Here is a 57,340-nt window from a genome sequence, read left to right as displayed (position 1 = left end):
CGGGGAATGGGGCGACCTCTCCCCTAGGCGTGGCCGCGGCCGGACGGGCGCGCCGGCAGGGCGCCGCCCTGCGCCATGGGCCGGCCCGGGGGAGGCGGTGGATCGATCCGCCGCGCAGCACCAGGGCATGGATCCGTCCGAGGGCACCCAGCGGTGGCTCAGCCGGCGGGCGCCCCGTCTCCCTGGGGGACGTGCGCGGGGAACGGGATGACCCGGCGAGGGGATGCGTCCCGGTGCTGGACCCGTCGTCGGAATGGCGGCCGGCCGCCGCTTCAGGCAAGCCTCGCGGGGGCAGCTGGTGGCGTGCACTCCAGCCTCCGCGGGCCGGGATGTCACTGCCTCTGGACCCGCTTGGTCACGGCGTAGGAGACGGCCGCCGAGACGGCTACGACCGCCGCCACGATGACGATGAGGGCCACCAGCGGGTTCCAGCCGGCCACTCCCATGGCTGCGAGCAGCACCCCGCCGGCCACCCACACCAGGGAGCTCAACCGGTGCGTCTCCGCCCACACCCGCCTGTCGGAGAGCGTCCTCGACGTGCGGATCCCGATCCACGGGTTCGGCGGAACGAAGGGCATGGTAAGGCCCACCAGCACCATCATCGTGCCGACGGCCAGGGCGGTGGATCGGTCGGGTGCCCATCCCCACTCCTGCACGATCCAGATGGGAGCCCACGAGGCCAGCGCCAGCAGGGCCAGGAGCACCAAGCTCCAGAACAGGGTCTGGCGTCCTCGACGGGGCTGGCCTACCGCCGGGGATCGACGCCCGGCGTTCCCCGAAGTTCCGCCCTTGCCCCCGGTGCCCTGCCCGTAGCCGGGTTCCGGACCCGACAGGCCGTAGGCCAGACCGACCGCCAGCATGAAGGGCGGCAAGATCAACGCGACTGGCAGGAGCCAATCGGCCAGCCTCGCTTGGCGTCCAAGGCCGATGAGCACCGTCTCCAGCGCGAGGAAGCCGAGGAGTACGACCACGAAGGCCTTCATACCCCGCAACATGCCGCGTATCGACGTGGCCACGCGCTGCGCATTGGTTTCCGTGATCTCCCCAGGCCAGTTGATGGTTCCGCGGGGTACCAGGAGGATGAGCAGCGTCATCCCGACCCAGATGGCCAGCTGGACGCCCACCAGGAGGAACAGCGAGCGACGCGGGCCGTAGGCGTCGGGTTCGCCGCCGAGGCCGAAGTGGGTGGGGATCTGGTCGGGTAGGTGGGACCACGCCACCAGAACAACGGCCCAGGTGGCCGCCATCGCCAGAAAGGCTAACCCCTCCAGCAACCACTCCCACGGGCCCGGGGGCTTCCTGAAGGCCTCCTTGAGGAGTTGGGCTTGGGACTTTGGGTCCACGGGACCGATCCCCTCCCATGGGGGTTCCCTCACCCAGCGTCCGGCTTCGTGCGACGGGTTCCGTGAAAGCCAGCGAACCCCATGGACAACGTAACATGGGCAATCCAACAGCGAAATCGTAGATCACGCCGCGTCGTCCCCCCCATTCCCGGTCGGACGCGCCGTTCTCCCACCGCGGTGCCGACCCCCGGGGCCCTGCCCCCTTGTCTCGTTTGAACCGATGGGTGCCCCGTCTCGTCCTTGGAACGGTCCGATGATTCGGCAGGTGCGGCGGAGGGAGGTGCGTCCATGGCCGGTGAGCCAGGGACTGGAGGCGTCGTGGTCGAGGCGAGAGGGCTGGCGAAACGGTTCGGCCGGGTCACCGCGCTGGAGAAGGTGGACCTCACCATCGGGCCGGGGATCTTCGGCCTGCTGGGACCCAACGGGGCCGGGAAGACCACCCTGCTGCGCATCCTGGCCACGGTGCTCGATCCCAGCGAGGGCACCCTCGCCATCGCCGGTCACCGCCTGCCCCGTGGAAAGGAGGCCGTACGCCGGCTCCTGGGGTACGTCCCCCAGGAGTTCGCCGTCTATCGCCGGTTGACGGGACGGGAGTTCCTGGACTACGTGGCCCTCTTGCGCGGCCTCGAGGATCCTGCGGTGCGGCGGCGGCGCGTCCAGGAGGTACTGGAACGGGTCAACCTGCTGGACGCGGCCCACCGCCTCTGCGGCACCTATTCCGGCGGCATGCGCCGGCGCCTGGCCGTCGCCCAGGCGTTGCTGGCCGACCCTCCCTTCCTCGTGGTGGACGAACCGACGGCCGGCCTCGATCCGGAGGAACACCTGCGGTTCCTGGACCTGCTGGCGGAGCTCGGCCGGACCCGGACCATCGTGTTCTCCACCCACGTGGTGGCCGACGTGGCCGCCACCTGCAGCCGGCTGGCGGTGCTGAGGGAGGGCCGGCTCCTGTTTGCCGGCTCCGCCGCGGAGCTGGTGTCCCGGGTGCGGGGCCGCGTATGGGAAGTCCGGGCGTCGGAGACGGAGCTGCAGCGGCTTCCGGGCGAGATGGCGGTGGTCAAGGTCCGGCCCGCGGGCGCAGGCGTGGCCGCCCGGGTGGTGGCCGGACAGAATCCCGGCGGCCTTGGCGTTCCCGCCGAACCGACGCTGGAGGACGCCTACGTGGGGCTGGTGTCCGGTGTCTTGGCGGAGGGTGAGGGATGAGGGGATCCGCAGCGGCGCCGACGATCCATCCGGGCGGCCGACGCTGGCGCCGCTTCCTGGCTCTGGCGGGGAAGGAGCTCTGCCTCTGGTTGCGCAGCGGCGGCTTCTGGCTGGCGCTGGCCGCCATGCATCTCTGGGGGTTGCCCTTGAGAGCGCCCGTCCCGCCGATCCTGACCAGCCAGGACGTGTCCTGGCAACTGCTGAGGGACGGCCTGTCCTTTGGCGGCCTCATCGTCCTCTTCGCCTCCGCGGCGGCCATGGGGCGTGACCGGGGATCCCAGGATAGGGAGTGGGTGGACAGTCTGCCCGTCTCCAACGCGGAGTGGGTGACGGCCCGTTGGCTGGGTGGCCTTCTCGCCTGGGGTCTGGCCGGCCTGGAGCTCTTCGTGGTGGCGACGCTCTTCCAGGCGGCGCAGGGAGACGCCCCGGTGCAGGCCGCGATATTGGCCACCTTTTACGGGGGCCACTTCCTGCCGGGCGTCAGCCTGCTCCACACCCTCGGTACCCTGCTGGGCGCCTTGCCCCTGTCCTCCCTGCTGACCTATGGACTCGTGCCCGTTCTGTGGGCGTTGACGGCCATGCCCACATCGCCGGTGACGTCGTACCTGCCGGCCGCGGCGGCGGCCCTGCCGGCGGGCGTACCCCCGCGAGGGATCTTCCTGCAGCCGTCGGCGGTCAGCGGGCTCTATCCCTACGAGCCGCTGAACTTCTGGCGCCGCTTCGTCCAGTTGGATCTCGCCGTGCTGGGGCTCGTGCTGGCCGCCCTGACCTACCACCCGCGCCGGGAGGCGGGGACTGCCGGCTTGCCGCGCCGCCGGTGGATGCTGGCCGGAGCCGCGGGTCTGCTTCTCCTGGCTGCGGGCCTCGCGGGCCGCGCGTATCTGGACTGGCAACAGGTGATCGGGCCAGGCTTCCGGAACGTGCCGCAGCCCGCCCAGGCTCAGGCAGCCGGGGGTCAACAGGGAGCGCCCGCCGCGGACCGTGCCCCCGTGGTGGCGGAGCACCTCACGCTCCAGGTCCAGCTGGAGGAGGACCGCTCCCGCTACCGGGCGCAGGCCGACGTGCTCGTCCGCAATGTTGGCGCGGCACCGCTCCGGTCCATCCCGGTCCACCTCGGACCGACCTGCGTCGTGGAAGGAGCGGCGCCCAGGGCCACGTCCCCGGATCCGGTTCGCCCCCTGGCCGGCAGCCGAACGGAGCTCATCCCGCCGGCTCCCCTGGCCCCGGGCGAGACCTTCGGCGGCCGGGTCCGCTACACCTGTCACTACCGGCCGGACCGCCCATGGCGGCTCACCCCAGGCGGCCCGCCGGTCCTGGAGCACCTCTACTACCCGGATCTCGCCGCTCCGCCCGACGGCACCCGGTGGGACGTGACGGTCACCATGCCTGCCGGCTTCACGGTGATCGGCAACGTGCCGTCCGTCGCGGAGGCGGTGGCTCCCGGCGGGCGCCGGAAGGTGCAGCTGGCAGGTCGGGCAGGGGAATTGCGGATCTTCGGGGCGACCTATGTCCGCAGGAAGCACGGCTCCTTCCAAGGTTACGCCCACCCGTACCACGTCCGCGCGCTGGACCCGCTGCTGGAGGCGGTCGCCCAGCGCGTCGACCACCATCGCCGTTGGCTCGGTCCCCCGCGGTGGCACCCCGATCTCACACCCCGGCCGGTGGTGGTGGAGGTGCCCGAGCCCTTCGTGGTGCCCGGTGTGCTGGTCGTCCGGGAGCACGAGCTGTTGTCGTTCGCGTCGGCGGATCGGGGGACGGACGATCCTGGCCGCCAGCGGCTGGCCGACGCCCTAGCCTTGGCCCTTAGGTGGGGAGGCGACGGCCAGCTGGGTGCCGCCCCGCTGGCGGAATCGGTCCGGGTGGTCTCGGGTCCAGGCGGCCGTACGCGGGTGGTCTTCACGTCGGTGGAGCTGGGGACGGTCCAGTTCCTCAACGTCCGGTATCACATGGTCCAGGCTCGAGACCCCCGTGCCATCCGGGCCAAGGCGTTGGCCTTGGTGCAGGAGGCGGCGGAGGGGACGCCGCGGTCCGGGCCGTTCCCCGATGTGCGAGACCGCGTGCGGCAGGGTCTGGACGTGGTGGATCCGGTGGCTGCGACCGTGTTCCTCACCCTGGACGAGGTCGCCGCCCGCGTGGGCGAAGACGCGGCGCGCCGGATCGTGGGGGCGGTCCATCGCCACTTCGTCGAGGCCGGTCTGGCCGCCCTGCGGACGGTGCGGGAGCCCGCCGGGCCCGAGGCCGATCCGGGACCTGCGCTGGCGAATGCGTTGCAGAGCCGGATCGAGCGCTTCCTGCAGGCCGTGGAGGCGTTGCCGGGGGCCGAGGCCATCACCGCCAAGGCACGGGAACGCTTGAGCCGGAGCGTCGCACCCGGTCGGCTCCATGGGGAGGAGGAGCGGCGGTGATCGGTTCGCGAAGTCCTTCGCGGCCCTACCGCCGCCGCTGGTTCTACGAACTGCGGGTGGCCGTGGACCGGGATGTGCCGGTGCTCGTCGTCCTGAGCTGGGCCACCTGGACGGCGGTCCTCGCCTGGCGGGAGCGCAACGGGCCGTTGACGGCCCCTTTCGTCCTGGGTGGGATGGAACTCGTTCTCCCGCTGCTGGGCGCCGCCATCACGGCGACGGTGACCGGCCGCGACTGGGAGGAGGGCACCATCCCGTGGCGGCTCTCGCTGCCCGGGGGCGCCACGCGGCTGCTGCTCGTGCGCACGATCACGGCCGGTGTCGTCTGGCTGGTGGCGGTGGGGGCCTGGGCGGCAACGGCCGCCGCGACTTGGCACCCGGCCCACCCGGCGGCGGTCGCGCCGGCGGGGATTCGCTGGCAAGCGTCGGACGTGCTGGTGCTGCTGGTGCCACCGGCCCTGTGGCTGGCCGCGCTGAGCCTGGCGGGGACGTTGCTGGGACGGGCGAGCCTATGGGGGATCATGGCGGCCAGCGCCTTCTGGCTTGCCGACCTGGCCTCCAGCGGCACGCTGGTCGACCCGCTGAGCGTCCTGTACCTGCGTGCGGGACCGCTGGCGCTGGACTACGCGGCCAACCGCCGATGGCTGGTCGGGGGTGCCGTGGCGGTGGCGGTCCTTACCTCGCTGGGCTTCCGCAGAGAGGAGCGCTGGCTGCGGTGACGCGAGAAGCGCAGCCCACGGACGGGGAGCTCTGGCGGCAACTGCAGGAAGGGAGCCAAAGCTCGCTGGAGGCGCTGGTCCGCCGCTATCACGGGCCGCTCTGGGCCTACGCCTGGCGGTGCACCCGGGACTACCACGCCGCCCAGGACCTGGTGCAGGAGACCTTCGTGACGCTCCTGGAGAAGGGGCATACGGTGCAGCAGCCCGGTGCGCTGAAGCAGTGGCTCTTCCGCGTGCTGACCCGGCGCATCCTCGATTGGCAAAAGGCCGCCTGCCGGCGGGAGGTGGCGGGGGGCGACACCGGCATCCCGTCGGCCGAGTCCGAGGCGCCGCGGGGACGGGTCATCTCCCTCGCCGAGGTCCTGGAGGGCAAGGAACAGCGCCAGCGGGTCTGGGTGGCACTCCAAGAGCTGCCGCCCGCCCAGCGCGCCGTGATCGTCCTGCGCTTCTACCATGACCTGTCGCTGCCGGAGATCGCGGACATCCTGGGTACGCCGGTGGGCACCGTCAAGTCGCGGCTGCACTACGGCCTGCGGGCCCTGCACGCCCGGCTGCAGGGAGCCGCCCCGGCCGGCCGGCCCGATCGACCCCACCGGAGGCCGTCGGAGACGGGCGGGCGAGGCCGAGCGGCGGGAGATGGCCGGCGCTCCCGGACCGGTTGGCGCGAGGGGGTCGGGCCGCGATGAGCGACCGGCTGCGGGATCGGACCGTCGATGGCGAGCAGATCCGGCGCCTGCGGGACGCCATCGTCGCAGAGCTGGGCGACGTCCCCGGGGGGTTGTCCCCGGAGCAGCTGGAGACCGTGCTGGCCTGGCTGGCGCAGGACGCGGTCCCCCATCCCACGCCGGCCATGACGGAGCGGCTGCTGGACAGCCTTCGCCCCGTCCTGGCCCACGGGGACCGCCCGCGCTTCCGCCGGCGCCTGGTGGCCACCGGTGGCTCGGGCATGCCCGGCGCGATGGGCCTCTTGGCCGTCCTGCGCCCGCAGGTCACGTTGCTGGGGCGGTCCTTCTGGCTCGGCTCGGCCGCCCTCGCGGCCACCTTGCTGCTGGTGGCCGCGGCGCGCCAGTCCGTGCCGTTCTTCCTCTGGGTGGCACCCCTGCTGGCCGTGGGCGGGGTGGCGGTGGCGTTCCGGGGGTCGGGCACCGGCCTGGGGGAGGCGGAACGGGCCTGTCCCGTGGATCCGCTGGCCTTGGCGTTGGGCCGGTTCGTCCTGGTGACCCTCTACGACGCGATCCTCCTGGCGCTGGCGACCCTGGCGTTGCACCTGGGGGGACCGGCCGCTGCCGGTGGCGTCCACATCGCGGCCCTGCTGTTGGCCTGGCTGGCCCCGTTCCTGTTCCTGGGCACGGTGGCCTTCGTCCTGTCCCTGCGCTGGGGCGGGGTGACCGGCCCGGCGGCGGCCATGACCCTCTGGGCCGCGATGGTCTGGCGGCAGCTGGCGCCGCCGGGCGCGGGGAGCGGGCTGGTGTGGGCCCTGGCGGCGCCGCCGGGAACGGGCGCCTGGTGGCAGGGCAAGGTCCTGCTGCTGGCCGTCACGGCGGTCGTCTGGGCGTTCCTTTGGGTGCGGACGGGGGCGCGTCCTGCCACCACCCCCGCGCCAAGGGACTGACGGTGTCCACTCCCGCCCAACCGGGCTGAAGGATCGCCATCGCCGACGGAAAGGCATCGGGGCTGGTGGCCCCCGACCCGGGAGCTGGGTGGCGTGTACCTGGAAGCGATCCGGCTGGAGAAGCGCTACGGATGGCGGCCGGTGCTGCGGAACGTCAGCCTGGGCGCAGGCCCCGGCATCCTGGCCGTGGTGGGGCCCAACGGCGCGGGCAAGACCACCCTGCTGCGCGTCCTCGCGGGCGTCCTTCCGCCCTCCCGCGGCTGCGTGCGCTGGCAGGGGCGGGAGATCGCGGACGACCCTGCTGCCTACCGGTGGCAGATGGGGTACAAGCCCCAGGACCTGAGCGTGTATCCCGGCCAGACGGTGGCGGCGGCCCTGCGCTACCTCGCCCGGCTCAAGGGGATCCCGGACGCCCTGGTGGACGAGCGGGTCACCGAAGTGGCCGAGGAGTGGGGTCTGGCCTCCGTCGCCTCCCGTCCGCTGGCGACCCTCTCCCGCGGCTGGCGCCAGCGCTTCTTCCTGGCCCAGGCGCTGCTCGCCGACCCCGACATCCTGATCCTGGACGAACCGGCGGTGGCCCTCGACGAATGCGGCCGCCAGCAGCTGTTTCGCCGCCTCCGCCTGCTGGCGCGGGAGCGGGTCGTGATCGTGGGCGGGCACGGGTTGCGGGAGCTGACGGAGGTCGCCGACCGCGTGCTGGTCTTGAAGCGGGGCACCGTGCGGTTCCTGGGGACGCCGAGTCAACTGGCGGCCTGGGCGGCGGGCTGGGTCTGGGAGCTCTGCCTGCCCCCCGGCGATCCCGCCCTCGAGCGGTTGCGCCGCCGGTTCGTCGTGACCGGCCGGCGGGACGAACCGGCCCGGGCCGGCCAGGGTCGCCTGCAGGTGTTGCGGCTCCTGGCCCGGCGACGTCCCCATCCCGCGGCGGCACCGGTGGAGCCGGGGCCGGTGGAGGGGTACCTCCGCTGCATTGCGGACGAACCGGATCGGCCCGGGGTGCCGAGGAGGCTCCAGGTGATTGACCCGCCCGGGCGCCCGTGGTAGCATCACTTTCAACAGTCATGACAACCGAGCGCGTCTGCTCTCTTATCCAGAGTGGCGGAGGGACTGGCCCAATGAAGCCCGGCAACCGCCGGCCGTGCCTTGGCGGCCGGTAAGGTGCCAATTCCTGCAGGATCCGCACGGGTCCTGAGAGATGAGAGGGCGCCGGAGATCCTTTCGGCCCTTCCCTCTCGGGAGGGGTATTTGTTATCCGGAACCCCTTCAGGGAGCGGGCGCGGGAGGGAGGGGGACGCGGTGATTCCCTGTCGCGGCCGATTGGAGGTGGGTCCGCTGCCGCTGGAACAGGGCGGCAGCCTGCCCCGGGTCGAGCTGGCCTTCGAGACCTGGGGCCGGTGGGATCCCCAGCGGAAGAACGCCATCCTCGTCTGTCACGCCCTCACCGGGGACGCCCACGTCGCCGCCCACGACCCGCAGGATCGACCGGGGTGGTGGGAGGCGGCCGTGGGACCCGGACGCCCCATCGACACCCGTCGCTGGTTCGTCCTCTGCAGCAACGTCCTCGGCAGCTGCTACGGCTCGACGGGCCCGAGCAGCCCGGTGGACCCGAAGGTGCCGGAGGCGCGCTGGGGCGGTCGCTTCCCGACCGTCACGGTGCGGGACATGGTCCACGCCCAGCGCCGGCTGCTGGATGCCCTGGGCATCGATCGCCTGGCCCTGGTGGTCGGCGGTTCGCTGGGGGGCATGCAGGCCCTGGAGTGGGCGGTTTCGTACCCGGACCGGGTCGACGCCGTGGCCGTGCTGGCGGCACCGCCCGCCTCGTCGCCCCACGCCATCGCCTGGAACGAGGCGCAGCGCCAGGCGATCTTCGCCGATCCCGCGTGGCAGGGCGGCGACTACCCGCCCGAGCGGCCGCCCCGGCGCGGGCTGGCCCTGGCCCGGATGATCGCCATGGCCACCTATCGGGGCCGGGACGAGTGGGCGGCCCGCTTCGGCCGCGACGCGGTGCCGCCGGACGACGACCCGGTGGCGGCGCGGATCGGCCTCTACGCCACCGCGCCCCGCAACGAGGCGGAGCGCTTCCGCTTCCAGATCGAGAGCTACCTGCACTACCAGGGGGAGAAGCTGGTGCGCCGGTTCGACGCCGCCAGCTACGTGACGTTGACCCGGGCCATGGACCTGCACGACGTGGGCCGCGACCGCGGGGGGCTGGACCAGGCCGTGGCCCGCGTGCGGGGACGCGTCTACGTGCTCAGCATCGCCTCGGACCTGCTGTACCCGGTGGAGGAGCAGCGCCGGCTGGTGCGCGCGCTGCGGCGGGCCGGCAAGGACGTCACCTGGCACGTGTGGCGGGCGCCCTGGGGCCACGACAGCTTCCTGGTGGACGCCGCGGGCGTCGCCCAGCGGGTCATGGACTGGTTGGACGAACCCGGCCAGGACGCCGCCGGTCTCGAAGAGGGGGCGGCCGTGGCCGTGGGGGAGGGGCGCCCGTGAAGGGACCGACGGTGGCCCTGCTGGGGCTGGGGACGGTCGGGAGCGCCGTGGCGCGGCGGCTGCTCAGCCCACCCCCGTGGCTGGTGGCGCGCCTCGGCGGCGTGCCGCGGCTGAAGTGGGTGCTGGTCCGCCACCCGGAGAAGCCGCGAGCGATCCGGGTCGACCGCTCCCTGCTGACCACCGATCCCGAGCGGGTGCTGCGCGATCCCGAGGTGGACGTGGTCATCGAGCTGATCGGCGGGGTCGAGCCGGCCCGCCGGTACGTGAGCCGCGCCCTGGAGGCCGGCCGCCCGGTGATCACGGCCAACAAGGCGCTGCTGGCCGAATCCCTGGCGGAGCTGGCCGCCCTGGCCCGGCGCCGAGGGGTGGAGCTGGCCTTCGAGGGCGCCGTGGCCGGGGGCGTGCCCATCATCCGCCCGCTGCTGCGGTGCCTGGCGGCCAACCGCGTACGGCGCCTGCGGGCGGTGCTCAACGGGACCTGCAACTACGTGCTGACCCGGGTGGCGCAGGGGGCCACCCTGGAGGCGGCGGTGCGGGCGGCCCAGGAGGCGGGCTATGCCGAGGCGGACCCGAGCGACGACCTGTCCGGCCGCGACGCGGCCCGCAAGCTGGCGATCCTGGCGATGCTGGTGACGGGCGAAGCCGTGGACTGGAACCGCGTCCGCCGCACCGGCCTGGACGATCCGGCCTTCCGGCGGGCCCTGGAGGCGACGGCGTCCGGCGCCCAGAGTCGGTCCCGTTGGCGGTTGGTCGCCACCGCCGACTGGCGGGGAGCGGTGCCGAGCCTCACCGTCCAACCGGAGCTGCTGCCCCCCGACGACCCGCTGCTGCAGGCCGCCGGGGTCGAGAACATGATCCTGATCGAAGCGGATCCCGTGGGCACGGTCCGATTCGCCGGCCCGGGGGCCGGCGGCGACGCCACCGCCAGCGCCGTGCTGGCCGACCTCATCGCCGTCTGGCGGGGCGACCGCCTACCCTTGCCCGACCTGAATCGGGGCGCGCTGGACCGCGTGGGGATCGCGGCCGCGCCCGAGGGGCCGCCGGTAGCGGCTGCGGCGGGCGAGGGGCACGGCGCGGTGGCAGGATCCCGCGGCGGCAGCGGTTAAACTGAAGGTGACGGACGGGTGCGGGACGGGTGGCGCCGGTCGGGCGGCGGGGCGGCCGGCGCGGTGCCGTCCGCGATCCGCCGGGTTGCGCCAGGGGGGAGCGCCATGGGCCCCAGGCATCTCGCCCAGTGCTATCGGTGCCGTCGCACCTTCGAGGCCGAGCACCGGGGGGCCCGGTACTGCCCGGAGTGCGAGCGGGAGCAGCGGCGCCGCTTTCGGGTGCTGCCGGGCGGCCGCGATCCTCGATACGGCCGGCTGGTGATCGAGCCGCGACCTGCGAGCCGGGGCACGGCCGGGAGGCGGTCGACGCGGGGTCCCGTCTGGCTGCGGGCCGGTGGGCGGCGCGGCGCATGGCCGTGGGGCGGGCGGTGGGGCCGCGACTGGCGCTGGCGGCGCTGGCACCAGCCGCTGCGGCTGCTGGCCGTGGTCGCCGCCGCCAGCGCCGCCCGCGTCGTCTGGGATCAGATGGCCGCCGGCCCGGCGCCCGTGGAGTGGCTGGTCTACCTGGTGGGCGCGGCATGGATCTGGAACCGCCGTGACGAGGCCGCCTGACGATAGCCCCGGCCGCCGGGGGCTGCAGCCGCGTCGGGGCGAGCGCCGCGCATCCGGGGGCAGGCGGGCGGGTCGTGCATCGGCGGGTCGGTGGGTGGGCTCGGCGGGTCCGTGCTCCCGGGCCCGTCCCGCCGATGGGTGGCGGTCGGTTCGCCGCCGCCGCGGGGGCGGGGCGCTGTGGGGGGAGGAGGGGCGCCATGGCGGACCCGGACGCCGCCGGCGGCGGGTCCCGGTTCCTCGGTGACCTCCTGGTGTGGGCGAAGGCGGCTTGGCAGCACCCAACCGGCTTGGCAGTGCCCGACCGGCTTTCCAGCGCCCAACCGGCCTTGGCAGCGCCTAACCAGCGGCGGGCGCGATGGTGGTTGAGGCGGCCCCGGGGGCGGCCGTGCATCGCCTTGCCCGAGGCTGGTGCGGCCAAGGGGCGGGCTAGGCCTTGCCGGGGGAGGGGCCTTGACGGGGGCGGGCGCCGCCGCGGGTCGGTCGAGGCCTTATCCTAGGCCTTGTCGGGGGATGGGCGCCGCCCATGGCCGATCGGGGCGTGGCCCGGGATCGGGGCCTTGCCTGGGATCGGTATGCTGCAGTGGAGGGGCGGGCTGGACCTTGCCCGGGAGCAGCCTGGCACGGCCGAGGGGCCGGTTAGCGCCCGGCGGATCCCCCGCCGCCCTCGGCGCCGGGGCGCGCCGGGCGTCGGCGCTGGACCGGGTGGGGGCGGCCGTCGCCGGAGCCCCGGGGGCCGCCGCCGGAGCCGGGTTCCACCTCGACCGTCAATCCCACCTGGCGCAGCTTCTCCGCCAGCTCGCGCCGCGTTCCGCGCAGGCGGATGCGCTGGGGCGCCAGGGCGCGCAACAGGCCGACGGCCAGGTCCTCCCGCTCCAGCTGGACGCGGGGATCCAGGTGGCCCTGCAGGAACTCGCGGTACAGGGGCGGGCCGTCGGGCTCGCGGATCACCAGCCGCGCACCGACGCCCTCGACCCACAGCTCCCGCGGCCCTTCGCCCGGGCGCAGGGCGCCCAGGTATTGACGCAACGCCCGCTCCAGCCACAGCTGTTGCAGGCCCGTCCGCGCCAGTTCGGCCACCAACGCGCGCAGGAACCGCTCCCCCCGGAAGCGCAGCCAGCCCAGGATGCTGAGCCGGCGGTGTTGCACCAGTTCGGGCAACAGCAGGGCCGCCGTGCCGCGGGCCAGGGGCGGCTGCTCCAGCAGGGGCAGGCTCTGCCGCCACACCGTCAGGCGATCGTCCGGGTCGACGGTGCCGTAGCGCGCGTCCAGGTGCTCCAGGAGCATCTCCGGGAGCAACACCGTGTGGAGGAACCGGGACGCCGCCTGGGCCGCCGGATGGGGCACGAAGTCCGTCAGGAACACCCAGCGCTGGCGGGAACGGAACACCGTGTAGACCAGACGCTCCTGATCCAGCACGCGTTGGAACTCCGTGGGATGGGTCTCGACCGAGATGGCCAGCTGTCCCTGCCCGCCCATGGGGCCAACCTCCCGCGACGGGACCCGGACCCCTGGCGGCGTCATGGGGTCCGAGGCCGCGGCCCGAACCCCGCCGGCGTGGGGGATCCGGGGTCGGCGCCCGGACCCGTGGCAGGCGGGACGGGATCCGGGCCGGTTATCCCTTAGTCTATGCGGGCCGGCCCGTCGCTTCCTGCCAGCCCCTGGCGAAGCCGGACGAATCGCTAGCCGCCGGGTCCCGTGGCTGCCACCCGGGCGTCCGGCCCGGGAGCCCGCCCCGGGAGCCCGCCCGCGCCGGAGGACCGGCGTTGCCCGAGCCCCCGCCATCGGTCCCTCTCCTCGCGCCGCTGCCTCGGGGTACCTCGAGCGCCCCCACGGGATCTCGAGCACGCCATCGCCCCGCGGCGGGCGGGGGCGCCCGCCGCGCCGGCGGGTCCGGCGCGCCGGCGCTCGCCACGTCGATGGTGCCGTTGCGCAGCAGGAACCCGCGGCCCGTCCGCCCAACCATCCCGCGGATGGGCCGCCCCATGGGGCGCCCGGTGCCGGGTTCGCCGAAGTGTGTCGAAGGATGCGCCGGAGCGCGGCGAAGGGTGGGCCGGATCACGACGGCTCGCCGGGCAGCGGATGGGCGCGATTCGCCGAAGGAGGTGTCGTGGGAGGTGCCGGGTCGAAGCCACCGGCGCCGGCGGATCCCGATCGGGGGGAGGGCCGGGATCCGCCCGCGCCGGTCGTCGGGTGCGGGCAGGGGCGGGCGCCGCGCGACCTGGACGGGTTCCGGTCGCAGCCGCGGCGCAGGACGGGAGGGGGACCCCGGGAAGGGACCGTGGCGGCTGGGGGTGTGGGCCCTGGTGGTCGCGCTGGCGCTGGCGCCCTTGGTCGCGGCGTTGCCGGGGGGTACCCCGGTGGCGCAGGGGGCTGGGGCGCCGGGCCGCGGTCAAGCTGGGGCCGCGGCGGCGGCCGCGGCGACGGTCCAGGGGACCGAAGCGGGCGGCTCGACCGGCCGTGCGGAGACGGCGGCGGCGCCATCGTCCGCCGTCCCCGCGCCCCCGCCCCAGGACGCGCGGGCGGCGATCCTGGTCGACGGGGCGACGGGACAGGTTCTCTACGCGCGGAACGCCGACGTGGCGATGCCCATGGCCAGCACGACGAAGATCATGACCGCGCTGCTGGCCATCGAGCGGGGCGACCTCGAGCAGGAGATCGTCACGGGGGAGCGCGCCTTCGGGGTCGAGGGCTCGAGCCTGTACCTGGCCCTGGGGGAGCGCCGCACGCTGGAGGAGCTGCTCTACGGGCTGATGCTGCGTTCGGCCAACGACGCCGCCGTCGCCATCGCCGAGGGCCTGGCGGGGTCGGTGGAGACGTTCGTCGGGTGGATGAACCAGCGGGCGTGGGATCTGGGGCTTCGGCACACCCGCTTCGCCGACCCCCACGGCCTGTCCAGCCGTGATCACTACACGTCGGCCCGGGATCTGGCCACCCTGGCCCGCGTGGCCATGGCCAACCCCACCTTCCGGCGGATCGTCGGCACCCGCGAGTACCGCATGCCCTGGCCGGAGAAGCGGGCCGAGCGCGTGCTGCAGAACCACAATCGCTTCCTCTGGCGCTACGAGGGCGCCACCGGGGTCAAGAACGGCTACACCCGCGCAGCCCGCGGCGCCCTGGTGGCCTCGGCGCGGCGGGACGGCGTCGAGCTGATCGGCGTGCTCCTGGGCGCCCACCCGACCGGCATGTACCGCGACATGGCCCGCCTGATGGACTGGGGCTTCGCCCACTTCGAGCCGCTCCAGCTGGTCCGGGGTGGGGAGACGGTGGGCAGCGTCCCGGTGGACGGCGGCCGGCGGGACCGGGTGCCCGTGGTGGCTGCCTACGGATCGCGGTGGCTGGTGCCGCGGGACGAACCGGCTCCGGCGGTGGAGCGTGCGGTGCAGCTCGCGGAGCCCCTGCGAGCGCCGCTGGCGGCGGGGACGCGGGTGGGCACGCTAGTGGTGCGGGTGGACGATCAGGTGGTGGACCGCATCCCACTGCTCAGCGGCGCCTCCGTCGCCGCCGCTCCCGCCTGGGCGGCGGCGCGGCACGCGCTGGCGGGGTGGGCGGAACCGGCGCTCCTGGCCGTGGCGGCGGTGCTGGGGCTCTTGGTCGGCGTGCGCTGGCGCCGGCACGTGATGGCGCGACGTCGCTGGCGCCGGCGGGTGGCCGCCTTCGACCCGATGATGTGGTATGCCTTCCGTCCCCGCGACCCAGGGGCGGACTAGAAGGGCTCTGGGAGGCCGGGCGCGCACGGCGCGCGACGCGAACCGGCGCTGCGCCGCGGCGAAGGACGGGCTGCGGACGGGCCGGGCGGTGGTCTCCCCGCGCGACGGCGAGCCGGGCGGGGCGAGGGTGGGGCCGGGTGAGTCGAGGCGGGGAGAGGGTGGCACCGCGGCGCGCGTCGCGGGGAGAGGGCGCCGCCACCGCGCGCGACGGCAGCGAACGGGCGCGAGGGGACGACGAGTAGGGGCGGCCGGCCCGAGGGGAGTGGGGGGCGGCGACGCCCAGGCCGGCCGCCCCGCCCAACGGCACCAGATATCGCGGGCATCGCCGCGCCGAGGGCTCCCAAACTAGGGATGGCCCGTCTTTCGCGGCCGAAACCGATGCCGAGGTGGTGCCCGCATGGCCAGACGACGTGGCGCCGGCCGCCTGGTGGTCCCCGGGGCCGAGCCCGGTCTGGACCGCTTGAAGTTGGAGGTCGCCCAGGAGCTCGGGCTGGTGCCGGCGGGGGCGATCTCGCCCCGCGCCTACGACGAGGCCCTGGACCGGCAGAAGTGGGAGGTGGCCGAGGAGCTCGGCCTGGCCGACCGCATCCGCCGGGTGGGCTGGGGCGAGATGACGACCCGGGATTGTGGCGCCATCGGCGGCCGCCTGGGCGGCCGCTTGGGCGGCCAGATGGTCCGCCGGATGATCGCCCTGGCCGAGCAGCAGCTGGCGGGCGACCTCCCCACGGCCGGTCCCCGCTGGTAGGTCGGCACCCCAGTCGGTAGGCGGTACAATGGGAGAAAGACGGGGTCGGGGCGGCGACCCGGGTGGGTGGCCGCCCTTTTGTGCGCGACGACTGGGGCGATCTTGGGCTTGCGATGGTCGTTGGGGGGTCGGTGCACCGTGGCGGACGCGCAGGCCACCGCCCAGTCGAGGGCGGCGCTGAAGACGGCCCTGCTGGCGGAGGCTCGGCGCCTCGGCTTCGTGGCGGCGGGCGTCGCCGCCGCCGCGCCCCTGCTCGACCTCGAGGCCCTGTTGCGCTGGCGGCAGGAACGGGGCATGGCCACTCCCTGGGAAGACCCCGACCCCGCGCGCCGCGCCGATCCAGCCACGTTGCTCCCCGGGGCGCGCTCGGTGGTGGCGGTCGCCATGGCGTACGACCCGCCCGGCCGCCGGACGGCGTCACGTCCCGCGTCCGCCCAGGATCGTGCGGCCGGTGGCGGGGATCGTGCGGCCGGTGGCGGGACGGGACGCCGCCGCGACGGGCGGGCCGCGGGGGGATCACGGGATGGCGGGGACGGCGGTCCGCCCTTGCGCGGGTACGTGGCGGCGGCCGGCCGGACCCGCTCGTACCAGCACGTCATGCGTCAGCGGCTGGAGGCGCTGGGGCGCTGGCTCGAGGCCCGGGTCCCGGGGTGCCGCTGGGCGGTGCAGGTCGACACCGGACCCCTGGTCGACCGAGCCTGGGCGGAGCGGGCCGGCCTGGGCTGGGTGGGGAAGAACGCCTGCCTGATCGTGCCCGGCCGGGGTTCCTGGGTGTTCCTCGGCGAGTTGGTGACGGACGTCGCCTTGCCCCCCGATCAGCCCGTGGCCGACGCCTGTGGGGACTGCGACCTGTGCCTGCGGGCGTGCCCGACCCAGGCCTTCATCGGGCCGCGCCAGCTGGATCCGCGGCGGTGCGTCTCGTTCCTCAGCCAGAAACCGGGCATGCTGGCACCGGACGAACGGGCCGCCCTGGGCCAGAGCCTCTACGGTTGCGACGCCTGCCAGGTGGTCTGCCCCTACAATCGGTCTGCAGGCCCCGGTCACCCGGCGCTGCGGCCCGACGACACGGCACCGGCGGGAGGCGCGGGGAACGGGACGACCTCGGTCCCGGCCGCGCCGGTGCCGTCCGGCGCGCCGACCCAGGCGCGGACGGGAGGCGCCGGTGGTGGGCGGGCGCCGACAGCGGAGGCGGCCGCAGGCCCCGAGCTCGACGCCTCCCGTCGTGCCGGGGACCCGGCCCCGGACGATGGGCCGCCCGATGCGACGGGCCGGCCCGACCTGGTGGCGCTGCTGCGGATGGGGCGGGCGGAGTTCCGCCGGCGCTACCGCTCGCTGACCGGGGCGTGGCGCGGTCGCAAGACGTGGCAGCGGAATGCGCTGGTCGCCCTCGGGAATCGGGGACCGGCGGCCCGTTCGGCCGTGCCGGCCCTGGTCAGGGTGCTGCGGGACGATCCCCGGCCGGACCTGCGGGCCCTGGCGGCGTGGGCCCTGGGCCGGATCGGCGGCGAGTGCGCGCAGCGGGCACTGGCCGAGGCGCGAGCGCGCGAGGACGACCCCGCGGTGCGGGCGGCCATCGCCGATGCCCTGCGCCCGGCCCCGGGCGCAGGACGTGGTGGCGGCCGTGCCGAAGCCTATGGAGCGCAGGCCTTTTGACCGGAACCGGGCCGAGGGCATGCCCGGGTGGCCCCTGGGCCCCGGCGCGGGCGACGGGACGACCCGAGGGGCGACGCCCGCGGCGGCCGCCTCCACCGGCGGTTTTGGGGGCAGACCCCTCGGTCACCCTGCGCGCGGCCGGGCAGCCGCCGGGTCGGTCCCGCCGGCGGCGGGGCGGCCGCTGACGGCCTCCGCCCGGTGATGCCGGCCGGGGCTCGAAGGGAGCCCGGCCGGTCGAAAGAGGGGCGTCATGGCCGGGGGCGTCGTCGCCGGGGACCGCGGGGGCTGCGGGACCCGCGACGTCCGGGGCCCGGCGTCCGGCGCGGTGCCCGACGGGGCCGGCATGGATGCGGCGGATACCCGGGGGCATTGCCGGAACAGGTTATTTCCGACAGGGCACGGCCCGGGCGAGAGGGCCCGTGGGAAGGTGGTGATGACGGCCGTGCGGGTGTTCGTCAACAACCATCCGGTGGACGTCTATCCCGGCGCCAGCGTGCGCCATGCACTGCTCCGCTATTCTGAGACCGTCTACCAGGACGCGGTGGCCGGCAAGCTGGTGGTCACCGATCGGCATGGGAACCGGCTGGGCCTCGGGGGCGCCCTGGAAGAGGGGCTGCGGCTGACGGTGGAGGGTCCCGGCGGGTACCGCCCGGGGCCGGCCCGACCCGCCGCCACCCAGGAGGTGGCCGGGGGGCAGGTCGACGGGCGGCCGCCGGCGGCGTCCACCAACGGCCTGGTGCTCACGGAGGCCCGGCCCGGCGGCCGGGCCCCGGCCGGGGGCCCGGCCGCCGGGCCGGCGGGCGCCGCGGAGGCGGCGGCTGCCGCCAACGGGGTGCATCCCGCCGGCCGCGGCGACGGCCGGCGCCGTCGCCGCGGCCGGCGGCGGGGCCGGCGCGGCCGCCCGCGAGCCCACCCGGAGGTCGGCAAGGGCGGCCGCGCCACCGAGGCCGGCGGCTCGGCGAACGGCACGGGCTAGAAAGCCCGTCGCAGGAGGATGCCGCGAGGCGCGGGCCGATCCCCAGGCGCCGCTGTCGAGTCCCGAGGCGCCAAGGGCGGCAGGGACGGCGTGGCCACATCGTAGGGCCAGGCGTAGGGCGGGCGGGCCGGGGTCCAGCCGACCCCGGCCCGCCCGCCCTTCCCGCCCACCCAAGGTTCCGCCCGCCCTTCCCGCCCACGGTTCCGCCCGAACCCTGACCCTGACGCTGGCTCCCGCCGCCCTGGCCCTTGCCCCTGATCCTGTCCCAACCCCGACCCGCGTCTCGTCCGGCGTCCTGCCCTTGCCCCCGGTCCTGCCCCCACCCTGACCTTCTTCTCCTCCGTCGCCCTGTCCTGGCCCCCCTGCGCCCGCACCTGGTTGGTCCTGGCCGCGCCTTGTCCCTGGCGTGGCGCGTCCCTGTCCCTGCCCCTGCACGCTCCCCGCTGGTCGGGCCCAGTCCCCGCCCGAGATGGGCCCGCGGCGCGGGGGAAGGGGGTGGGCGGCGATGGCGCCGGTTCGGCCGAACCTGGATCCGTTCCCCGTCCGCGATCCCGCCCCGGATCCCTCGCTGCCCCCGTCCCGGTCCCTGCCCCGGCCCTGGGCTGCCCTGGCCCTGACTTGGCCAGCCCCAGACCCGTCCCAGCCCCCCCTGCTAGGCCAAGGCCCCGGCGGCCGGTTCGACCACCAGCCGCTCGCTGCGCTCCAACGCCTCCGCCAGAAGCGGCTCCCAGTCACGCACGGCCTCCGCGGCCTCCGCCTGCTCGGGACGGGGCCGCGTGGCCGGATGGGCCGGGACGAACAGCGTGCAGCAGTCCTCGTAGGGCAGGATCGAGATCTCGTACGTGCCGATGGCCCGCGCGCGGTCGACGATCTCCGCCTTGTCCATGCCGATCAGCGGGCGCAGGACCGGCAACGTGGTCACCGCCGCGATGGTGCGGATGCTCTCCAGGGTCTGGCTGGCCACCTGACCCAGGCTCTCGCCCGTCACCAGCGCCAGAGCCCGCTCGCGGGCGGCGATGCGCTCGGCGATGCGGAACATCATGCGGCGCATCAGGGTGATGGTCAACTCGGGCGGGCACTCCAGCTGGATGGCCCGCTGCACCTCGGTGAAGTGGACGACCCAGAGCGGCAGCGGGCCGCCCCACCGCGCCAGCACCCGGGTCACGTCGACCACCTTCTCCCGCGCCCGCTCGCTGGTGAACGGGGGACTGTGGAAGTGGACGGGGATGACGGACAGGCCGCGCTTCATGGCCATCCAGACCGCCACCGGGCTGTCGATCCCGCCGGACAGGAGGGCGCACGCCCGACCCGTCACGCCCACCGGCAGACCCCCCGGGCCGGGCACCGAGCGGGCGTAGACGTAGGCCCCATCGTGGCGGACCTCGACGTGGACCGTGATCTGGGGCCGCTGGACGTCCACCCGGAGCTCGGGGTGGGCAGTCAACAGGCGGCTCCCCAGTTCGCGGTTGATCTCGATGGACGTCAGGGGGAACCGCTTGTTGGACCGGCGCGCCTCGACCTTGAAGGTCACGGGGGCGTGGGCCGCTGCGGGGCCTCCCCCGGTGGCGGGGGCCGGGGCACCGCCCGCCGTCATGGTCGTGGAGGGCGCGGCGGCGCCGCCTTCCCGACCGCCCGCGGCACGCCCCGGCGCGCCGGCGGGGCCGAGCGGGGTGCCGGCCCGCGTCGCGTCCGCCAAGGCGTCCTCCAGCACCCGTCGGGCGGCATCGCCGATGGCCTCCAGGTCCAGGGGCGCCCGTTCCGCCGGCGAGACGGCGACGACGCCGAACACCCGCTGCAGCGCCTCGAGCAGGGGCTCGGGACCGAGGTCGGCCGGCGGTTCGACCCAGACCCGTCCCGGCGTGCGGTAGACCGATACCCCGGGCCACGGCGCCAGGGCGCGCCGGATCTGGCGCACCAGGGCCTGCTCGAACCGGGGCCGGTTGCGACCCTTGAGACCGATCTCGCCGTACCGGACCAAAAGCACGCGCTGGTTCAAGGTCCGCCTCCTCACGGATTCGTCGTCTGCCCCACGGTCGCCCCGCCTCCCTGGACGGCGGACCGGACTGGCACCGCGCCCGCCTCGACGGCGCACCGGACGGCCAGGGCCGTCCGCGCCGCCCCCTCGCCGACGGGCCGGACCCGGCAGGCGCAGCCCCGCGTGCAGCCGGCCCCGGGCCTGGCCCCGCGGCCCCGCCCGCCCCGATCCCCGGCGGCGCCTTCCCCGGTCGCCTCCCGGCCGCCGAAGGACGGGGCCGATCCCCCAGCACGCCGCGGGCCCCGGGGGCGTCGGGGACCGTCAGCGCCGGCCGCGGACGGCGGCCACGGCCCGGACCTCCGCCGCCGCCTCCTTCAGGGCGGCGACGAACCGTTCCACGTCCTCCTCCGTGGTCTCGCGGCTGAGGCTGATGCGCAGGGCGGAGTCCAGCCGCTCGGGGGGGAGTCCCAGCGCCTGCAGGACGTGACTGGGGGCCGTGCGCCGGGACGTGCACGCCGAGCCCGTCGAGACGTACACCCCCCGCTGTGCCAGGGCGTGGACCAGCACCTCGCCCCGTGCCCCCACCACGGAGAGGTTGACGATGTGGGGCGCGCCCTCGTCCGGATCGGGACCGTTGACGTACACGTCGGGGATCTCGGCCTGCACCCGCTGGACCAGCCGCAGCTTGAGCGCGTGCATCCGGCGGCTCAGCTCCGGCTGTTCGGCGAGGATCAGCCGCGCCGCCACGCCGAATCCCGCGATGCCGGGGACGTTGTGGGTCCCGGGGCGCAGGCCGCCCTCCTGCTCGCCGCCCACCAGCAGGGGCTGGATGCGGACGCCGCGCCGCACGTAGAGGGCACCCGTGCCCTTGGGACCATGGATCTTGTGGGCGCTGACGGTGACGAGGTCCACACCCCATGCCCTGGGCTTCACGGGCAGCTTGCCGAAGGCCTGGACCGCGTCGACGTGGACCAGCACGTCGGGCCGTCGGGCCCGCACCGCCCGGACGATGTCGGCGACGGGCTGGATCGACCCGATCTCGTTGTTGACCAGCATGATGCTGACCAGGACGGTGTCGTCGGCGACCGCCGCGGCGACCCGTTCCGGGTCCACGCGGCCCTGCCGGTCCACGGGCACGATGGTGACGCGATGGCCTTCCGCCTCCAGCCGGCGCGCCGTGCTCAGGATCGACGAGTGCTCGATGGCCGTGGTCACCAGGTGCCGCCCGCGGCGGGCGTAGGCGGCCAGGACGCCCCGCAGCGCCCAGTTGTTGGCCTCGGTGCCGCCGGAGGTGAAGTAGAGGTCGTCGGCGGGCACCTCCAGGGCCGCTGCCAGCACGGAGCGGGCCTCCTTGACCAGCCGCTCCGCCTCGAGGCCGGCGGTGTGGATCGACGCGGGGTTGCCGAACCGCTCCTGGAGGGCGGTGACGACGGCGTCGACCACCTCGGGCCGCGCCCGGGTGGTGGCGGCGTTGTCCAGGTACACGGGCCGACGGGCGTCCCCTTCGGTTGCGGTGGCCATGGGAACCCTCCTTGCCGCCAGGGCGGCACGACCTGGGCGCCCCCTGCCAGCAGTTGTATTATATCGACCCGCCTCCCGTGGGCCACGCCGCGCTCCTCGGGACGAACCGGCCGACCCGCCGGGGTCGGCCGGCCTCGACACCCGGCCGGGGTCCCCGGGCGGGGCGGGCCGGCCCCGTCGCGGCCTTCGGGGCCGCCGTTGACGGCGCGCAGGCCCCGCGCTATGCTCGGGACCAAATCCACACTAACACGATCAAATTGGACACATTTCGCGGATGGGACGGCATCTCGCACTTGTGGAACGCAGGATCGAATATTATTTTGACAATTGTCTCAAAAAGTTCGGCATTTCTCCCGTTGACTCCCTTCACGGGAGGGTATTCATTCATAGATGGGGGCGATCGAGGGGCCGGCATCGCCGACCTCCCGGCGTCCCCAGGGATCCGCCGGACGACGCGGACGGCCGGACGGGGGCGGTCATCCGAATGGCGGCAGCCACCGCTCAGCTGCGGGGTGTGACGTTCACCTATCGGGGCCAGAGCCGGCCGGCGCTGGTCGACGTCGACCTCGGGTTGCGTCCCGGTGAGTTCACCGTCGTCCTCGGTGCCAGCGGCGCCGGCAAGTCCACCCTCTGCTACTGCCTCAACGGCCTGGTGCCCCACTTCTTCCGTGGCGAGATGCGCGGGGAGGTGCGGATCGACGGCGTCTCCACCCGTCGCCGGCGGGTCTGCGAGTGGGCGGAAGACGTCGGCTTCGTCTTCCAGGACTTCGAAGGACAGCTGTTCGCAACGAGTGTGGCCCTGGAAGTCGCCTTCGGACCCGAGAGCTTCTGCGTGCCGGCCGCGGAGCTCCGCCGGCGGGTGGCGGAAGCCCTGGAGGCGGTCGGGCTGGCCGGCTACGAGGACCGGGAGCCGGCGAGCCTGTCCGGCGGGCAGAAGCAGCGACTCGCCGTCGCGGCCGCCCTCGCCCTGCAGCCGCGGCTGCTGGTGATGGACGAACCCATCACGGACCTGGACCCGGTGGGCAAGCAGGAGGTGCTGGCCGTGGCGCGGCGCCTGCGGGCGGGCGACGTGACGGTGCTGGTGGCCGAACACGAGGTGGAGCAGGCGCTCACCGCCGATCGCGTCGTCGTGCTGCAGGAGGGGCGCGTGGTGGCCGACGGACCGCCCGACCAGGTGCTCACCCGGGCCGCGTGGCTCGAGGGGATGGGGGTGCAACCGCCGGGCGCCGCCGTCCTGCTGGAACGGCTCGGGCTGCGCCCCGAGCTGGACGAACGGGCCGCGGTGGAGGCGCTCACCGCGGCAGGCTGGTGCGTGGAGCCGGAGGCCCTGGAGCGTCTCCGGCAGCGGGACGCGGAGCGCGCCAGCCGCTACGGTCCCGTCATCCTCGAGGTGCGCGATCTCGAGCATCGCTACCCGGGCGGCCGCACGGCCCTGCGCGGCGTGAACCTCACCGTGCGGGCGGGGGAGTTCGTGGCCGTCGTCGGCCCCAATGGCAGCGGCAAGACCACCCTGGTCAAGCACCTGGCCGGTCTGTTGCGACCGACGGCCGGCGAGGTGCGGGTGGCCGGTTCGTCCGTCGCGCAGCGCAGCCTGCGGGAGCTCTCGCGCACGGTCGGCTACGTGTTCCAGAACCCCGATCACCAGCTCTTCGCGGAGACGGTCTTCGACGAGGTGGCCTTCGGGCTGCGCAACCAGGGACTGTCCGAGCGCGAGGTGCGGACGCGCGTGGCCGAGGCCCTGGCGGCCGTCGGGCTCGAGGGCCGCGAGGGCGACGACCCCTTCCGCATGACCCGCGGCGAGCGCCAGCGGGTGGCGGTGGCCTCGGTGTTGGCCCTGCGCCCGCCCGTCTTGATCCTGGACGAACCGACCACCGGCCTGGATCACCTGGAGCGGGAGCGGATGATGGACCTGGTCCAGCGCCTCAACGACGCCGGGCACACGGTGATCATGGTCACCCACGCCATGGACGTGGTGGCCCGCTACGCGCACCGCACGGTGGTGGTCCAGGACGGGCGCATCCTCCTGGACGGCCCGACCCGCGCGGTCCTCGCCCGGGAGGCGGAGCTGGGCCGCGCCGACCTGCGGCCCCCCCAGCTGGTGCGGATGGCCAACCGATTGGGCGTCCCCCTGCTGACGGTGGACGAGTGGATGCTCGCCCTGCGCCCGCGCGGCCCGCGGCCGGCCGCCCAGGAGGTGGGCAACCGGTGAGCCCGTACCTGTACGTGCCCGGCGACAGCCTGCTGCACCGGCTCGACCCGCGGACGAAGCTGCTGGCGCTGGTGGCCGTGTTGCTCGTGGCCGTGGCCGCGGCCAGCCCGGGTGTGCTGGCGGGCCTGCTCGTCCTGCTGCTGGGGCTCGCCGTGGCCTCGCGGACGGGGCCCGCCCTGCGGCGCGTGCGCTTCCTGGCCGTCACCGTGCTGCTCTTCCCGCCGGTCCTCTGGTCCCTCGTCGGCGTCGGCCGCGCGGACGGGTGGGGGGCCGGCGCGGGTGAGGCCGGGCTCTTCGGGTTGGCCGCCGGCCTCCGGCTCTGCAGCATGGTGATCGCGTCCGCCCTCTTCCTGGCGACGACCCGCAACGAGGAGCTGGTCGCCGGCCTGCTCCGTTGGGGTCTGCCGTACCCCTTCGCCTTCGCGCTGTCGGCGGCCCTGCGCCTGGTCCCCACCTTCGTGGCCTCCGCCGTGGCGGTCGCCGAGGCGCAGCGGGCCCGCGGCCACGACCTGGACGCCGGCAACCCGCTGCAGCGGATGCGCAAGCACCTCCCGCTGGTCGTGCCCTGCTGGCGGGTTCGCTGCGGTCGACCAACCAGCTCGCCATGGCCTTGGAGGCCCGCGGCTTCGGGGCGCGGCCGCGGCGCACCCAGTACCTGGAGCTGCGCTACCGCCCGGCCGACTGGGTCGGCACCGTCCTCTCGCTGGTGGCGATCCTGGCGGCGCTCTATGGGCTCGTCGGGGGCGGCAGTCCGCTGGACTGAGGGGCGCCCCCAAGACCGAGAGGGGCCGGGAACCGGCGGCGACCCAGCGGCCCAGCCCGTTCCCCGGCCGGAAGGAGGGCGATGGCGGTGAGGGAACTGGTCACCATGTGGCGGCACTCGCGGATGATCGCCTTGACGGCGCGGCGCTCTCCGCCGGCCTCTACGCGGCCGTGCTCATCCCCTTCAAGCCCTTCCCGCTGATCCCCGGCATCACCGAGATCCGGGTGGCCCAGGTGTTGCCGCCCGTCCTCTCGCTGCTCTTCGGCCCCGCGGCGGCGTGGGGGACCGCCGTGGGCAACCTGATCGGGGACATGGTGGGCGGCACCTTCGGTCCCGGCAGTCTGTTCGGGTTCGTCGGCAACTTCTTCCTCGGACTCATCCCGTGGGCCCTCTGGGGCTGGCTCGGCCCCCTCAGCAGCCGGGAAGAGCCCACCATGCGCAATCCCCGGCAGGTGGTGGAGTTCATCGTGCTGACCCTGATCAGCGCCATCGCCTGCGCCACGGTCATCGCCTGGGGCCTGGAGGTCCTCCGCCTCCTGCCCTTCGCGGTCCTGGGGAACGTGATCACCCTCAACAACTTCCTCTTCCCGGCGGTGCTGGGCCCGGTGCTGCTGCGCTTCCTCTACGAGCGCGTCAAGCGGTGGGGGCTGCTCTGGACGGACGTCCTGCCGGAGGAGGACCTGTCCCGGGGGCGGGGCTTCCTCGGGGCCGCGCTCGCCGTCGTCGGCGCGCTGGGCGCCTTCGTCGTGGGGAATGCCGTCTCCCTCGGCGTGCTGGACGTGCCGGCCTTTGGCGCCGGCGCCGCCAGCGCGGGGGACCCGCGGCTCGTCGGCAACCCCCTGCTGCTGTGGGGCTGCGCGCCCTTCCTCGTGCTGCTGGCGCTGCTCCCCCTCGCCGGGAGGCCCTGGCGGCCCCCGGCGGGCCGTTGACGCGCGGGTCCCGGGAGGGCACGGGGTCCACGGCCCGCGGCGCGGCCTGCCGCTTCCAGGCCTAGCTGCCCCCATCCGCGCTGATCTATTATAGTTGGTTGATGGAGCCCGGGGCGGGGCGCCGCCCGGGGCTTCGTGCCTTGGGGAGTCGCCAACTCGGGAAGGGGCACCGCCGATGTTGCGCTACGAGGATTTGTGCGACGTGCTGTTCGACGCGGCGGAGGCGGCCGGTCTCGAGATCCGGCGCGTCGAGCATCACGTGGAGACGCAGACCATGGACCGCCACTGCCTTTTCGTGTGCGTCCCCGAAGGGGACGAGCCGCCGCACCGGGTCCGGGCGGAGATCAGCTTCACCTGGGACTCGGTGCTGACGGCGGAGACGGTCTACGGGGGCAGTTGCGGGCTGTATCATGCAGAGGAGGACGACTGCACCCACAAGGAGACGGAGCCGGACCTGACGGTCGACGTCGAGATCCGCTACGTGTTCGACGTGCCGTCGGCCGAGCAGGTCCCGCCGCTGGCCAACTCGATCAAGCAGATCCTGTTCGAGAACATCGAGCACGACAACATCCCGGAGGTCAAGTTCGTCATCTCCGTGCTGCCCGACGGCCGGGTGGCGGTGCACGAGGCGTACGCCGTCTACGTGTGGCAGGTCGACTGCAGCGACGAACCCGACGTGGAGCCGATGTTCGCGGAGGTCCACAAGATCATGGACGCGCTGATCGCCTCCGGGTACTTCCCCAAGTCGGGCGAGATGCTGCTCTGACCCTCGGGGACGCGGAGGAACCGGCGGGAGGCGTGCCGTGATGAAGCGCGACGAGGGCGGCTGCCAGGCCGCCCCGGGCCGGGGCGACGGGTCCGGTCGACCGGCCGCTGACGGTGCCGTCGGCGCTCCGGGCGCCGGCGGGCAAGGGCCCGGTCGCGGGGGTGAGGGCGCCGACCAGCACGCGGCGGCGCGTGAGCCGTGGGGCCCGGGGTCGACGGCGCGGAGCCCGTTGGAGACGCGGCCGCCGGGGCACCGGTCGCGCGACCTGGACGCCGCCCATCCGCCGACGCCGGTGGAGGGGACCCGGCAGCTGCCGGTCCTGCCCCTGGCCGCCGCGGCGGAGCTGGACGCGGAGGAGCGGCGGATCCTCGAGGCGATCCTGGCCGCGCTTCGCGAACGGGGCTACGACCCGGCGCGCCAGTTGGCCCACTTCCTGGTGACGGGCGAGCCGGCCTACATCACCGCCCATCGCGGGGCGCGGGTCCTGGCCCAGCGGCTCGACCGCATCCGCGTGGTCGAGGCGCTGGTCCGAGCCTACCTGGGGCCCGCCGCGGCCGTCGACTGAGGGGCAGCCGGCGGCCACCGGGCCGCCCACGGCGGCCCGCGGCGCGCGGGCGGACCGCCGCCCGTGCCAGCAGTTTCCGGTTTGGCGTCCGACCCGCCGGGACAACGTATGGACGGCGAGGGTCACGGGTTCCCATCCCAACGGGTGCCGAGGCGCTCGTGACCCCGCCCAGGGGAGGCGGCTCCGCCGCCTCCTCTGCATTTGGTGCACCGCCTACCATCCCTGGTGGCTCGAATAGGCGCCGCGCGCGCCACTGCATACTAACGGCACCGGTGCCGGCTCCCCTTCGCGGGTGCCCGGACCGCCGTTCGCGCAGGGCACCGGTCCCGGCCGGTCGCCGGGTTCCTGGGACGTCGCGCGCCGCCGCAGGATGCACCGCCGGTGTGCGCTGCCGCCGGATGGGCCGCCGGCGGGACGCCGGCGCGACGGGCGGGTGCGGACCGGCTGGCGCGACCATGGTGGAACTGCCACGGTTGCACGGGATGCGCCGCGGACGCGCAACGCGGACCGGGCCCCCGGCCGGGGTCGTCCACACCACGGGGCAGAAGAGGTGACGTCATGAAGGCCACTGGGGTGGTGCGGCGCATCGACGACCTGGGGCGGATCGTCATCCCCATCGAGATCCGCCGCAGCATGAACATCCGCGATGGGGACCCCCTGGAGATCTTCGTCGACAAGGGCGGCGAGGTCATCCTCAAGAAGTACTCGGCCATCGCCGATCTCGAGGACATGGTCCGCGGCATCGCCGAATCCCTGGCCGAGGCCTCGGGTCTGATCGCCATGGTGACTGACCGCGACCAGGTGGTGACCGTGGCCGGCGCCCCGCCCAAGGAGTTCGTGGGCAAGCCCATCGGATCGGTGGTCTACCAGGCCATGGATCAGCGGCAGATCCTGCACTTCACCGCCGACCGGCACCGGCACCCGGGCCCCTTGGTGGGCGCCGACGACGACAAGCCCTGTCCCTTCGCCAGCGAGGTCATCGCCCCCATCGTGGTGGGCGGCGACCCCGTGGGGACGGTGATCATCGCCTCGCGGGAGGCGGGGCGGGACACCGGCACCCTGGAGCTCAAGCTGGCGGAGACGGCGGCCGGGTTCGTCGCCCGCCATCTCGAGGAGTGAACGACCTCTCGCCATCCCCTCCGGACCGCGATCCCCTCGCCCCTCCCCCGCCGGCGGTGAGGGGATCGCCGCTCCCGCAAGGCGCCTGCGACCTGTTCTCAACCCCTGCCTGCGCAGCCCCAAGCGATGCCCGCGACTCGCCGGAGGGAGCGCCGGCGATCCCGGCGAGCACCCCCCGGCGGCTTCGGCGGCGCCGGGCCTCCGGCGAGGACCCCGAGGACGGCCCTCCGGGATCGATCTATAGACTGGATATTCCATTTCATGGATTGTATCTGGTATGATTTGGGTCGACCGATGCGGGACGGGTGCCGCGGGGGTGGGCCGACCCCCAGGGCCACCCCTCCCGCGGGAGCCGACCCGGGGGTGGTGGGGATGCGCACCGCGGGCGCGGACCCCGCGCGAGGCGTTGCCAGGCTCCGCGTCCTGGCCATGATCGCCGGCCTCGCCGGCCTCCTCGACCTCGGCGGTCCGCGGGCAGGGCCGACCATGTCCGCGGTGGTCGCGGCCGGCGCGGTCCCGGCCCTGGCTGCCGGGGGCACCGGGGAGCGCACCGCCGTCGACGCGACCGCCGCGGGGTTCGCGGTGCCGGCTGGACAGCGGACGGCGGTGTCGACGACCGGTCGTTGGCGCCTGGAGATCGGGACGGTTGGGGGAGAGCCGCCGGCGGCCGCCTGGGCCGCCGGCCGCGACGCCGCCGGCAACTGGTACCGGCTGCCCGGGCGCCGGGAGGGTTCGCTGTGGGTCTTCACCGTTCCGGCCGATCCGCCGTTGACGGAGGTGCGCTTCGGCGGCGAGGGAGGCGATGCCGGACCCATCGGCCAACCGGACGAACCCGCCGCGGGGCGGCCTGCCGGCGAGGCCGGTGGCGACACCACCGCCTCCAACCCGGGGGCCCTGACGTGGCGCGTCGTGTGGGAAGACGGCGACGCAGCGGGACCACCGGCCGACGGGGTCCCCGTAGGCCGCGGGCTCCCGCCACCGCCCAACTGGGTGCCGGGCGCGGACCCGTTGGGGGACGAGCCGGGGGCGGCGCTCGGAGGGTTGCTGCAGCCACCCGACGCGGTGGAGCGTCCGCGGTGGAGCCCGCCCGCGCCGGACGGCGCGGGGCGCGGGGGGCGGGCGGGCGGGAACGCCTCACGCTCGCGGCGCGAGCCGCCGCCGCTGCCCTCGGCGACCCACGGGGTCGTCCAGTTGCCCCCGGGGATCCCGGCCATCGAGGTGACGTTGCCGACCCGTCGCACCACCCACTGGCAGTCCCTCGAGCGCGGGCACGTCCTCTGGCGGTGGGACTTCGGCGACGGGACGCAGTGGGTCGACCCGAACCCGAACCACGCCATCGTCCAGCAACCCCATCGCTTCCCCGGCGCCGGGAGCTACGCGGTGGAGGCCATCTCCTACGACGGGACGGGGCGTCCCCTGATCCGCTACCGTTGGCACGTGACGGTGCCACCCGCCGACGCCGCCGCCCGGGCCGTGGGGGCGGCGATCCCCGGCCTGGCCGACGACGCGGTCCTGGCCGCCGCCCGGGAGCTGGCGCGGTGGCGGCTCTTCCCGGCGGCCGCGCCCGAGGCGCCGCGGGTCCAGCTGGCGCTGGAGGGTCCCCGCCGCTGGGTGGTCGGGCGGCCGGCGACCTATCGTCTCCGCGCCGAGATCCAGAACCCGCCCTTCACGGAACGGGTGGAGGTGGACTACGACCCGGGGCCCGTCTTCTCCGTGCGCTGGCGGCGACCGGGCACCTTCGCCGTGGACGGCGCCGTCCGGGTCCGCGTCCACTACCGGATCCACGGCCGGGCCCTGGCCCTGAGCCATGTCTACCGCGTGACCGAGACCGTCCAGGTCCACGCCCTGCACCTGGAGGAATGAGGGCGCCGGGGACGGTCGTGAACGGGTACGGGGCGCCGAGACCGCGTCCGACACGGCCCCAGTTGGCCGTAAGGCTGCGCTCCCGGGACGCCCGGACCAAGCCGGCGGCTCGGGTGACCGACCGGTTGTTTCGCAGACGGCGGCTGGGGCTATAATCGGGTGGCCGTGGCAAGACCTGTCGAGGGCGGTGACGGCGGTGTCCGCGCGCGTGAAGGTGGGGCTGGCCGTGCTGGTGGTCCTGGCTGGCATCGCCTACCTCTCGTTGATGGGCTTTCAGAGCGCGAAGACGTACTACCTGTCCGTCGATCAAGCCCTGGGGCGCGCCGACCAGCTGGAGGGGAGGTTCGTCCGGGTGCACGGCCGGGTCGCACCCGGTACGGTGGCCTGGTCCGTCCACGACGTCACCCTGGCCTTCGCGATGGCCGGCGACTCGGGCCGTCCGCTCCCCGTGGTCTACAAGGGCGTCAAGCCGGATCTCCTGCAGGACGGCGTCGACGTGGTGGTGGAGGGGCGCCTCGAGGGGGACACGCTGGTGGCCGATCGCGTCATGGTGAAGTGCCCGTCCAAGTACGAGTCGGCGCGTGCCGAGGCGGCCCGATGACCGGCGGGATCGGGGCTCGCCCTGCTCCCGCCCGGGGCGGCGGGGCACCGGAAGGGCAGGGGATGGGACGGCGCAGCCGGCTGCGGGACGCCGCCGGCCGCCGGTGGCGGCGGGCGCTGGCGGCGGTGGTCCTCGGCGCGTGCATCCTGATGGGGTCGCCGGCCCCCGCGGGGGCCCAGGGGTCGGACGGCGGGGCGGCGCCATGGGAGCGGATCACCCTGGTGCTGCGGCCCGACCCGGAGGGGCGGGGGATGGCCGTCTTGTTCCTCGCCCGGTGGCGCGGAGGCGCTGAGGGCGGCCCTGCGGCGGGCGGCAGCGGCGGAGGTCCCACCGCCGGCACGGGCTCCGGGACGTCGTCCCGCCCGTCGGCGCCACCGGCTGCGCCGGGACCGCGCATCCTGCCAGCAGTCGCTGGAGGCCAGCCCGCCGAGCCGTTGCCGGAGGGCCTCCGGTGGGAGGACGGCCGCCTCGTCGATCCGGCGCCGTCCCGCGGCGATGGAGCGCGGGACTATGCTTACGTCCTCTTGGCGGACCCGGAGGGCACCCCGGGCCACCTGGAACTGGTGTTGCCTGCGCCCGCCGAGCGGCTGGTGGTCCTGACGGTGGCGGATCAGCTCGAGGTCCGGGGTGAGGGCATGCGCCCGGCGGGCACCGTGGCGGGGGATGCGGTGGGCCTGCCCGGCATGGACCTGGCGGCCTTCGCCGCCGGGCCGCTCCCCGCGGGGGGCTACCGGCTGACCCTTGCGCCCCCGGGCGCGGCGGCGCCCGGGGGCGGCGAGCCTCCCGGCCTCCGGCCGGCGCCCCGTTCCGGCCGGCAGGTCGCCCCTTGGGTGCTGGGGTTCGGGGCCGTGCTGCTGGCCGCCGGGGGGGTCGCCACGGTCCGTTGGATGCGGAGCCCCGGCCGGTGGGAGCGCCGGCGCCGGGCCCTGATCCAGGCCATCGTGGAGCTGGACCGTGCCCATGCCCAGGGCGAGATCCCGACCGGTGCGTACGAGGCGGAGCGGCGCCGGCTGGTGGCGGCGGCGGTGGTCGCCACCCGGCGCTGGTGGGCGGCATCGGGACGGGGCGCGGCGGACCGTTCGGCTGCGGCAGGGGCCGGCCCCCGCGCGGGCCGTTGGACGGAGGTGCGGCGCCCGGCGGAGGGTCGGGCGTCCGCCGCGGCCCATGGCGCCGGCGGCGGGCGGTCCGCCGGGGGGCCGACCGCCGTCCTCGACCCCCAGGACGATGCGCGAGGGGACGCACGGGAGGTGACCCCGGGGTGAGGTCGCCGTCGCCTGCGGCCCAGCTGGCGGCCCGGGGGCGGCGGGTCGGGCGGGCGGGCGGTCGCCTCGGCGAGCCGGCTCGAGATCCGGTGCCCGCCGGGAGCGCCGCGGAGGGGGCTTCCCGCGACGGTGCCCTGGAGCTGCGGGGACTCGCGCGGCGGTTCGGGGAGCAGGTGGTCTTCCGCGACGTGAGCTGGCGGGTGGGCCCCGGCGAGATCGGCGTGGTGATGGGGCCGAACGGCTCCGGCAAGACCACCCTCCTCCGGGTGGTGGCCGGTCTGCTCCTGCCCGACGGCGGGGAGGTGTGGGTGGCCGGCCGTGCCGCATCCCCGGCGGCCTCGGCGTGGCGGCACCTGATCGGGTACGTGGGGCACCGCCCCCTGAGCCATCCCGACCTGTCGGCCCTGGAGAACCTGGTCTTCTTCGGACGGCTGTACGGCATGGAGGCCGCCGCCGCCCGGCGGCGGGCGGCGGCCCTGCTGGAGCGGCTGGGGCTCGACGCGGTCGCCCATCGGCCGGCGGGGTGGCTCTCCCGGGGGCTGGCCCAGCGCCTGGAGGTGGCCCGGTGCCTGATGCACCGGCCGATCCTCTGGTTGTGGGACGAGCCCTTCACCGGCCTGGACGCCGGCGCGGCCCGCCTCTTGGAGGGGTTGCTGCAGGAGCACCGCGCGTCGGGCGGGACCGCCGTGGTCGTCCTCCACGACGTGGACCGCGCCGCCCGCCTGGCCGAACGGGTCTTGCTGCTGGGCGGCGGCCGCGGCCGAGCGGCCGCGGCGACGTCGGTGGACTGGTCGGCGCTGGAGGGGTGGCTGGAGGCAGGGGGGGCGTCGGCGGACGTCGGCCCGGAAGGGGGCTCGAGGGCGGGCGGTGCCGCCGAAGGGCCGCCACCCTGCCGCCGGGCGCGCGGCCAGGCCGACGAGATCGGGGGAAGGGCGGCGGCCGCGGGTGCGGAGGTCGACGAGCCGGTCGCCGCGGGGGACCCCGCCGCCCCAGAGGCGGGGGGTAGGGGGGCGGCGCGGGCGGCCCGGCGCCCGGGTGGACCGGTCCCTCCCGCCGGGTCGCGGGCGGATCCGGCCCCGGCCCCCGCGGAAGGGCCGGGGCCCGTCCCGGGGGTCCCGTGGCCTTCGGTGCGAGCCGCGTGGGGCGCCGTGGCGGCCCTGATGGGCCGCGACTGGCGCCAGGAGTGGCGGCGCCGGGAGGGCCTGCTCGGGCTGGCGACCTTCGTCCTGCTGGTGGGCCTGTCCCTGGCCTTCGCCCTCGATCCCAACCGCAACCGGCTGTCGCCCCTCATGGGGGGCCTGTTGTGGGTGGCCTTCTACTTCGCCGCGGTGCTGCTGTTCGGCCGCAGCTTCGCCCAGGAGGCCGACCGCGGCACGCTGGAGGGGTTGCTGCTGGCGCCGGTGGACCGCAGCCTGCTCTACCTGGCCCGGGTCGCCTCCCAGGGGGCGCAGCTGCTGCTCTTGGAGCTGGCGCTGGTGCCCGTCGTCCTCGCCTGGCTGGGGTACCAGGGGGCGCCCCACTGGGCCGGGTTCGTCCTGGCCATGGGGCTGGGGACGGCGGGCTTGGCGGCCGTCGGCACGCTCCTGGGTGCGTTGACCGCCTCGGTGCGGGGGCGCGAGGCGCTGCTGCCGGTGCTGCTCTTCCCCCTGACCGCCCCGGTGCTCCTGGGGGCGGTCCAGGCGGCCGGGGCGGCCCTGGCGGGGTCTCCCGAACAGGCGGCCCTTTGGTTTCGAGGGCTGGCGGTGTATGATACCATGTTCCTGGTCGCCGGCGCCCTGCTGTTCGACTATGTGGTAGCCCGCTAGGAGGCGAGCCATGTCACGCCGGGCGGCAGGCTTCCTGCTGATCACCTACGCGGCCCTGGTCGGGGCGCTGTACATGGCCCTTCGCTACGCACCCCCCGAACGGGTGATGGGCAACGTCCACCGCATCTTCTACTTCCACGTGGCGGCGGCATGGGTGGGCTTCCTGGCCTTCGCCCTCGTCTTCGTCGCCTCCCTCGCGTACCTGAGGCGGCCCCAGGCGCGGTGGGACCGGCTGGCCGCGGCGGCCGCCGAGCTGGGGGTGCTCTTCACCACCATCACCCTGGTGATGGGTTCGCTGTGGGCCCGGGCGGTGTGGGGCGTGTGGTGGACCTGGGACCCCAAGCTGACCACCACGCTGATCCTCTGGTTCCTGTACGTGGGCTACCTGCTGATCCGGGCGGCGGTGGACGAACCGGCGAGCCGGGGCCGGTACGCGGCGGTGCTGGGGATCGCGGGCTTCCTCAACGTGCCCATCGTGTACATGTCGTCGGTGTGGTGGACCTCCATCCACCCCGTCCTGCGCCAGGGCGGGGACATGCGCCTCGACCCCGCCATGCGCCTGGCGCTGCAGTCCGCCGTCCTCGCCTTCACCCTGCTGTTCTTCCTCCTGTTGAGCCAGCGGGTGCGCATCGGCCGCTTGGCCGAGGAGATCCACCGGCGGGCGCGGGCCCAGACCGAGGAGGGCTAGGCGTGCCACCGATCACCCCCGAACTCGACCAACGGCTGCTGATCTATTTGTTTTGGGCCTACACGGCGGCCCTGGCGCTGCTCTTCGCCTACGTGGGGCGCCTCATGCGCAAGGTGGGGGAGCTGGAGCGGGAGCTGGGCCGCCAGCGCGCCGCCGGCCGCGGGCCGGGTCCGCGCCCGCCGGGCGTCGGCTCGTGACGGGTGGGACCACCGGCCCACCGGCGAAGTCCATCGACGGAGGGGGAGGCTAGGTTGAGGCGACCCAAGGTCAGCATCATCGGGGCGGGCAACACCGGTGCCGCCCTGGCCCACTGGCTGGCCACCAAGCAGGTGGCCGACATCGTCCTGGTCGATGTGGTCGAGGGCATGCCGCAGGGCAAGGCGCTGGACCTGATGCAGGCGGCCCCGGTGGAGGGCTTCGACACGATCCTGACCGGCTCCAACGACTACGCCGACATCGCCGGGTCCGCGGTGGTGGTCATCACCGCCGGCGCCGCCCGCAAGCCCGGCATGAGCCGCGACGACCTGGTCAACGTCAACACCGGCATCGTCCGCGACATCGCCGCCCAGGTGGCCCGCTACGCGCCCGATGCCTACCTGATCGTGTTGACGAACCCGCTGGACGTCATGTGCTACGTGGCCTACAAGGTCACCGGCTTCCCCAAGCATCGCGTGATGGGCCAGTCCGGCATCCTGGACTCCGCCCGCTTCCGCACCTTCATCGCCCTGGAGCTGGGCGTCTCCTTCGAGGACGTCCACGCCCTGGTGCTGGGCGGCCACGGCGACTCCATGGTGCCGCTGCCGCGCTACACCCACGTCGGCGGCATCCCGATCACGCAGCTGCTGCCGCCGGAGAAGATCGACGAGCTGGTCCGGCGGACCCGGGACGGCGGGGCCGAGATCGTCCGCCTGCTGAAGACGGGCTCGGCCTTCTTCGCCCCGGGGGCGGCGATGGCGGAGATGGTCGAGGCGATCCTGCGCGACCGGAAGCGGGTGCTGCCGGTCTCGGCCTATCTCGAGGGAGAATATGGCGAGTCGGGCATCTTCATGGGCGTGCCCGTGGTGCTCGGCGGCCAGGGCATCGAACGGATCCTGGAGATCGAGCTCACCGACGAGGAGCGGGCGGCCTTCGCCCGTTCGGCGGCGGACGTCCGCGAGACCTTGGCCAAGCTGGACCTCTGAGGGAGGAGGCGTGCCCCCGCCCCGGCCCGCCGGGCGCGACCCGGCGGGCCGGGGCGGGGCGGTGGAGGAGGCGATGCCACGCGGTGGCCGGAGCGGGTGAGCATCACGACGAGACCCGCGGCGTGCCGCAGGCTGGCGCATCCGGCGACCGCGGCGAGGGGCCGGCCGGGGTCGGCGCCGGGCGGTGGGCCGGTGCCGACCCCGCGGACGAGGCGGCGCGGGACGACGCCCTGCGCGCCGAGGCCGTCGCCCTGCACCGGCGGGCCCGCGGCAAGATCGAGATCGCCAGCAAGGTGCCCCTGCGGGACAGCCGCGACCTGAGCCTGGCCTACACCCCCGGCGTGGCCGAGCCGTGCCGGCTGATCGCCGCCGACCCCGACGAGGCCTTCGAGCTCACCGCCCGCGGCAACCTGGTGGCGGTGGTGTCCGACGGCTCCGCCGTCCTGGGCCTCGGCGACATCGGTCCGGCGGCCGCCCTGCCCGTGATGGAGGGCAAGGCGATCCTCTTCAAGCTGTACGCGGCCGTCGACGCGGTGCCGCTGTGCATCGAGGCCCGCGAGGTGGGCCGGATCGTCGAGGTGGTCCGCGCCCTGGCGCCGAGCTTCGGCGGCATCAACCTGGAGGACATCGCCGCCCCCCGCTGCTTCGAGGTGGAGGCGCGGCTGCGGGCCGAGCTGGACATCCCGGTGTTCCACGACGACCAGCACGGGACGGCCATCGTCACCGCGGCGGCGCTGATCAACGCCCTGCGGGTGGTGGGCAAGGAGCTGCACCGCGTGCGCATCGTGGTCAACGGGGCGGGCGCCGCGGGCATCGCCACCAGCCAGTTGCTGCTGGATCTGGGCGCCCGCGACCTGGTGCTGTGCGACAGCCGCGGCGCCCTCTACCCCGGCCGGCCCTACGGGATGAACCCGTACAAGCAGCGGATCGCGGAGCGCAGCAACCCCGCCGGCCGCAAGGGGCAGCTGGCCGACGTGATGGAGGGGGCCGACGTGTTCATCGGCCTCTCCCGGGCCGGGGCGGTCACGCCCAGCATGGTGCGCAGCATGGCGCCTGACGCCATCGTCATGGCGATGGCCAACCCGACGCCGGAGATCTTCCCCGACGCGGCGGCGGCCGCGGGGGCGCGGGTGGTCTGCACGGGGCGCTCGGACTTCCCCAACCAGATCAACAACGTGCTGGCCTTCCCCGGCGTGTTCCGCGGCGCCCTGGACGTGCGGGCCCGGGAGGTCAACGAGGCGATGAAGCTGGCGGCGGCGCGGGCCATCGCCGATCTGGTCGAACCGGACCGGCTCGCGCCGGACTACATCATCCCCGCGGCCGGCGACCCCCGGGTGGCCCCGGCGGTGGCCGCCGCGGTGGCCGCGGCGGCCACCGCCAGCGGCGTGGCCCGGCGCCCCCGGGATCCCGCCGAGGTGGGGCGCGCGACGGCCCGCCGGGTCGAGGCGGTGCGCGCCCGCCTGGCCGGTTCGTCCAATACCGCCCAGTGAGGTGAGCGTCGTTGAAGTTCTTCGAGTACATGGCCAAGGAGGTCTTCCGGGCGCGGGGCATCCCCACGCCGCGGGGCCGGGTGGCGGCCTCCCCCGACGAGGCGGCCGCGGTGGCCGCGGAGATCGGCGGGCCGGTGGCCGTCAAGTCGCAGGTCCTGGCCGGAGGGCGCGGCAAGGCCGGCGGCATCCGGTTCGCCGACACGCCCGCCGCGGCCCGCGAGGTGGCGGCCGGGCTGCTCGGCCAGGAGGTGCGGGGCCACCGCGTCGAGCGGGTGCTGGTCGAGGAGAAGCTGTCCATCGACCGCGAGCTGTACCTGGGCATCGCCGTGGACACCGGCCGCAAGGCACCGCTGGTCATCGCGTCGCTGCACGGCGGCGTGAACATCGAGGAGGTCCCGGAGAAGGACATCGTCAAGCGGCCCGTGGACATCACCCTGGGGGTGTACCCCTACTTCGCCCGCGGCATCGCCCGGCGGCTCGGGCTCGAGGGTGCCGTCGCCCGCCAGTTCGTCGAGATCCTGACGCGGCTGTACGGGATCTTCCGCGACTACGACGCCGAGCTGGTGGAGATCAACCCCCTGGTGATCGCCGGCGACCGGCTGATCGCCGCCGACGGCCGGCTCAACGTCGACGACGACGCCCGGTTCCGCCACCCGGACCTGCCCGAGGTCAGCGAGGCCACGGAGCTGGAGCGGCGGGTGCGGGAGATCGGGCTCTCCTACGTGGAGCTGGACGGTGACATCGCCGTCATGGCCAACGGCGCCGGCATCACCATGGCGACCATCGACGTGCTGGCCGAGTACGGCGGGCGGGCGATGAACTTCCTCGACGCCGGCGGCGGCGCGGCGGTGGAGCCCATGGCCAAGGCCATGGCGGTGCTGGTGTCCACGAGGCCCAAGGTCATCTTCGTCAACATCTTCGGCGGCATCACGCGCTGCGACGACGTGGCCAACGCCATCGTCACCGTCAAGGAGCAGCAGGGCATCCCGGTGCCGCTGGTGGTGCGGCTGGTGGGCACCAACGAGGACAAGGGCGTGGCGATCCTCCGGGAGCACGGCATCGAGGCCTTCCGGGACATGGGCGAGGCCGCCCGCAAGGCGGTCGAGCTGGCCCGGCGGGGAGGGGAGCGGTAGATGGCGATCCTGATCGACGAGCGCACCCGGGTGGTGGTGCAGGGCATCACCGGCCACCAGGGCAGCTTCCACACCGGCCAGATGCTGGACTACGGCACCCGCGTGGTGGCGGGCGTCTCGCCGGGCAAGGAGGGCCAGGAGGTCCGGGGCGTGCCCGTGTACGACACGGTGGAGGCGGCGGTGGAGAAGCACGGGGCCACCGCCTCGGTGGTCTTCGTGCCCGCACCCTTCGCCAAGGACGCGGTCCTGGAGGCGCTGGACGCCGGGATCAAGCTGGTGGTGGTGATCACCGAGCACGTGCCGCTGCACGACGCCATGGAGATCATGGCGCGGGCCCGGCTCAAGGGCGCCACCGTGGTCGGCCCCAACACCTTCGGGGTGATCTCGCCCGGCAAGTCCAAGATCGGGATCATGCCCAATGCCATCTACACTCCCGGCCGGGTGGGCATCGTCGCCCGCAGTGGTACCCTTTCCTACGAGATCGCCGCCTCCCTCTCCCACGCCGGGTTCGGTCAGTCCACCGTGGTCGGCATGGGCGGCGACCGGGTGGTGGGGCTCTCCTTCATCGACGTGCTGAAGCTGTTCGAGCAGGACAAGGAGACGGAGGCGGTGGTCCTGGTGGGCGAGATCGGCGGCACCGCGGAGGAGGAGGCCGCCGAGTACATCAAGGGCATGTCCAAGCCCGTGGTCGCCTACCTGGCCGGCAAGCACGCACCGCCCGGCAAGCGCATGGGGCACGCGGGGGCCATCATCGAGCGGGGCCGGGGGACCTACCAGAGCAAGGTCGAGGCCCTGGAGGCGGCGGGGGCCCGGGTCGCCGCGCTGCCCTGGCAGGTGGCCGACCTGGTGCGCGAGGTCCTGCGCTAGCGCGGCCCCATGAGACGGGCCCGGGCCGAGCCGGCGCGGGAGGGTGCCGGTCGTCCCGGCGCGGGACGCACCACCCAGGAGGAAGGGACCGCCATGGGGGCTTTCGGCGCCGCCCCGGGACCAGGGACGGAGAAGGCCGCCTACATCCGCCAGCTCTTCGACACCATCGCGCCCGGCTACGACCGGATGAACCGGCTCATGACCCTGGGCCAGTGGCGGTACTGGCAGTGGCGGCTGGCCCGGCGCCTGGAGGAGCTGCCCCTGGAGGGGGCCCGGGTGCTGGACGTGGCCTGCGGCACCGGGGAGATCACCGCCCTCTTGGCGCGCCGGGTGGGGCCGTCGGGGCACGTGACCGGGCTGGACTTCTCGCCGGGCATGCTGGCCGTCGCCCGTCGCCGCCTGGAGGAGGCGGGCCTCGCGGCTCGGGTCCGGCTGGTGCAGGGCGACGCCCTGGCCATGCCCTTCCCGGACGGTGGCTTCGACCTGGTGACCATGGGGTTCGCGCTGCGCAACGTAGCCGACCTGGACCGCGCCCTGGCGGAGATGGTCCGGGTCGCGCGGCCGGGGGGACGGGTGCTGCTGCTCGAGCTCTCCCACAGCCCGTGGCCCTGGGTGCGGGTGCCCTTCCGCTGGTACTTCGAGCGGGTGGTGCCGGCCATGGGGCGATGGGCGGCCCGCCGCTGGCGGGGGCCGGGACCGGCCCCCTACGCGTGGCTGCCCCAGTCGGTGCGGGGCTTCCCGGGGGCGGAGGAGCTCGCCGCCCGCATGGCGGCGGCGGGCCTGGAGGGCGTGCGGTTCTGGCGGATGTCGGCAGGCATCGTCTGCCTCCACGAGGGGCGGCGGCCCGCGGGGACGTGAGGGTCCGATGGGCGTGATTCTCGTCGGGATGAACCACCGCACGGCCCCGGTCGCCGTGCGGGAACGGCTGGCGGTCGACGCGGAGGCGGCCACGTCCGCGCTGCGGGAGCTGGTGGCCCTCCCGGCCGTGGACGAGGTGGTGCTCCTCTCCACCTGCAACCGGGTGGAGGTCTACGCCGCGGCGGAGCACCACGGCCAGGGGATCCGCCAGGTGCAGGAGACCCTGGCCCGCTGGGCGGGCATGGAGCGCGAGCAGCTGGAGGCCTACCTCTACCTGCGGGAAGACGCGGCCGCCGCCCGCCACCTGTTCCGCGTCGCGGCGGGCCTGGACTCCATGGTGCTCGGGGAGAGCCAGATCCTGGGTCAGGTGCGGGACGCCTACCACGCGGCCGCGTCCGCCGGCACCTGTGGCAAGGTGCTGCACGGCCTGTTCCAGCAGGCCCTGGCGGCGGGCAAGCGGGCGCGCACGGAGACGGCCATCGGTCAGCACGCGGTGTCCGTCAGCTACGTCGCCGTCGAGCTGGCCCGCAAGGTGTTCGGCAAGCTGGAGGGGCGGGCCGTCCTGCTGGTGGGTGCGGGGGAGACGGCGGAGCTGGCCGCCCGCAGCCTGGCGGAGGACGGCGGCTGCCGGCTGGTGGTGGCGAACCGGACCGTGGAGCGCGGTCGGCAGCTGGCCGCGGCCTATGGAGGACGGGCGCTGCCCTTGGAGCGGCTGGCCGAGGCCCTGGTCGAGTGCGACGTGGTGATCGCCTCCACCGGATCCGCCCGCCCGCTGATCACCGCCGCCATGGTGCGGGAGGCCATGCGGCGCCGGCGGGGTCGCCCCCTCCTGCTGGTGGACATCGCCGTGCCGCGGGACGTCGAGGCGGCGGCCGGACGCTTGGACGGCGTCTTCCTCTACGACATCGACGACCTGGAGGCGGTGGTGGAGGCGAACCTCCGGCTGCGGCGGGAGGAGGCGAGCCGGGTCGAGGCGATGCTGGACGAAGAGGTGCGCCAGTTCGAGGGGTGGCTGCAGAGCTTGAACGTGGTTCCGCTGATCCGCTCGCTGCGGGAGAAGGCCGAGGCCATGCGCCGCCAGGAGCTGGAACGGGCGCTGCGCAAGCTGCCCCATCTCTCCGAGCGCGACCGCCAGGTGATCGACGGCCTCACCCGGCTGATCGTCAACAAGCTGCTCAACGATCCGATGGTGCGCCTGAAGGAGGCGGTGGCGGGCGGCCGCGGCCCGGTGTACCTGGAGGAGGCCTTCACCGAGCTGTTCGCCCTGGACGAACCGGCGCCCCGCGGCCGCCGCGGGGCGGGCACCCACGCCCCCGCCGCCGGCGACGGCCAAGCCCCGCCGCGGGCCGGCGGGGAGGCGGACGCCGCGGGGGCCGCACCGGATGGGCCCCTGCCGGCGGATGGCCCCCACCGGATGGCCCCGGCGGGCGGCGAGGCCCCGGATCCCCGGTGGCCGCGGTCGGGCGCCCGCGCGGCCGCCGGCGGCGCGGACGCGCGGGTCGGACGGCCGTGATCCGGCGGGGGCTGGTCCGCGACGGGCGGCAGGTGAGAGCCGGTGCAGGGCTGGCTGGGATGGGCATACGTGGCCGTGACCCTCGGCTACCTGGCCGCCGCAGGCGGGTACGCCTGGGCGCTGGGCAGCCTGGCGCGGGATGCCGCGGCGCGCTGGCTGGCCCGCGTCACGTGGGCGGTGCACACCGGCCTCCTGGCCGTCGCGGTGGCGACCGGCCACGTCCCCTTCCTGAGCCCGCAGGGGTCGGTGTTCTTCCTCGGCTGGGGATGGGTGCTCAATGGGCTCGTGCTGGAGTCCCTGCTGGGGCTGCGGGCCCTGGGGGCCTTCATGCTGCCGCCCGTGGTGGCGTTGCTCGTGTTGGTGGCGGCCGTCGGCGGGCCGGCGAGGGCCGGCGCGGTGGCGGCGGCCGATGAAGGCCTGCCCGCGGCGTCGGCGGCGGCCGTCGCCGGGCTCGGGGGTGGGGACCCCTTCGGCGCACCCTGGATCTGGCTCCACGCCATCATCGCCCTCTTGAGCTATTGCGCCTTCGGCCTCGCCTCGGCGCTGGCGGCCATGTACCTCCTCCAGGAGCGCCAGCTGCGGAGCAAGGTCTTCAGCCGCCTCTACCGCCACCTCCCCGCCCTGGAGGAGATGGACCGCGCCTGCTGGTGGCTGATCGGCAGCGGCTTCGCCCTGCTCACCCTGGCGCTGGCCAGCGGGACCCTCTCGGCCGGGCAACTGTGGGACGACCGCTGGGCCAGCGACGGCAAGGTGATCGCCAGCCTGGCCGCCTGGCTGTTCTACGGTCTGCTCCTGACCCTGCGCGCCGTGGCGGGGTGGCGGGGGCGCCGACTGGCGTACCTTTCGCTGGTCGGCTTCGCCGTCATCCTCTTCAACTACCTGGTGGTGGGGCCGCACTGGTCGACCCGCCACGTCTTCTGAGGGGGAGGGATGAGCGTGGCCGCCAGGGTGGTGCGCATTGGCACCCGCTCCAGCGCGCTGGCCCGGCTCCAGGCGGAGCGGGTGGCGCAGCGCCTCCGCCGGCACCACCCCCACCTGGCGGTGGAGCTGGTCCCCATCACCACCCAGGGGGATCGGGACCGGGCACGGCCCCTCTACGCCCTCGAGACGGCGGGCGCCTTCGTCAAGGAGCTGGAGCAGGCCCTGCGCGACGGGCGCATCGACTTGGCGGTCCACAGCGCCAAGGACGTGCCCACGCGCCTGCCCGAGGGGCTGGAGCTGGCCGCCTTCCCGGAGCGCGAGGACCCCGGCGATGCCCTGGTGCTGCCGGCCGCGGCCGACCCGTCCCGGGCGGCCGCGCCGGCGACCGAGCCGGGACCGGACGGCGGCGTGACGGCGAAGGGGGAGGGGGGGCCGATCGGGCCGCTGGATCGCCTTCCGCCGGGTGCCCGGGTGGGGACCAGCAGCCTGCGCCGTCAGGCGTGGCTCCGCGCCCGACGGCCCGACCTGGCGGTCGAACCGGCCCGCGGGAACCTGGACACGCGGTTGCGACGCCTGGACGGGGGCGCGTGGGACGCCTTGCTGGTGGCCGCCGCCGGGCTGCGACGCCTGGGCCTGGGCCATCGGATCAGCGCACCCGTCCCGCCGTCGGTGCTCCTGCCGGCGCCGGGCCAGGGGGCGCTGGCCGTCGAGATCCGCCGGGACGACGCGGCGATGCGACGGCTGGTGGCGGTGCTCGACTGCCCTGAGGTGGCGCTGGCGGTGCGGGCGGAGCGGGCCTTCCTGGCCGAGCTGGGCGGCACCTGCCGGGTGCCGCTGGGGGCCTGGGGGCGGGTCGAGGGGTCCCGCCTGCGCCTGCGGGGCATGGTGGCCGGACGGGACGGGTCGCCCTGGCTGGAGGACGAGGTGGTGGGCCCGGCGCAGGACCCCGAGGGCGTCGGCCGGGCGCTGGCCGAGCGACTGGTGGCCCAGGGGGCGCGGACCGTGCTGGCGGCGGCGGGTGGGGGCGCGGCCGCCGGGGACGGCGACGGCCGGCGACCCTGAGCGGTCGGTCGGGGCGGGGCGCGCGGGGCGGGCGGTACGCCGCCATGCCGGCATCGGCCGGCCGAGGCGCGGCAGAGCCGGGCGGGGCCGGCGAGGGCCGGGATCGGGGAGGTGGGCGCATGCCGGGCGACCAGGGCGCGGAGAACCCGTGGGGACGCGGTGCTGCGGACGGCGGCCACCGAGGTGCGGCCGGCGCCGCCGAAGGGGTCGCCGCGCCCGGCCGGGCCGCCGTCGGCGAGCTCTGGGGCCTGCCCGGATGGGTCTACGTGGTGGAGGCGGGGCCCGGCGACCCCGGCCTGCTCACCGTCCGCGGCAGCGAGCTGCTCCGAGCCGCCGAGGTCGTGGTGGCGGATGCCGGCCTGGAGGCGGCGCTCCAGCGGTGGGCTTCGCCCACCGCCGCCCTCTGGCTCGTCACGCCGCCAGCGGGAGCGGAGGCGGCGCCGGGACGACCTCCCTGGGCCGGCCGGCTGCCGGTGGCCGGCCGGCTCGAGCCGGATCGCGTCGCGGGGCGCCTGGCCCGCTGGGCGCGGGCCGGACTGCGGGTCGTCCGGCTGGTCCGCGGTCGGTCGTCCCGGGACGAGGGGACGGCCCTGGCCGCGGCAGGGGTCGGCGTGATCCCGGTACCGGGGGTGCCGGCGGGCGGCGGGTCCGCGGACGGACGCCAGCCGGCGCCGCCGCTGGCCGGCTGGCGCGTCGCGGTCACCCGGGCGGCCGAGCAGGCTGGCGATCTGGCGGAGCTCGTCGGCCGCCTGGGCGGCGAGGCGCTGGAGCTCCCGCTGATCGCCGTGGAGCCGGCCCCCGGCGAGGCGGAGCTCGACGCGGAGCTGGACGACCCCAGCGGAAGCTGGTGGGTCTTCACCAGCCAGAACGGCGTGGCCGCCCTGGCCCGGCGGTTGCGGGCGCGGGGGGGCGACGCGCGGGCGCTGGCCGGTGCCCGGGTCGCCGTGGTCGGCGAGGCGACGCGGGGTGCCCTGGAGGGGGCGGTGGGGATTCGGGCCGACGTGGTCCCGTCCGCGTTCACCGGTGCCCGTCTCTGGGAGGAACTGGCCCGTCGCGTCCAGCCCGGCCAGCGGGTGGTGTGGCCGCGGGGTGACCGGGCCGCGGTGGCGGCGGCCCGCCCGGTGGTGGAGGCCGGGGCCGTGCTGCGCGCGCCGGTGGTCTACCGCACGGTGCTGCGACGGCAGGAGGCGGCGGCCCTGCTGGAGCTCGTGCGCGCCGGGCGCGTCGACGCGGTCACCCTGGCCAGCCCCTCGGCCTGCGAGGCCCTGGCGGAGGCGGCGGGGCCCGAAGGGCTCGGTCGGTTCTTCCCGCATCGGGAACCGGCGGGACCCGGCGGCCGGCGCCCGCTGGTGGTCTGCATCGGTCCCCGCACCGCCCAGCGGGCGGCGGCCCTCGGCCTGCCCGTCGACCGGGTGCCATCCCGCTTCACCGCGGAAGGATTGGTCGCGGCCCTTCTCGAAGGACTAGAGGCTGGCGGGGGTTCGTAGGCCCCTGTCGCGCTCGAGGTGAAAGCCATGGCCTTTCCGGTGCATCGCCCGCGGCGGCTGCGGTCGAGCCCGGCGGTGCGCAGCCTGGTGCGGGAGACGGATCTGACCGTCGACCGCCTGATCTACCCGCTGTTCGTGGTCCCGGGCCGGGACGTGGTGGAGCCGGTGCCGTCCATGCCCGGGGTCGAGCACCGGTCCGTCGACCGCGCGGTGGAGCGGGCCCGGGAGGTCTTCGCGCTGGGGATCCGCGCCGTGCTGCTCTTCGGTCTGCCGCGGGCGAAGGACGAACGCGGCAGCGAGGCCGCGGCGCCGGACGGCGCCGTGCAGCAGGCCATCCGGGCGATCAAGGACGCGCTGCCGGACCTGCTGGTGATCACCGACGTGTGCCTCTGTGCCTACACCAGCCACGGGCACTGCGGCATCCTCACCGCCGACGGTCGCATCGACAACGATGCGACCCTGGAGCAGCTGGCCCAGGTGGCCCTCTCCCATGCCCGCGCCGGCGCCGACTGGGTCGCCCCGTCGGACATGATGGACGGCCGGGTGGGGGCGATCCGTCGGGCGCTGGACGAGGACGGCTTCCAGGAGACGGCGATCCTGTCCTATGCCGTCAAGTACGCGTCCGCCTTCTACGGCCCGTTCCGGGAGGCGGCCCACTCCGCCCCCGCCTTCGGCGACCGGCGCACCCACCAGATGGACCCCACCAACGTGCGCGAGGCGCTGCGGGAGGTGGCCCTGGACCTGGAGGAGGGGGCCGACCTGGTGATGGTCAAGCCGGCCCTGGCCTACCTGGACGTGATCCGCGCCGTCCGCGAGCGGTTCCCGGTGCCGGTGGTGGCGTACAATGTCAGTGGCGAGTACAGCCTGGTCAAGGCGGCCGCGCGGCAGGGCTGGGTGGACGAGCAGGCGGTGGTGCTGGAGGCGTTGACGGCCATGCGGCGGGCGGGGGCGGACGCCATCATCACCTACCACGCGCCGGAGGTGGCGCGCTGGCTGGGTTGAGCGAAGGCCGGCGGCCGACCGCGGTTGGGGGCGCGGAGAGGGGCGCGGGTCGGTGTTCGCCGAGGGAGAGGGGTGAACCGGGATGGCAGACCGGATCGTCACGGGGGCGGAGGCGGCCTCCGACCGTCCCCGCGCGGCGGGCGGCCAGGGCGCCGCGGGCCGCGCCGGGGGCACGGCCGAAGGGCCGGGCCCCGCGGGGGCGGCCGGCGCGGGCGGGACGGGTCGGGAGCGGCGCCCGCGGTTCGAGACGCTCTCGGGGATCGAGGTCAAGCGTTGCTACGGCCCGGAGGACGTGCCCGCCATCGACGACGAGCGACGGCTGGGTCGTCCCGGCCAGTGGCCCTACACCCGCGGCATCCACGAGACCATGTACCGGGGCCGGCTGTGGACCATGCGCCAGTTCGCCGGCTTCGGGACGGCCGAGCAGACCAACCAGCGGTTCAAGTACCTCCTCAAGGAGGGCCAGACGGGCCTCAGCGTCGCCTTCGACTTCCCCACGCTGCTGGGCTACGACTCGGACCACCCCATGTCCGACGGCGAGGTCGGCAAGCTCGGCGTGGCCATCGACACCCTGGCCGACATGGAGATCCTGTTCGACGGGATCCCGCTGGACCAGGTGTCCACCTCCATGACCATCAACGGACCGGCGGCGATGATCTTCGCCATGTACCTGGCCGCCGCGGAGAAGCAGGGCGTGCCCTTCGACCGGCTGCGGGGCACGATCCAGAACGACATCCTCAAGGAGTACATCGCGCAGAACACGTACATCTTCCCGCCGCGCCCGTCGATGCGCATCATCACCGACATCTTCGCCTTCTGCGCCGACCACGTGCCCCAGTGGAACACGGTGAGCATCTCCGGCTACCACATCCGGGAGGCCGGCGCCACGGCGGTCCAGGAGCTGGCGTTCACCCTGGCCAACGGGTTCGAGTACGTGCGGGCCGGCATCGAGGCGGGGCTCGACGTGGATCGCTTCGCGCCGCGGCTCTCCTTCTTCTTCAACGTCCACAACGACTTCTTCGAGGAGATCGCCAAGCTGCGGGCGGCGCGGCGCATCTGGGCCGTCGAGATGCGGGAGCGCTTCGGGGCCAAGGACCCGCGCTCGTGGAAGATGCGCTTCCACTGCCAGACGGCGGGGTGTACGCTGACGGCCCAGCAGCCGGAGATCAACATCGTCCGGGTGACGCTGCAGGCGCTGGCGGCGGTGCTGGGCGGGACCCAGTCGCTGCACACCAACTCCTTCGACGAGGCGCTGGCCCTGCCGACGGAGAAGGCGGTGCGCATCGCCCTGCGCACCCAGCAGATCATCGCCGAGGAGAGCGGGGTGACCCACACCGTCGACCCGCTGGGCGGCTCCTACTACGTGGAGTGGCTGACCGACGAGATGGAGCGCCGGGCGCGCGAGTACTTCCGGCGCATCGACGAGCTGGGCGGCGTGATCCCCGCCATCGAGGCCGGGTTCTTCCACAGGGAGATCGCCGACGCCTCCTACCGGTATCAGCGGCAGGTGGAGGCGGGCGAGATCACGGTGGTGGGCGTCAACAAGTACGTCCTGGCGGAGGAGGAGCAGCCGGAGATCCTGCGGGTCCCCGACGAGGTCCAGGAGCGCCAGGTCCAGCGGCTGCGGGACATCCGCCGCACCCGGGACAACCGGCGGGTCAGCCAGGCCCTGCGCGACCTCAAGGCGGCGGCGCGCAGCGGCGAGAACCTGATGCCGCGCCTGCTGGAGTGCGCCCGCGCCTATGCCACCCTGGGCGAGATGTGCGACACGCTGCGGGAGGTCTTCGGGGAGTACCGCGATCGGGCGATCTTCTAGCCCGAGGGGGGCGGTCCGTCCGCGGCGCGGGGCGGCGCCGAGGCCGGCTCGGGTCGTGATCGCAGGAGCGAGGCGGAGACGCCATGGAGACGCAACCGGTGACCACCGGCGAGGTGCCGGCGAGCCAGCGGATCCGCGTGCTGGTGGCCAAGCCGGGCATGGACCGGCACGACCGCGGCGCCAAGGTCATCGCCCGGGCGTATCGCGACGCCGGCATGGAGGTGATCTACACGGGCCTCCACCAGTCGCCGGCCCAGATCGCCCGGGCGGCCCTGGAGGAAGACGTGGACGTGGTGGCGCTCAGCATCCTCTCGGGCGCCCACAATACCGTGATCCCCCGCGTGTGCCAGGCGCTGCGGGAGGTGGGCCTGGACGACGTGGTCGTGCTGGTGGGCGGCGTGATCCCGCCGGAGGACGTCCCCGGGCTGCTCGCGGCCGGCGTCACGCGGGTCTTCGGGCCGGGCTCGAGCACCGAGGAGATCGTCGCCTACACGCGCGAGCAGGTGCGCAAGCGCCGGGGGGACCGGGCGTGATGCGCGCGTCCGGCCCCGAGGAACTGGCCCGCGGCGTGTTGGCGGGGGATCGCAGGGCGCTGGCCCGCGCCATCACGTGGGTGGAGAACCGCCGGCCGGGGGCGAGCGAGCTCCTGCGCCGCATCTACCCCGAGACCGGCCGCGCCCACGTGGTCGGGCTGACCGGGGCGCCGGGCGTCGGCAAGAGCACCCTGGCGGCTGCCCTGGCCCGCCACCTGCGCAGCGCGGGGCAGCGGGTGGGCCTCGTCGCCGTCGACCCGTCCAGCCCCTTCACGGGCGGCGCCCTCCTGGGCGACCGCATCCGCTTCAGCCAGGGGGCGGTGGACGACGGCGTCTTCTTCCGCAGCCTGGCCTCCCGCGGCCAGGTGGGCGGCCTCGCCCGGGCCACGGGGGACGTGATCCACCTATTGGACGCCGCCGGCATGGACGTGGTGCTGGTGGAGACGGTGGGGGCCGGCCAGTCCGAGGTGGCGATCATGCGGCACGCCCACACCGTGGTGGTGGTGCTGGCCCCGGGGCTGGGCGACGACGTCCAGGCGGCCAAGGCCGGGATCCTGGAGGTCGCCGACGTCCTGGTGGTCAACAAGGCCGACCAGCCGGGGGCGAGCCGCACGGTGCAGGAGCTGCGGCAGATGCTGGAGCTGGGGGCGCCGCGGGATCCCGGCTGGCGGCCGCCGGTCGTGGAGACGGTGGCCGCCGACGGGCGGGGCGTGGCGGCGCTGGCGGATGCCGTCGCCCGCCACCGGCAGCACCTGACGGAGAGCCCGGCCGGCGCGCAGCGAGACCGCTGGCGGGCCGAGGAGGCGCTGCGCCAGGAACTGCTGGCCCTGGTCGCCGAGCGGCTCCACGGCACGGCGGCGTGGGCGGCGGCCACCGACGCCGTGGCCGGCCGCCGGGTGACGCCGGCCGAGGCCGCCGGCCGCCTGCTGGATGCCTTGCGGGACGAGCGCGGCCCGAGGGACGGGCACCCGGCGGAGGGTGGTGGCGGCCGGGCCGCCGTCGAGGCGCGCGGCGGGGCGGCGGGCGGCTGACGGACCGCGGGGACGGCCGAGCCGACGCCGCCGCGTGGTGGCGATGGGCGTCGCGGGCGATGCGAGCCTGGCGTCGAGGAGGGCGGGCGATGGCGACACCTCCGTGGCTGCTGGATCCGACCTACGAGGAGATCCGCCGCGCGGTGCGCGAGTTCGCCCAGCGCGAGCTGGCGCCGCGGGCGGCCGCCTACGACGCGTCCGGCGAGTTCCCGTGGGAGAACGTGCGCCGGCTGGCGGAGCACGGCTACCTGGGGATGATGATCCCCGAGGAGTACGGCGGCGGGGGCATGGACACGCTGGCCCACGCCATCTGCCTGGAAGAGGTGGCCCGGGCGTGTGCCGCCACGGCCGTGGTCATGGACGTGCACAACAGCCTGGTCGGCGAGCTGATCAACCGCTGGGCCAGCGCGGCGATGAAGGCCCGTTGGCTCCCGGTCCTGGCCCGGGGGGACCGGCTGGGGGCCTTCTGCCTGACGGAGCCCGACGCCGGCTCCGACGCCGCCGCCTTGAAGACCACGGCCGTCCGCGACGGCGACCACTACGTGCTCCACGGACGCAAGACCTTCATCTCCAACGGCGGCGTGGCGGAGATCTACGTGGTGTTCGCGGTGACCGACCCGGCCGCCGGCTCCCGCGGCATCAGCGCCTTCCTGGTGGAGAAGGGCACCCCCGGCCTCTCCTTCGGGAAGCCGTTCAAGAAGATGGGCATCCGCGCCTCCGCCACCACCGACGTGATCCTCGAGCTGGTGAGGGTGCCCGCCGAGAACCTGATCGGCCAGGAGGGGCAGGGGTACAAGATCGCCCTGGCCACCCTGGACAACGGCCGGGTCGGCATCGGCGCCCAGGCCGTGGGCATCGCCCAGGCCGCCCTCGACCGCGCCGTGGCCTATGCCAGCCAGCGCAAGCAATTCGGCCGGCCCATCGCCAGCTTCCAGGGCATCCAGTTCAAGCTGGCCGACATGGCCACGGCGATCGAGGCCGCGCGCCTCTTGGTCTACCGGGCGGCCGTGCTCTACGACCAGAGCGTGCGCACCGGCCGGCGCGCCAGCAAGGAGATCGCCATGGCGAAGTTGTTCGCCTCGGAGGTGGCCATGCGGGTCACCACCGAGGCGGTCCAGATCCACGGCGGCTACGGCTACCTGCAGGACTTCGAGGTCGAGCGCCTGATGCGGGACGCCAAGATCACCCAGATCTACGAGGGGACGTCCGAGGTGCAGCGCATGGTGATCGCCCGCGCCCTGCTGGCCGAAGCCGGCCAGGCGGTGGAAGCGGCGGTATGAGGGGCGGGGCCTCGGAGGCGTCCACCCGGGGCGGGCGGGGACGGCCTGGTCCCATGGCTGCACCGACGGTGAACCCGGGTCACCGGCGCGGTGCCGTCCGTACGCCGGTGGCCGCCCGGATCCGCGAGGCCGCGGCGGAGCTCTTCGCCCGCCAGGGGTTTCGCGGCACCGGCCTGCGCCAGGTGGCGGCGGCCGCCGGGGTGGCCGTGGGGACCGTCTATGCCCATTACCGGGACAAGGCGGCGTTGTTGCGCTCGGTGGCGGAAGAACAGGCCGCCGTCATCGGCCGTCGGCTGGCGCCCGTCCACCTGACGCCCGGGCGCCCGGCGGCGGAGCGGTGGGCGGCCTTTCGCGACGTGCTGCGCGATGCGCTCCCCTGGCTCGCCTGCGAGGCGGAGGCCGGCGCGGCCGTGGCGCGCGGAGCGGGCCAGCGGGGGGAAGACCGGCAGGGTCCCGTCACCGCCGCCCTTCACCAGGGACTGGCGCGCCTGCTGCTGGAAGGGGCCCGTCGCGGCGAGGTGGAGCTGCCGCACCTGCGGCCGGACGCGGGCCGGCCGGCGCTGCCGGCGGCAGCGGTGGAGGCTGCGGCGGGTGACGCCGCGGCGGCCGTGCTGGCGGCCGCCTTGGGCCTGTGGGAACGCGGTCGCGCGGACGATCTCGACTGGCTGTGGTGGGGCCTCGCCGCCCGCGGCCCGCGGCAGCACGAGGGGACGCGGTGACGCGGCCGGCGGAGCTCCCGGGCTTCGACCCGCGGTGGTGGGATCCCGCGGGACCCGCAGGCACGGGGCAGCCGCCGTTCGGCGGGCGCCGCCGGCCGAAGTCGCCCCGGCGACCTGCGGGCGGATCAGAGGCCCCGGGTCATCCCGGTGAGGACCTGGTGCAGCACCCAGTAGTCGGTCGGGGTGAAGGGACGGCGCCCGTGCCAGGTGATGGCGGCCAGGGACCGGATGTCCGCCTCGGGGACCTCAGGGTGCTCCTGCCAGAAGACCCGCAGCGCCCAGGGCAGGGTCTCGGGATCGAGGGCGCCGGGGCCCGGCGCCGGTTGGGATTCGGTGGGCTGGGGACGAGGGGTCGCGGCGCGTGCAGGCTGCGGCTGGCGGTAGGTGGCGGACGTCCCGCGGACGACGCCGGCAGAACCCGGGGGCTCGGCGGACGCAGCGGCGAGGGCGATGGCGTCCTCCGGCGGCGGCTGGGGGCTGGCTGCGTCGGTCCCCGGTGTCGGGCGATTGGCGGTGCCCTCGGCGGCGGGCGCGGCGGGTCCGCTTGGCGCGGGGCCTGACGGAGCAGGGGCCCCGGCGGCAGCACGCGCGGGTGGCGCCGTCGGCCCGATGGCCGCTGGTCCGACCAGATCGGCCAGTCCGACGCCAAGGGCTGCCGCGACGCGAAGGACCACGTCCACCGAGGGCTTGCGGTCGGGGTCGTTCTCCAGCTGGGAGAGGTAGGCCTTCGACACCCCCGAGCGGCGTGCCAGGTCGCGCAGGCTGATGCCCCGCTGCCGGCGCAGCTCCCGGATCCGCTTGCCAACCTCCACCGGGCTCACCTCGGCGGTTGCCAGCCGGCAGGCTCGTCTAACATTATACCATGAGGTCCATCCATCCTTTGGATCGCCAACCAGCCGCGGTCCGTGTCACGTTCCGGTGGGTGCCCCCAGCGGTGAATCGGCTGTCAAGCCACCGGTGCGTGGACATGGGCCAGGTCGCGCAGCACCTGAACCCAGGGTTTGGTCGCATGCGGCCCGGTGAGCGCTGGGATGCGGGCACGCAGCCAACGGGCTGGGTCCTCCTCGAGCTGGCGCATCACGCGCTGAACGGCCTGGCGTGTCGCCTGCCGCACGCCGGGCGAAATCTGCAGGGGCCGGCCGCCGAGGACCGCGCGCCAGTGGGGGTCCACGCGTTCGCTCAAGAGCCGCGCCAAGTGGTCGGCGCCGCGTTCACTCCAACGCGCCCCATGCCGTTTCATCCGTCGCGCAAGGACGTGAAAGACCTCCGCTTCGATCGCCCCCAGCCGCGGCGCTTCCCCAGAAGCCACAATCCCGTCCCAGTGCTCCCGCAAGTAGCCGCGCAGCCGCAACAAGCGCTCCCGCGCCGGACCACGCCGCCCCCGTAGCGTCTGGCGAAGCGCCGACTCCACGCCCGCCCAATCCCCCGCTTCGATGGCCCGGCACACCTGGGCGTACGTCTCCTCGGAAGGCGATAACGCCTCCCGCAGGGCTCGCCGCAGGTGGAACGGATCCAGCCGGTAACACGCGCGGGGGAAGTACTGCAACCCCTGCTTGACCCAATGCGCCCCATCGCCTCCGAGGTAACAAGCCTGGACCGCGCTCAGATCCCAGTGCGTCCCCCAATAGGCGCTCGCCTGCTCCCAAAAGGCCGTCCCCGGCATCACCCCCGCCACGACCCGCCGCTCCCGCAGCGCTTGCCGGTTCGAACCCACGGCTTGCTTGCCTTCGTACGCGACCCCCAGCTTCAACACCACCGGTTGCCCTCGACCCCGCAGATAAACCTCGTCCGCTTCGGCATGCAGCTCGACGCTCCGGCGCCGGCCTTCCGGCACCTGGCCCTCCACGAACACCGACCGCCGTAGCCGCTCCGCCGCCTCCTTCAACCGGCGCCCCGCCCGTTGGGACGCCCGCCACACCGTCATCGCCCGCGCCGGTGCCTGCCCCGCCGTCAACTCCCGCAGGACCGCCGCCGCTCGGTGATACGGCATCTCCGTCGCGAGCCGCCGGCACAGCGCTTCCAGCCGCGGCGACAGTCGCCGCCGCGATTCCAAGCCCAGTGCTTCATCCAGCAAGAACACACCCTGGCCCGTCGCCCGGTCCCGGTAGTAACGTCGCTTCACCTGCAACTCGCCCAGCGGCGTGTCCAGGACCCGCTCCCGCGTATCCAGGCACTCATATCGGCTCGGGTCCCGCTCCTGCATCAGTCGCTCATCGATCCCGGCCAACACCCACTCCAGCAGCCGCAGTGTCAGCCGGCCGCTGAGCCGCTGAACGGCTTCCTCCAGTTCGCCAAACGATCGGTCCTCCGTCACCAGCTCCGCCAGTTCCCGCAATGTCTGGAGGAAAAGTTCGCGCACAGCGTGTATGCTGAGCATGGGGCCTCACCCTCCGACTGCCGCTGGGGAAGCCGTCCCGATGCAGGGACAGCCTCCGGGTGAGGCCTTTTCTATTTGCCTCGACCCTCACCTACCGAAACGTTACACGGACCCAGCCGCGGGTAGGAGGGGATCGACGATGATCGAGCGCCATGCCGCCGGCGGCGTGGTGTACCGGCGCGCCGGGACCCCGGCCTGGCCGATCGCCACGGGATCGGCGGCCTCGGACCCGGACGCGGCCTCCAGGGGGGACGAACCCGGCGGATCCGGCCCCGCCGTCGAGGTCTTGATGATCCTGGACGCCTACGGGCACTGGGCGCTGCCCAAGGGCGGCATCGAGCCAGGGGAGACGCCGGAGGCCGCAGCCCTGCGCGAGATCCGGGAGGAGACGGGGATCGTCGGCGCCATCGAGGCGCCGCTCCCCTCGGTGCGGTACCGGTTCCGCGACGGCGAGGAGGAGGTGGAGAAGACCGTCCACTACTTCCTCGTCCGCGCGCTGAACGGGGGATTGCGGGTCCAGCGCGAGGAGCTGCGGGACGCGGCGTGGCTGTCGCTGGACGAGGCGATCCGGCGCTGCACCTACGAGAACCTGGTGCCGACGCTGGAGGCGGCGCGGCAGGCCATCGCGGCGCAGCGGACCGCCGCCGAGGGGGCACGGGACGCCGCTGCGGCCCAGGAGGGCGCCGCGTCGGGCGCGGCGGAGGCCACGCCGGACCGGGCGACGGGCGAGCCGACCGGAGGCTCGGGGGCGGCCGGGGATGATGCGGCGGAAGGCGACGGTGCCGATGCGCCGGCCCCGGCACCGGCGGTCGCCGCCGATGCGGCCGCGCCGGGCGGCAGGGAAGGCCGGGCAGCCGACGCTTCGCCGGCGGACGACCGGTCGCCCGCGGACCCCGGGGGGAGTAGCGGGCAGGCGACGGCGGAGACCGATGCCTCCACCGCCCCGGCCCCTCCGCGCTGAGGAGCTGCGCAGCGACGACCGCCGCGCCACCGGCGGGGGCGGCGCCGGCCGGCTTGGCGAACGGCCGCTGGCGCCGCGGCGGGGCGCAACCCCCCAGGACGGGACGGCCCGACCGGCACCGCGCGATGCGGTGCCGGTCGGGCCGTCCCGTCGTCACCCAATTCTGCGACTTGCGACATCAACGGCCTCGCGGGGGTCGGACCCGCGAGGCCCTGCGGCGGTGCCGGTGGGACGCGTCCACCGGCGCAGGTGGTCGGGCCGGCCGGATTTGAACCGGCGACCTCCACGTCCCGAACGTGGCGCGCTAACCAAGCTGCGCTACGGCCCGCAGCGATGGCGAACGAACGCCGTCTTGACGCCCCGGCGCGCACGGCCGGGACGACCGCGGCCCCCGCCGCCGGGACGCCGCCGACCGCGACGCCCCGCGGCCCCGCCGGCGGAGCGGGAGGCAGCCCCGCAGCGGCCGACGGTCGAGGCGCGCGAACCGCAACTGGCATTATAGTGGCGGGGATGCGCCCTGTCAACGAAACGGGCGGTGGGCCGTCCGGGCACGGGCGTGCCATGCGCAGGGGCGCGCCATGAGGCAGGAGGCGACGGAGGCGATGGTGCGATGAACGGGCCGAGCGACAGCGCGTCCCCCGGCGCGGGGAAGGGCGGCGGGATGACCGCGCCCCGGTCTGGTGCCGCCGCCGGGGAGGCCGGCACTACGGCGGCCTCCGCGCCCGCGGGGCCGCCGCCCCTGGTGATCGGCACCGCGGGCCACGTGGACCACGGCAAGACCACCCTGGTCCGCGCCCTGACCGGCGTCGACACCGACCGCCTGCAGGAGGAGAAGCGGCGCGGCATCTCCATCGACCTGGGCTTCGCGCCCTTCCGCCTGCCCAGCGGCCGCCCGGCCGCCATCGTCGACGTCCCCGGCCACGAGCGGTTCGTCCACAACATGGCCGCCGGCGTCCACGGGATGGACCTGGTGCTGCTGGTGGTCGCGGCGGACGAGGGCGTGATGCCGCAGACCGTCGAGCACCTGGACATCCTGCAGCTGCTGGGCGTCCGGCACGGCCTAGTGGTGCTGACCAAGGTGGATCTGGTGGACGACCCGGCATGGCTCGACCTCGTGGAGGAGGACGTGCGGGCCCACCTCCGGGACACCTTCCTCGCCGAGGCGCCGGTGGTCCGGGTGGCGCCGCCGACGGGCCAGGGCCTCGATCGGCTGCTGACGGCCCTGGAGGACGCGGCGCGACGGGTGCCGGGCCGGGATGCCGACGGCCTCCTGCGGCTGCCCATCGATCGCGCCTTCACCCTCCCCGGCTTCGGTCCCGTGGTCACCGGGACCCTGGTGGCAGGGAGGGTGCGGGTCGGCGACCGGGTCGAGGTGCAGCCCGGAGGGATGACCGCGCGCATCCGGCACCTCCAGGTCCACGGTCGCGAGGTGGAGGAGGCCGTGGCCGGTCAGCGGGTGGCGGCCAACCTGGTCGGCGTGGACCATCAGGCGCTGCACCGCGGGCAGGTCCTGGTTCGTCCCGGCACCTTGGAGGCCACCCGGTGGCTGGCGGTACGCCTCCAGTGGCTGCCCCGCGCGCCCTGGCCCCTGCGCCACCAGGAGCGGGTGCGGGTCCACGCCGGCGCCGCCGAGGTGCTGGGCCGCGTGCGCCTCTTGGAGCCGGTGCGTCCCTGGCAGCCGGGCGAGGCGGGCTGGGCGCTGATCCGCCTGGAGGAACCCCTGGTCGTCGCGCCCGGCGACCGGTTCGTCGTGCGCACCTACTCGCCGGCGCGCACCGCCGGGGGCGGCGTCGTGGCCGACGTGGGCCGGGTCTGGTCGCGGCGCCACGCGCCGGGCCGGTGGCTGGTCGCCTTCCTCGCCGACGACCCGGCCGACGGCTTGACGGCCCGCCTGGAGCGGGCCGGGCTGCCGCGCCCCGCCACCGCCCTGGCCCGGGAGCTGGGTCAGCCCATGCGGCGCATCGAGCAGGCCCTCGCCCGCGCCGAGGCGGCGGGGCGCGTCCGCTCCTTGCCCGGCGGCCACTGGGTGGCCGCGCCCGCGGCCGAGGCCCTGGCCCGGCACGCGCGCGCCGCCCTGGAGCGTCACCACCGGGAACGCCCGCTGGAGGCCGGCATGAGCCGCGACGCCCTGCTGCATGCCCTCTGGCGTGCGGCCCGGGGCGCCGCGGATGCGCGAACCGGCGACCGGCCCGTGCCGGAGGCCGAGGCGAGGGCGGGGCTGCAGGCGCTCTTGGAGACGTGGATCGCCGCCGGCGTGCTGGCCGCCGACGACGACCGGCTGCGTCTGCCCGATTGGGAACCCGGCGGGACGGCCGCCGCCCGCCAGCACCTCGAGCGGCTCGCCGCCGTCTATCGGCAGGGCGGGCTGGCTCCGCCGGCCAGCGCCGAGGAGGCCGCGGCGGCGGCCGGCGTCCCCGTCGCCGACGCGCTGGGGCTGCTGAGCATCCTGGAGCGGCAGGGTCGGGTGGTGCGCGTGGACACCGGCTTGTGGTTCACGCCCGAGGCGCTGGTCGACGCCTGGCGGCGCCTGGTGGCGCT

At 75.0% G+C, this 57,340-nt stretch carries 49 protein-coding genes, 1 tRNA gene and 1 riboswitch (2 of these 51 only partly in view); of the genes, 43 read left to right on the top strand and 7 right to left on the bottom strand.

Annotated elements, in window-relative coordinates:
* Positions 1-27, top strand: the 3' portion of a protein-coding gene (locus E1B22_RS10110; protein WP_135225552.1) for a YgjP-like metallopeptidase domain-containing protein. It extends 897 nt beyond the left edge of the window; 27 of the gene's 924 nt are visible here — the last part of the coding sequence; its start codon lies off the left edge, out of view; it ends in the stop codon at positions 25-27.
* Between the two features lie 305 nt (positions 28-332).
* Here E1B22_RS10110 and E1B22_RS10105 read toward each other — a convergent pair whose 3' ends face one another.
* Positions 333-1,343 (bottom strand): DUF1648 domain-containing protein, encoded by a 1,011-nt coding sequence (locus E1B22_RS10105; protein WP_135225551.1) that lies wholly within the window; start codon positions 1,341-1,343, stop codon positions 333-335.
* A gap of 288 nt (positions 1,344-1,631) precedes the next feature.
* Between E1B22_RS10105 and E1B22_RS10100 the strand changes: the two genes are divergently transcribed.
* The 9 genes from E1B22_RS10100 to E1B22_RS13950 all read left to right on the top strand — a co-directional run bounded on the left by E1B22_RS10100 (position 1,632) and on the right by E1B22_RS13950 (position 11,424).
* Positions 1,632-2,543: an ABC transporter ATP-binding protein gene (locus E1B22_RS10100; RefSeq protein ID WP_135225550.1), complete on the top strand. Its 912-nt coding sequence runs from the start codon at positions 1,632-1,634 to the stop codon at positions 2,541-2,543.
* The gene (locus E1B22_RS10095) at positions 2,540-4,948 is read left to right on the top strand and encodes a hypothetical protein (RefSeq protein WP_135225549.1); all 2,409 of its coding nucleotides are present in this window, start codon (positions 2,540-2,542) and stop codon (positions 4,946-4,948) included. The genes E1B22_RS10100 and E1B22_RS10095 overlap by 4 nt, the downstream gene beginning before the upstream one ends.
* Complete coding sequence (locus E1B22_RS12735) at positions 4,945-5,664, top strand: hypothetical protein (RefSeq protein WP_167758913.1); 720 nt, start codon at positions 4,945-4,947, stop codon at positions 5,662-5,664. Before E1B22_RS10095 ends, E1B22_RS12735 begins: the two co-directional genes overlap by 4 nt.
* Positions 5,661-6,350 (top strand): RNA polymerase sigma factor, encoded by a 690-nt coding sequence (locus tag E1B22_RS12730; RefSeq protein ID WP_167758912.1) that lies wholly within the window; start codon positions 5,661-5,663, stop codon positions 6,348-6,350. The genes E1B22_RS12735 and E1B22_RS12730 overlap by 4 nt, the downstream gene beginning before the upstream one ends.
* Entirely contained in the window at positions 6,347-7,276 is a 930-nt protein-coding gene (locus E1B22_RS10085) for a hypothetical protein (RefSeq protein ID WP_135225547.1), read from the top strand. The genes E1B22_RS12730 and E1B22_RS10085 overlap by 4 nt, the downstream gene beginning before the upstream one ends.
* Positions 7,277-7,369: 93 nt before the next feature.
* Positions 7,370-8,317: an ABC transporter ATP-binding protein gene (locus E1B22_RS10080; protein ID WP_167758911.1), complete on the top strand. Its 948-nt coding sequence runs from the start codon at positions 7,370-7,372 to the stop codon at positions 8,315-8,317.
* A gap of 39 nt (positions 8,318-8,356) precedes the next feature.
* Positions 8,357-8,475: riboswitch (SAM riboswitch) on the top strand.
* A 94-nt stretch (positions 8,476-8,569) separates the two neighbouring features.
* Positions 8,570-9,766 carry a homoserine O-acetyltransferase gene (locus tag E1B22_RS10075; RefSeq protein ID WP_135225545.1) on the top strand — a complete coding sequence of 399 codons (1,197 nt, stop codon included), beginning with the start codon at positions 8,570-8,572 and terminating at the stop codon, positions 9,764-9,766.
* Positions 9,763-10,872 carry a homoserine dehydrogenase gene (locus E1B22_RS10070; RefSeq protein ID WP_135225544.1) on the top strand — a complete coding sequence of 370 codons (1,110 nt, stop codon included), beginning with the start codon at positions 9,763-9,765 and terminating at the stop codon, positions 10,870-10,872. Before E1B22_RS10075 ends, E1B22_RS10070 begins: the two co-directional genes overlap by 4 nt.
* A 105-nt stretch (positions 10,873-10,977) precedes the next feature.
* A complete protein-coding gene (locus E1B22_RS13950; protein ID WP_135225543.1) occupies positions 10,978-11,424 on the top strand; it encodes a hypothetical protein in 447 nt (148 codons plus the stop codon).
* 636 nt (positions 11,425-12,060) lie between these two features.
* Here E1B22_RS13950 and E1B22_RS10060 read toward each other — a convergent pair.
* Positions 12,061-12,900, bottom strand: a complete 840-nt coding sequence (locus tag E1B22_RS10060) for a hypothetical protein (protein WP_135225542.1) — start codon at positions 12,898-12,900, stop codon at positions 12,061-12,063.
* An 881-nt stretch (positions 12,901-13,781) separates the two neighbouring features.
* On the opposite strand from E1B22_RS10060, the gene E1B22_RS10055 reads away from it, so the two are divergent.
* From E1B22_RS10055 to E1B22_RS10040, 4 genes are all read left to right on the top strand, one after another.
* Positions 13,782-15,131 carry a D-alanyl-D-alanine carboxypeptidase family protein gene (locus tag E1B22_RS10055; protein WP_243123320.1) on the top strand — a complete coding sequence of 450 codons (1,350 nt, stop codon included), beginning with the start codon at positions 13,782-13,784 and terminating at the stop codon, positions 15,129-15,131.
* Positions 15,132-15,528: 397 nt separating this feature from the next.
* On the top strand, positions 15,529-15,876 hold the full coding sequence (locus E1B22_RS10050; RefSeq protein WP_135225541.1) for an alpha/beta-type small acid-soluble spore protein: 348 nt from the start codon (positions 15,529-15,531) through the stop codon (positions 15,874-15,876).
* Positions 15,877-16,014: 138 nt separating this feature from the next.
* Positions 16,015-17,529: a tRNA epoxyqueuosine(34) reductase QueG gene (queG, locus tag E1B22_RS10045; protein ID WP_135225540.1), complete on the top strand. Its 1,515-nt coding sequence runs from the start codon at positions 16,015-16,017 to the stop codon at positions 17,527-17,529.
* Positions 17,530-17,962: 433 nt separating this feature from the next.
* Complete coding sequence (locus E1B22_RS10040) at positions 17,963-18,505, top strand: hypothetical protein (protein WP_243123319.1); 543 nt, start codon at positions 17,963-17,965, stop codon at positions 18,503-18,505.
* A gap of 652 nt (positions 18,506-19,157) precedes the next feature.
* Here E1B22_RS10040 and thiI read toward each other — a convergent pair.
* Together thiI and E1B22_RS10030 are read right to left on the bottom strand one after the other, a co-directional pair.
* Entirely contained in the window at positions 19,158-20,501 is a 1,344-nt protein-coding gene (gene thiI / locus E1B22_RS10035) for a tRNA uracil 4-sulfurtransferase ThiI (protein WP_243123317.1), read from the bottom strand.
* Between the two features lie 300 nt (positions 20,502-20,801).
* Positions 20,802-22,001, bottom strand: coding sequence for a cysteine desulfurase family protein (locus tag E1B22_RS10030; protein WP_135225539.1), 1,200 nt, complete (start codon positions 21,999-22,001; stop codon positions 20,802-20,804).
* A 484-nt stretch (positions 22,002-22,485) separates the two neighbouring features.
* Here E1B22_RS10030 and E1B22_RS10025 point away from each other — a divergent pair, with 484 nt between their 5' ends.
* The 27 genes from E1B22_RS10025 (at position 22,486) to E1B22_RS09895 (ending at position 51,464) form a co-directional block, all read left to right on the top strand.
* Positions 22,486-24,210, top strand: a complete 1,725-nt coding sequence (locus E1B22_RS10025; protein WP_135225538.1) for an ABC transporter ATP-binding protein — start codon at positions 22,486-22,488, stop codon at positions 24,208-24,210.
* Positions 24,207-25,064 carry an energy-coupling factor transporter transmembrane protein EcfT gene (locus E1B22_RS10020; protein ID WP_167758910.1) on the top strand — a complete coding sequence of 286 codons (858 nt, stop codon included), beginning with the start codon at positions 24,207-24,209 and terminating at the stop codon, positions 25,062-25,064. The genes E1B22_RS10025 and E1B22_RS10020 overlap by 4 nt, the downstream gene beginning before the upstream one ends.
* A 16-nt stretch (positions 25,065-25,080) precedes the next feature.
* On the top strand, positions 25,081-25,902 hold the full coding sequence (locus E1B22_RS10015; protein ID WP_135225537.1) for a QueT transporter family protein: 822 nt from the start codon (positions 25,081-25,083) through the stop codon (positions 25,900-25,902).
* A gap of 175 nt (positions 25,903-26,077) precedes the next feature.
* Entirely contained in the window at positions 26,078-26,668 is a 591-nt protein-coding gene (locus tag E1B22_RS10010) for a hypothetical protein (protein WP_135225536.1), read from the top strand.
* Positions 26,669-26,708: 40 nt separating this feature from the next.
* Complete coding sequence (locus tag E1B22_RS10005; RefSeq protein ID WP_135225535.1) at positions 26,709-27,233, top strand: IreB family regulatory phosphoprotein; 525 nt, start codon at positions 26,709-26,711, stop codon at positions 27,231-27,233.
* A gap of 558 nt (positions 27,234-27,791) precedes the next feature.
* Complete coding sequence (locus tag E1B22_RS10000; protein WP_135225534.1) at positions 27,792-28,352, top strand: stage V sporulation T C-terminal domain-containing protein; 561 nt, start codon at positions 27,792-27,794, stop codon at positions 28,350-28,352.
* Positions 28,353-28,838: 486 nt separating this feature from the next.
* Complete coding sequence (locus E1B22_RS09995; RefSeq protein WP_243123316.1) at positions 28,839-30,215, top strand: PKD domain-containing protein; 1,377 nt, start codon at positions 28,839-28,841, stop codon at positions 30,213-30,215.
* A gap of 196 nt (positions 30,216-30,411) precedes the next feature.
* The gene (locus E1B22_RS09990) at positions 30,412-30,816 is read left to right on the top strand and encodes a cytochrome c maturation protein CcmE (RefSeq protein ID WP_135225532.1); all 405 of its coding nucleotides are present in this window, start codon (positions 30,412-30,414) and stop codon (positions 30,814-30,816) included.
* Positions 30,817-30,878: 62 nt separating this feature from the next.
* Complete coding sequence (locus E1B22_RS12915; protein ID WP_207669860.1) at positions 30,879-32,078, top strand: hypothetical protein; 1,200 nt, start codon at positions 30,879-30,881, stop codon at positions 32,076-32,078.
* Positions 32,075-33,883 carry a heme ABC exporter ATP-binding protein CcmA gene (gene ccmA / locus E1B22_RS13945; protein WP_167758909.1) on the top strand — a complete coding sequence of 603 codons (1,809 nt, stop codon included), beginning with the start codon at positions 32,075-32,077 and terminating at the stop codon, positions 33,881-33,883. Before E1B22_RS12915 ends, ccmA begins: the two co-directional genes overlap by 4 nt.
* A 10-nt stretch (positions 33,884-33,893) precedes the next feature.
* Positions 33,894-34,571 carry a cytochrome c biogenesis protein gene (locus tag E1B22_RS13745; RefSeq protein WP_135225530.1) on the top strand — a complete coding sequence of 226 codons (678 nt, stop codon included), beginning with the start codon at positions 33,894-33,896 and terminating at the stop codon, positions 34,569-34,571.
* A 2-nt stretch (positions 34,572-34,573) separates the two neighbouring features.
* Positions 34,574-34,768 (top strand): CcmD family protein, encoded by a 195-nt coding sequence (locus E1B22_RS09970; RefSeq protein WP_135225529.1) that lies wholly within the window; start codon positions 34,574-34,576, stop codon positions 34,766-34,768.
* A 54-nt stretch (positions 34,769-34,822) separates the two neighbouring features.
* On the top strand, positions 34,823-35,752 hold the full coding sequence (gene mdh / locus E1B22_RS09965) for a malate dehydrogenase (protein WP_135225528.1): 930 nt from the start codon (positions 34,823-34,825) through the stop codon (positions 35,750-35,752).
* 230 nt (positions 35,753-35,982) lie between these two features.
* Complete coding sequence (locus E1B22_RS09960; RefSeq protein ID WP_135226092.1) at positions 35,983-37,242, top strand: NADP-dependent malic enzyme; 1,260 nt, start codon at positions 35,983-35,985, stop codon at positions 37,240-37,242.
* 11 nt (positions 37,243-37,253) lie between these two features.
* Positions 37,254-38,375: an ADP-forming succinate--CoA ligase subunit beta gene (gene sucC / locus E1B22_RS09955; RefSeq protein ID WP_135225527.1), complete on the top strand. Its 1,122-nt coding sequence runs from the start codon at positions 37,254-37,256 to the stop codon at positions 38,373-38,375.
* Positions 38,376-39,242 (top strand): succinate--CoA ligase subunit alpha, encoded by an 867-nt coding sequence (gene sucD / locus E1B22_RS09950; protein WP_135225526.1) that lies wholly within the window; start codon positions 38,376-38,378, stop codon positions 39,240-39,242.
* A gap of 93 nt (positions 39,243-39,335) precedes the next feature.
* Positions 39,336-40,100, top strand: a complete 765-nt coding sequence (locus E1B22_RS09945; RefSeq protein WP_135225525.1) for a class I SAM-dependent methyltransferase — start codon at positions 39,336-39,338, stop codon at positions 40,098-40,100.
* Between the two features lie 7 nt (positions 40,101-40,107).
* Complete coding sequence (gene hemA, locus E1B22_RS09940) at positions 40,108-41,613, top strand: glutamyl-tRNA reductase (protein ID WP_135225524.1); 1,506 nt, start codon at positions 40,108-40,110, stop codon at positions 41,611-41,613.
* A gap of 69 nt (positions 41,614-41,682) precedes the next feature.
* A complete protein-coding gene (locus E1B22_RS09935; RefSeq protein WP_243123315.1) occupies positions 41,683-42,534 on the top strand; it encodes an inner membrane protein YpjD in 852 nt (283 codons plus the stop codon).
* A 9-nt stretch (positions 42,535-42,543) separates the two neighbouring features.
* Positions 42,544-43,596: a hydroxymethylbilane synthase gene (gene hemC, locus E1B22_RS09930; protein WP_371413468.1), complete on the top strand. Its 1,053-nt coding sequence runs from the start codon at positions 42,544-42,546 to the stop codon at positions 43,594-43,596.
* A gap of 119 nt (positions 43,597-43,715) precedes the next feature.
* Positions 43,716-45,083: a uroporphyrinogen-III synthase gene (locus E1B22_RS09925; protein ID WP_243123314.1), complete on the top strand. Its 1,368-nt coding sequence runs from the start codon at positions 43,716-43,718 to the stop codon at positions 45,081-45,083.
* Between the two features lie 27 nt (positions 45,084-45,110).
* Positions 45,111-46,085 carry a porphobilinogen synthase gene (gene hemB, locus E1B22_RS09920; protein ID WP_135225520.1) on the top strand — a complete coding sequence of 325 codons (975 nt, stop codon included), beginning with the start codon at positions 45,111-45,113 and terminating at the stop codon, positions 46,083-46,085.
* Between the two features lie 82 nt (positions 46,086-46,167).
* Positions 46,168-47,901 carry a methylmalonyl-CoA mutase gene (locus E1B22_RS09915; protein WP_167758908.1) on the top strand — a complete coding sequence of 578 codons (1,734 nt, stop codon included), beginning with the start codon at positions 46,168-46,170 and terminating at the stop codon, positions 47,899-47,901.
* A gap of 83 nt (positions 47,902-47,984) precedes the next feature.
* Positions 47,985-48,434: a cobalamin B12-binding domain-containing protein gene (locus tag E1B22_RS09910; RefSeq protein ID WP_135225519.1), complete on the top strand. Its 450-nt coding sequence runs from the start codon at positions 47,985-47,987 to the stop codon at positions 48,432-48,434.
* Positions 48,434-49,465, top strand: coding sequence for a methylmalonyl Co-A mutase-associated GTPase MeaB (gene meaB, locus E1B22_RS09905; RefSeq protein WP_243123872.1), 1,032 nt, complete (start codon positions 48,434-48,436; stop codon positions 49,463-49,465). The genes E1B22_RS09910 and meaB overlap by 1 nt, the downstream gene beginning before the upstream one ends.
* 89 nt (positions 49,466-49,554) lie before the next feature.
* Entirely contained in the window at positions 49,555-50,745 is a 1,191-nt protein-coding gene (locus E1B22_RS09900; RefSeq protein WP_135225517.1) for an acyl-CoA dehydrogenase, read from the top strand.
* A gap of 53 nt (positions 50,746-50,798) precedes the next feature.
* Positions 50,799-51,464, top strand: a complete 666-nt coding sequence (locus E1B22_RS09895) for a TetR family transcriptional regulator (RefSeq protein ID WP_167758907.1) — start codon at positions 50,799-50,801, stop codon at positions 51,462-51,464.
* Between the two features lie 125 nt (positions 51,465-51,589).
* Here E1B22_RS09895 and E1B22_RS09890 read toward each other — a convergent pair whose 3' ends face one another.
* Both E1B22_RS09890 and E1B22_RS09885 read right to left on the bottom strand, forming a co-directional pair.
* On the bottom strand, positions 51,590-52,276 hold the full coding sequence (locus E1B22_RS09890; RefSeq protein WP_135225515.1) for a helix-turn-helix domain-containing protein: 687 nt from the start codon (positions 52,274-52,276) through the stop codon (positions 51,590-51,592).
* Positions 52,277-52,410: 134 nt separating this feature from the next.
* Positions 52,411-53,841, bottom strand: coding sequence for an ISLre2 family transposase (locus tag E1B22_RS09885; protein ID WP_135224609.1), 1,431 nt, complete (start codon positions 53,839-53,841; stop codon positions 52,411-52,413).
* Positions 53,842-53,980: 139 nt separating this feature from the next.
* On the opposite strand from E1B22_RS09885, the gene E1B22_RS09880 reads away from it, so the two are divergent.
* Positions 53,981-54,802 carry an NUDIX hydrolase gene (locus E1B22_RS09880; RefSeq protein ID WP_135225514.1) on the top strand — a complete coding sequence of 274 codons (822 nt, stop codon included), beginning with the start codon at positions 53,981-53,983 and terminating at the stop codon, positions 54,800-54,802.
* 250 nt (positions 54,803-55,052) lie between these two features.
* On the opposite strand, the gene E1B22_RS09875 is transcribed toward E1B22_RS09880, so the two are convergent.
* Positions 55,053-55,130: transfer RNA gene (locus E1B22_RS09875), tRNA-Pro, on the bottom strand.
* A gap of 282 nt (positions 55,131-55,412) precedes the next feature.
* Between E1B22_RS09875 and selB the strand changes: the two genes are divergently transcribed.
* A protein-coding gene (gene selB / locus E1B22_RS09870; protein ID WP_243123313.1) for a selenocysteine-specific translation elongation factor crosses the window boundary here: on the top strand, positions 55,413-57,340 show its 5' portion. 190 nt of this gene lie beyond the right edge of the window; only the first 1,928 of its 2,118 coding nucleotides appear in the window; the start codon lies at positions 55,413-55,415; its stop codon lies off the right edge, out of view.

The sequence above is a fragment of the Thermaerobacter sp. FW80 genome, assembly GCF_004634385.1.
Classification (GTDB): Bacteria; Bacillota; Sulfobacillia; order Thermaerobacterales; family Thermaerobacteraceae; genus Thermaerobacter; species Thermaerobacter composti.
This window is presented reverse-complemented; position numbering and strand designations above follow the sequence as displayed.

Bases quoted from the DNA above. Each gene is read 5' to 3' on its own strand.
- E1B22_RS09900 (WP_135225517.1), top strand. From the start codon at position 49,555: ATGGCGACACCTCCGTGGCTGCTGGATCCGACCTACGAGGAGATCCGC.
- E1B22_RS10005 (WP_135225535.1), top strand. From the start codon at position 26,709: ATGAAGCGCGACGAGGGCGGCTGCCAGGCCGCCCCGGGCCGGGGCGAC.
- E1B22_RS13745 (WP_135225530.1), top strand. From the start codon at position 33,894: ATGTCACGCCGGGCGGCAGGCTTCCTGCTGATCACCTACGCGGCCCTG.
- hemB (WP_135225520.1), top strand. From the start codon at position 45,111: ATGGCCTTTCCGGTGCATCGCCCGCGGCGGCTGCGGTCGAGCCCGGCG.
- E1B22_RS10100 (WP_135225550.1), top strand. From the start codon at position 1,632: ATGGCCGGTGAGCCAGGGACTGGAGGCGTCGTGGTCGAGGCGAGAGGG.
- E1B22_RS09995 (WP_243123316.1), top strand. From the start codon at position 28,839: ATGTCCGCGGTGGTCGCGGCCGGCGCGGTCCCGGCCCTGGCTGCCGGG.
- hemC (WP_371413468.1), top strand. From the start codon at position 42,544: ATGAGCGTGGCCGCCAGGGTGGTGCGCATTGGCACCCGCTCCAGCGCG.
- E1B22_RS12915 (WP_207669860.1), top strand. From the start codon at position 30,879: ATGGGACGGCGCAGCCGGCTGCGGGACGCCGCCGGCCGCCGGTGGCGG.
- E1B22_RS09915 (WP_167758908.1), top strand. From the start codon at position 46,168: ATGGCAGACCGGATCGTCACGGGGGCGGAGGCGGCCTCCGACCGTCCC.
- E1B22_RS10095 (WP_135225549.1), top strand. From the start codon at position 2,540: ATGAGGGGATCCGCAGCGGCGCCGACGATCCATCCGGGCGGCCGACGC.
- E1B22_RS10050 (WP_135225541.1), top strand. From the start codon at position 15,529: ATGGCCAGACGACGTGGCGCCGGCCGCCTGGTGGTCCCCGGGGCCGAG.
- E1B22_RS09895 (WP_167758907.1), top strand. From the start codon at position 50,799: ATGGCTGCACCGACGGTGAACCCGGGTCACCGGCGCGGTGCCGTCCGT.
- E1B22_RS09925 (WP_243123314.1), top strand. From the start codon at position 43,716: ATGCCGGGCGACCAGGGCGCGGAGAACCCGTGGGGACGCGGTGCTGCG.
- hemA (WP_135225524.1), top strand. From the start codon at position 40,108: ATGGGCGTGATTCTCGTCGGGATGAACCACCGCACGGCCCCGGTCGCC.
- E1B22_RS10060 (WP_135225542.1), bottom strand. From the start codon at position 12,900: ATGGGCGGGCAGGGACAGCTGGCCATCTCGGTCGAGACCCATCCCACG.
- E1B22_RS10000 (WP_135225534.1), top strand. From the start codon at position 27,792: ATGAAGGCCACTGGGGTGGTGCGGCGCATCGACGACCTGGGGCGGATC.
- E1B22_RS09910 (WP_135225519.1), top strand. From the start codon at position 47,985: ATGGAGACGCAACCGGTGACCACCGGCGAGGTGCCGGCGAGCCAGCGG.
- E1B22_RS09945 (WP_135225525.1), top strand. From the start codon at position 39,336: ATGGGGGCTTTCGGCGCCGCCCCGGGACCAGGGACGGAGAAGGCCGCC.
- E1B22_RS10085 (WP_135225547.1), top strand. From the start codon at position 6,347: ATGAGCGACCGGCTGCGGGATCGGACCGTCGATGGCGAGCAGATCCGG.
- E1B22_RS13950 (WP_135225543.1), top strand. From the start codon at position 10,978: ATGGGCCCCAGGCATCTCGCCCAGTGCTATCGGTGCCGTCGCACCTTC.
- E1B22_RS10040 (WP_243123319.1), top strand. From the start codon at position 17,963: ATGACGGCCGTGCGGGTGTTCGTCAACAACCATCCGGTGGACGTCTAT.
- E1B22_RS10030 (WP_135225539.1), bottom strand. From the start codon at position 22,001: ATGGCCACCGCAACCGAAGGGGACGCCCGTCGGCCCGTGTACCTGGAC.
- sucD (WP_135225526.1), top strand. From the start codon at position 38,376: ATGGCGATCCTGATCGACGAGCGCACCCGGGTGGTGGTGCAGGGCATC.
- meaB (WP_243123872.1), top strand. From the start codon at position 48,434: ATGCGCGCGTCCGGCCCCGAGGAACTGGCCCGCGGCGTGTTGGCGGGG.
- E1B22_RS10010 (WP_135225536.1), top strand. From the start codon at position 26,078: ATGTTGCGCTACGAGGATTTGTGCGACGTGCTGTTCGACGCGGCGGAG.
- E1B22_RS09885 (WP_135224609.1), bottom strand. From the start codon at position 53,841: ATGCTCAGCATACACGCTGTGCGCGAACTTTTCCTCCAGACATTGCGG.
- E1B22_RS10025 (WP_135225538.1), top strand. From the start codon at position 22,486: ATGGCGGCAGCCACCGCTCAGCTGCGGGGTGTGACGTTCACCTATCGG.
- E1B22_RS09880 (WP_135225514.1), top strand. From the start codon at position 53,981: ATGATCGAGCGCCATGCCGCCGGCGGCGTGGTGTACCGGCGCGCCGGG.